Genomic DNA, 57671 nt, shown 5'->3' on the forward strand with positions numbered 1-57671 from the left:
AGGGCGGGGTGTTCGGTGAGGGCTGCTTCGATCTCGCCGAGTTCGATGCGGAAGCCGCGTACCTTGACCTGTTGGTCGGCGCGGCCGACGTATTCCAGCTCGCCGTCGGCGCGTCGGCGTACGAGGTCGCCGGTGCGGTACATGCGTTCGCCGTGGGTGTCGAACGGGCAGGCGAGGAATCGCCCGGCCGTCAGTCCCGGCCGGTTCAGGTACCCGCGTGCCAGGCCCGGCCCGGCGACGTACAACTCGCCCGTCACACCCGGCGGCACGATGCGCAGGCGCTCGTCCAGCACGTACACCCGGAAACCTGCGACCGGTCGGCCGATCGGCGGCACGCCGGGCCCGGGGGTGAGCGGGTCGCTCATCGTGGCGCACACGGTCGTCTCCGTGGGACCGTACGCGTTGATCATCCGGCGCCCGGGTGCCCAGCGCGCCACCAGCTCCGGCGGACAGGCCTCTCCCGCCACCACCAGGGTGGCGGCCGTGACGTCGGTGCTGTCGAGTGCCGCCAGGGCCGAGGGCGGCAGCGTCACATGGGTGACGTCGAGCAGGCGGTCCGTCAGGGCCTCCAGCGGGGCCTCGGACGGGGCCAGTACGAGGGCGGCACCGGTGAGCAGGGCGCTGCACAGGTCCCAGAACGAAGCGTCGAAACTGGGCGAGGCGAACTGGAGCACCCGGCTGCCCGGTTCCACGCCGAGCCGCTCGACCTGCGCAGCCACCAAGCCCGCCACGCCGGTGTGGCTCACCATGACGCCCTTGGGGCGGCCGGTCGAGCCCGAGGTGTAGATCACGTAGGCCGGATGCCGGGCGTCGAGTGCGATCTCCGGATCGGTGTGCGGCCAGTCTCCGTCGGTGACGGTCGCCGGGTCGTCGATGACCACCGTGGGGCGGGCGTCGTCCAGCATGAACGCGATGCGCGGCTGCGGGTATGACGGGTCCACCGGCAGGTAGGCGGCCCCGGCCTTCAGTACGCCCAGGACTGCCACGACGGATTCCGTGGAGCGCGGCAGGGCCACCGCCACGATCTGTTCCGGGCCCACACCCCGCGCGATCAGGGCATGCGCGAAGCGGTTGGCCCGGGCGTTCAGCTGGGCGTACGTCAACTCGACAGCGCCGGCGACCAGCGCGACCGCGTCCGGCGTCGCCGCCACCTGCGCGGCGAGCATCTCCGGAAGGCTTGTGGTGGCAGCGCCGCTCTCGGCGGCAGGCAGCAGTTCGCAGCGCTCGTCGTCGGACAGCAGATCGATCCCGCCGATCGGCCGGTCCGGAGCGGCGGCGACCGCGGCCAGCAGCCTGGTCCACCGGGCGAAGAGGGTCTCCACCGTCGAGCGGTCGAACAGGTCGGCGCTGTACTCGACCCCACCGCTCAGTCCGGCCGGCGTGCCGTCGGACCCGTGCCGCTCCGCCAGGCCGAAGGTCAGGTCGAGCCGGGAGGTCCCGGTGGGCACGGCCATCCCGGTGGCGCTCAGGCCGGGCAGGTCGAAGTCGCCGCCCGGCGCGTTCTGCACGACCAGTCCGGTCTGGAACAGTGGGTGGTGGGACAGCGACCGGGAGGGGTTGAGGGCCTCCACGAGGTGCTCGAAGGGCACGTCCTGGTGTGCGTACGCGGACAGTGCCGTCTCCCGTACTCGTCCCAGCAGTTCGGCGAACGTGGGGTCACCGCTGGTGTCGGTGCGCAGCACCAGTGTGTTGACGAAGAACCCGACCAGGTCGTCCAGGGCTTCGTCGGTACGCCCCGCGATCGGGCTGCCGATCGGGATGTCCGTGCCGGCGCCCAGCCGCGTGTAGAGCGCAGCCAACGCAGCCTGGAGGACCATGAACAGACTGGTGCCGGTGCCCCGCGCCAACTCCACCAGAGCCGCATGCAGTTCGGCGTCGATCCGGACGTCCAGCAGGTCGCCGCGGTACGACATGGCGGCCGGACGCGGCCGGTCGACGGGCAGCTGCAGCTGGTCGGGCAGCCCGGCCAGCGCCTCGGTCCAGTAGGCGATCTGGCGCGCGAACACACTGTCCGCGTCGTGCTCGTCGCCGAGGATCTCGTGCTGCCACAGGGTGTAGTCGCCGTACGTCACCGGCAGCGGAGACCACTCGGGCGCCGCACCGCCCCGCCGGGCGGCGTAGGCCGCGGCGAGGTCGCGGGCCAGCGGGCCCATGGACCAGCCGTCGCCCGCGATGTGGTGCAGCACCAGCAGCAGTACGTGCTCCTGCGGCGCGCCCGCGAACAGCTCCGCCCGCAGCGGCAGTTCCGCCGTCAGGTCGAACTCCCGCACCGCCGCTTCGCGCAGCAGGGCCGGAACCTCCGCCTCGCCGACCGCGCGCACGGCCAGTGGGACGGCGATCTCGGCGGCGTCCAGCACCCGCTGGTGCGGAACGCCGGCAGTGTGGGGGAAGACCGTGCGCAGGGTCTCGTGTCGGGCCACCACGTCGGTGAGCGCGGCACTCAGCGCGGCCCGGTCGAGGTCGCCGGACAGCCGCAGCGCGAGCGGCATGTGATAGGTGGCGCTCGGCGTCCCGAACTGCTGGAGGAACCAGAGCCGGCGCTGCGCGAACGACAGCGGCATGGGCTCGCGGCGGGGCCGGGGCACCAGGGCCTGCCGTGCGGCGCCGGCGTCGTGCAGCCCGGCCGCGAGCCCGGCGGGCGTCGGTGTCCGGAACAGGCTGCGCAGTTCCACCTCGACACCGAGGGTCGCCCGGATCCGAGAGACCAGCCGGGTGGCGAGCAGGGAGTGCCCGCCCAGGTCGAAGAAGTCGTCGTCGACCCCGACCCGCGGCGCGCCCAGCACCTCGGCGAACAGCGCGCACAGGATCTGCTCCCGCGGCGTGCGCGGCGCACGGCTGCTCACGGCCGTCTCCGGCTCGGGCGCGGGCAGCGCCGCCCGGTCCAGCTTCCCGTTCGGCGTCAGCGGCAGCGCGTCCAGCAGCACGAACGCCGACGGGACCAGGTAGTCCGGCACGCGGTCGCTCAGGTACGTCGCCAACGTCGCGGCCGTCGCCCCGGTCTCGGCCGTGGGCACCACGTACGCGACGATCCGGGTCTCGCCCGGCCGGTCTGCCCGGGCGAGCACCGCGACCTGGGCGACACCCGGGTGCGCGGCCAGCTCGGCCTCGATCTCGCCCGGCTCGATCCGGAACCCGCGGACCTTCACCTGGTGGTCCGCCCGGCCCCCGAACTCCAGCTCGCCGTCGGCGCGCCAGCGGACCAGATCACCGGTGCGGTACATCCGCGCGCCGACCGGACCGTACGGGTTGGCGACGAACCGCGTCGCGGTGAGCCCAGGCTGGTTCAGGTAGCCGCGGGCGAGTCCCGCCCCGGCCAGGTACAACTCGCCCATGACACCGGGGGCGACCGGCCGCAGCCCCGAATCCAGCACGTACACCTGGCAGTTGGCGATGGGGCGGCCGATCGGCACCGGCGTCGGGCAGTCGGCGGGGTCGCCCGGCAGCGAGTAGGCGGTGATCACGTGGGTTTCGGCGGGGCCGTAGTGGTTGAGCAGCACCCGGCCGGGCCGCCGGGCCTGGAAGCGTCGTACGGTGCCGCCGAGGCGCATCGCCTCGCCGGCCTGCGCGATCAGCCGCAGGTCCGGCAGCTCCAGGCCGGCCTCCTCGGCGGCCTCGGCCAGCGCCTCGACCACCAGATTGGGCGCGAAGAGCTCCTCGACCGCGTGCCGGTCCAGCCATCGGGCGAACAGTTCGGCGCTGCGGCGCTGTTCCTCGGTCGGCACCACGAGGGTCTTGCCGTACAGCAGCGCGGAGAGCATCTCCTGCACCGAGACGTCGAAGCTGATCGCGGTGAACTGCGCGGTGCGCGTGCCGGGTTCGCCACCGACGGACCGGTGATGCCATGCCAGCAGGTTCAGCAGCCCGGCGGCGGGCATCACCACGGCCTTGGGCCGGCCGGTGGACCCCGAGGTGTAGATGACGTAGGCCGGATGACGTGGGTCCACGGCGACGGCCGGATCGTGCTCCGGCAGGTCCCCGTCCGGTGTGACGGCCGCGAGATCGTCGAGCACCACGGCCGGTCGCGCGTCCTGAAGCATGTACGCGATACGGGCGGCCGGGTAGTCCGGGTCGACGGGCAAGTAGGCCGCGCCCGTCTTGAGGACCGCGAGGACGGCGACCACCAGCTCCGCGGAGCGGGGCAGCCGCAGGGCGACGACCTGCTCAGGACCGACCCCGCGCGCGATGAGCGCGTGCGCCAGGCGGTTGGCCCTGCGGTTCAGCTCGCGGTAGGTCAGTGAGGTGCCCTCGAACACCACCGCCGGGGCCTGCGGGGTCGCCCGTACCCGGTCCTCGAACAGGGACGGCAGACCGGCGACGGGAGCCGGGAAGGCGGTGTCGTTGCGCACGACCAGCAGATCGTGGTGCTCCTCGGTGGCGAGGACGTCGATCCGGCTCAGCGGCCGGTCCGGGTCGGCGACCACCGACGCCAGCAGGCGCAGCCACCGGGCGAGAAGCGCCTCCACCGTGGCGTGGTCGAACAGGTCGGTGCTGTACTCGACCCGCCCGACGATGCCCTCGGCCGGCCCGCCGGTGCCGCCGCGCTCCAGCAGGTGGATGGAGAGGTCGAACATCGCCGTGGGCGTCCGCACCAGTACGGTCTCGGCGCTCAGGCCGGGCAGGGCGAACTCGGTGCGGGGTACGTTCTGCAGCGCGAGCAGTACCTGGAACAGGGGCTGACGGGCGAGCGACCGGGTCGGGTTGAGGGCCTCGACGAGGTGCTCGAACGGCAGGTCCTGGTGCGCGTACGCGGCCAGCGCGTTCTCCCGGACCCGGCCGAGGAGATCGGCGAAGGTCGGGTCGCCCGAGGTGTCGGTGCGCAGCACCAGGGTGTTGACGAAGAATCCGACGAGGTCGTCCAGGGCGTGATCGGTCCGGCCGGCGATCAGGCTGCCGACCGGGATGTCCGTTCCCGCGCCGAGCTTGTCCAGCAGCGCCGCCAGCGCGGCCTGCAACACCATGTAGGCGCTGGCCCCGTGCTCCCGGCCCAGGCGGACCAGCCCGGCGTGCAGCTCGGCGTCCAGCTCGACCGCGAGGTGGCCGCCGCCGTGGGAGGGAACGGAGGGGCGATGGCGGTCGGCGGGAAGCCGGATCTGTTCCGGCAGATCGGCCAACTGCCTGGTCCAGTAGGCCGTCTGGCGGGCGGACAGGCTGTCCCGGTCCGCCGCGTCGCCGAGCAGCCGCTGCTGCCACAGCGTGTAGTCGGCGTACTGCACCGGCAGCGGCGCCCACTGCGGTTCCTCGCCCCGGCCGCGCGCCGCGTAGGCGGTGGCCAGGTCGGTCGACAACGGGCCCAGCGACCAGCCGTCACCGGCGATGTGGTGGACCACCACCAACAGCACGTGCTCGTCCGGTGCCGTCTCGAACAGCTCGGCGCGCAGCGGTGGTTCGGCGGCGAGGTCGAATCCGCGCGCCGCGGCCGCCACCAGCAGCTCCGGCAGGTCCGTCTCGTCGGCCCCGGTGACCGGCAGCTGCGGCCGGGCCGTTTGCGCGTCCAGCACGTTCTGGTACGGCACCCCGTCCACCTGGGGACAGACCGTGCGCAGGCTCTCGTGCCGTCCTACGACGTCGGCCAGCGCCTCCTCCAGGGCCACCCGGTCCAGCGGTCCGGAGAGCCGCCACGCCAGCGGCATGTTGTAGGTCGCTCCGGCGCCCTCCAGCTGATGCAGGAACCACAGCCGACGCTGGGCGGACGACAGCGGTACCCGCTCGGGCCGCTCCGCCCGGCCCAGGGCGAGCCGTGCCTGACCGGCCACGCGCAGTCCGGCGGCCAGACCGGCCACCGTCGGCGTCTCGAACAGGCTGCGCAGTTCCAGTTCCACGCCCAGGGTCGTGCGCACCCGGGCCACCAGGCGGGTCGCCAGCAGCGAGTGCCCGCCGAGCTCGAAGAAGTCGTCGTCGACCCCGACCCGGGCCACGCCCAGCACCTGCGCGAACAGTTCGGCGAGGACATGTTCCTGCGGTGTGCGCGGGGCCCGGCCCGCACGTGACGCGGTGTACTCGGGCTCGGGCAGGGCACGTCGGTCCAGCTTGCCGTTGGCGGTCAGCGGCAGGCTCTCCAGGGCCACGATCGCGGTCGGCACCATGTACTCGGGCAGTCGCTCACGCAAGTGCGCGCGCAGCGCGTCCGGCTGGAGTTCCGCCCCGGTGACGGGCACCGGGTAGGCGACCAGGCGTCGGTCCTCCGTCCGATCCTGCCGGACGATGACGGCGGCCCGGGCGACCTGCGGATGTTCCGCCAATGCCGCCTCGATCTCGCCGAGTTCGATCCGGAATCCGCGGACCTTGACCTGGTCGTCGGTACGGCCGAGGAACTCCAGGTTCCCGTCCGAGTTCCATCGCACCAGGTCGCCGGTGCTGTACATCCTCGTGCCGGCCGACCCGAACGGATCCGCCACGAACCGTTCCGCGGTCAGCCCCGGCCGGTTCAGGTAACCACGCGCCAGCCCTGCACCGGCGATGTACAGCTCGCCCGGCACACCCATGGCCACCGGCTGCAGTGTGCCGTCCAGCACATGCACCCGGACACCCCCGAGCGGCCGGCCGATCACCGGGCGCAAGCTCGACTCGAGCGGCGCGACGACCGCGTCCACCGTGGCCTCGGACGGGCCGTAGTAGTTCAGGCAGGACACCCCGTCGACTGCCCTCAGCCGCTCCCACAGCTGGTCCGGAACAGCCTCCCCACCCATCGAGACCACCGCCGGACGCCGCTGTGGGTCGTCCAAGAGCCCCCGCTCGACGAGGACTTGCAGGTAGGACGGGGTGGCGTTGACATAGTCCAGCTCGGCGCGCGCAGCGTAATCGACGAAGGCGTCCGGGTCGGACCAGGTCGCCTCGTCCAGGACGTGCAGCTCGTGGCCCGCGTACAGGCAGGACATCTGATCGCAGGAGGCGTCGAACGACACCGACGTGGTCAGCCCCACCCGCAGCCGCTCCTTCGTCCGCTGGGGGAACAGCAGCGGACGCTGGCCGGCGAACAGGTTGAGCAGGCCGCCGTGCGTCGAGACCACGCCCTTGGGCCGTCCGGTGGAGCCCGAGGTGTAGATGACGTAGGCCGGATGCTCCGGGGCGACGGCCACTTGCGGATCCGTCGCCGGGAGCCCGGCCATCGTCGCCGCGGTCTTCGGGTCGTCGACCACCAGCCGGTCGGCCGGACCGGTCTCGGCCAGCCGCTCGCGGGTGCGGGTGTCGGTGACCACCAGGACCGGCCGGGCGTCGTCGAGCATGTACCCGATCCGTGCGGCCGGGTACTCCGGGTCGACCGGGAGATACGCCGCGCCGGTCTTCAGCACGGCGAGGATGGCCACCACCAGCTCGGCCGACCTCGGCAGGGCCACCGCCACCAGCCGCTCCGGCCCCGCGCCCCGCGCGATCAGCGCATACGCCAACCGGTTCGCCCGCGCGTCCAGCTCCGCATACGTCAGCGACGCGTCCGGCCCCACCACCGCGATCGCGTCCGGAATCGCACACACCTGCGCCCGGAACAGCTCCGGCAGACTCGCGGCGGGGGCTTGGACCACCGGACCGGTACCCAGCGCCGTCAGCTCACCGCGCTCCTCGGCGGTGAGCAGGCCGAACCGGCTGAGCCGCCGCTGCGGGTCGGCGGTCACAGCACGGAGCAGCCGGACCCACCGCCCGATCATCGTCTCGACGGTGGCCGGGTCGTACAGGTCGCTGGTGTACTCGACCAGCCCGTCGATCCCCTCCGGGGTGCCGTCCTGCGCGTGCCGCTCGGACATCGTGAAGATCAGGTCGAGCTTGGCGGTCGCCGCCGTCAACGGCATGCCGCCGACGCGCAGCCCCGGCGGGGCGAAGTCGGCCCGGGGCACGTTCTGCAGCACCAGCATGACCTGGAAGAGAGGGTGGTGCGCCAGGGACCGCACCGGGTTGAGGGCTTCGACCAGGTACTCGAACGGCAGGTCCTGGTGGGCGTACCCGGCCAGCGAGGTGTCCCGCACCCGGCCCAGCAGCTCGGCGAACGTCGGGTCGCCCGAGGTGTCCGTACGGAACACCAGGGTGTTGACGAAGTAGCCGACCAGCTCGTCCAGTGCCTGGTCGGTCCGGCCGGCGACCGGGCTGCCGACCGGGATGTCGTCGCCCGCACCGAGCTTGCTCAGCAGCGCCGCCAGTCCGGCCTGAAGCACCATGAACAGACTGGTCCCGTGTGCACGGGCGAGCTCGCGCAGACCACGGTGCAGCTCCGCGTCCAGCCCGGCGCGCACGAGGCCGCCCCGGTGCGAGGCGACCGCCGGTCGGGGCCGGTCGGCGGGCAGCTGGAGCTGCTCCGGCAGATCGGCCAACTGCCGGGTCCAGTAGGCCGCCTGGCGGGCGGACAGGCTGACCCGGTCGGTGGCGTCGCCGAGCAGCTCGTGCTGCCACAGGGTGTAGTCGGCGTACTGGACCGGCAGCTCCGCCCACTGCGGCTCCTCGCCGCGGCAGCGCGCCGCGTAGGCGGCGGTCAAGTCCCGCGTCAGCGGTCCCAGCGACCAGCCGTCACCCGCGATGTGGTGGAGCACCACCTGCAGCACATGCTCGTCCGGCGCCAGCTCGAACAGCGCGACCCGCAGCGGCAGATCGACCGCCAGGTCGAACGGACAGGCCTTCGCGGTCGCCAGCAAGCCCGCCAGCCCGGCCTCGGTGGTTCGGCTCACCTTCAGCAGTGGACCGCCCGACTCGACGCCCAGCACCTGCTGGTACGGCACCCCGTCGACCGCCGGGAAGACGGTACGCAGGCTCTCGTGCCGGGCCGTCACGTCCGCCAGGGCGGATTCCAGGGCCCGCCGGTCCAGGTTCCCGGACAGCCGCCAGGCCAGGGCGATGTGGTAGTTCGCGCCCGCGCCCTCCAGCTGGTGCAGGAACCAGAGTCGCCGCTGCGCGAACGACAACGGGATCCGCTCGGGACGCCGCCGGGGCACCAGCGCCGACTGCGCCCGGCGGACACCCGCACCCGTCAGGGCGGAGGCCACGCCGGCCGGGGTCGGGGTCTCGAACAGGGTGCGCAGCTCAAGCTCCACGCCCAGCGTCGCGCGGACCCGGGCGGCCAGGCGGGTCGCCAGCAGCGAGTGCCCGCCCAGGTCGAAGAAGCTGTCCTCGACACCGGCCTCGGCCACCCCGAGGACCTCGGCGAACAGCTCGCACAGGATCTGCTCCTGCGGCGTACGCGGCGCGCGGCCGGTGTTCGTCGGAGCGAGGTCGGGTGCGGGCAGCGCACGTCGGTCCAGCTTGCCGTTGGCGGTCAGTGGCAGGCTCTCCAGGGTGACGAACGCGGCCGGCACCATGTGCTCCGGCAGCCGCTCCCGCAGCTGCTCACGCAGTTCGGCCGAGCGCGGGACGGCACCCGGGGCGGGCACCAGATACGCGACCAGCCGGGTGTCGTCGGCCCGGTCCTGCCGCGCCAGGACGGCGACCTGGGCGACGCCGGGGTGTGCGGCCAGCGCCGCCTCGATCTCGCCGGGTTCGATCCGGAAGCCGCGGACCTTCACCTGGTCGTCGGCCCGGCCCACGAACCGCAGGCTGCCGTCGGCGCACCGGCGCACGACGTCGCCACTGCGGTACATCCGTGCACCGGCCGGCCCGAACGGGTCGGCCACGAAGCGCCCGGCGGTCAGACCGGGCCGGTTCAGGTAGCCGCGTGCCAGCCCGGCCCCCGCGACGTACAGCTCGCCGGACACCCCCGGGGGCACCGGCCGCAGGTGGGCGTCGAGCACGTACGTGCGCAAGTCGGGGATGGCCGAGCCGATGTGGCCGGCGGCGGTCGCGGACCGGTCGAGCGCGGAGTACGTCACGTGCACGGTGGTCTCGGTGATGCCGTACATGTTGACCAGCCGGGGCGCGTCCTCCGGGTGTCGCTCGAACCAGCTCGCCAGCCGGGCGTGCTCCAGCGCCTCGCCGCCGAACACCACGGTGCGCAGGGCGGACAGCTCGCGCCCGGGGGCGTCCCGGTCGGCCTGCATCAACTGGTAGAAGGCGGACGGCGTCTGGTTGAGCACCGTCACCCGCTCACGGGCGAGGAGGTCCAGGAACCGGTGGGGCGAGCGGCTGGTCTCCTGGTCCACGACCACCAGACGGCCCCCGTGCAGCAGCGGGCCCCACAGCTCCCACACCGAGAAGTCGAAGGCGTAGGAGTGGAAGAGGGTCCAGACGTCCCCGGCGGAGAAGCCGAACAGCTCCTGGGTGGTGCCGAACAGCCGCACCACGTTCCGGTGCGGGACCACGACGCCCTTGGGGGCGCCGGTGGATCCCGAGGTGTAGATGACGTACGCGGGGTGGTCGGGACGGAGAGGGACCTCAGGGTCGGTGTCCGGCAGTCCGTCCAGGTCGACGACGTCCAGCATTAGCCGGTCCACCTGGTCCGTGCCCGGCAGTTCGCCGATCCGGCCCGTCGTCACGAGGAGCGACGGCCGGGCGTCCTGAAGCAGGTGGGCGATCCGGGCGGCGGGGTACTGCGGGTCCACCGGAACGTAGGCGCCGCCCGCCTTGAGGACCGCGAGGACCGCCACCACCAGCTCGGCCGAGCGTGGCAGGGCCAACGCCACCAACTGCTCCGGCCCCACGCCCCGGGCGATGAGAGCGTGCGCAAGCCGGTTGGCCCGGACGTTCAACTCGTCGTACGTCAGCGTGACTTCGCCGCTCACCACGGCGACCGCCGATGGGTTCGCCCGTACCCGCCGCTCGAAGAGCGCGGTGATACTGCTCTGCGGCGACTCCTCGCTCCGGTCGGCGACGGCCGGCAGCAAGGCGCGGAACTCGTCGGCGGACAGCACGTCCACCTGGCCGATCCGCCGGGCAGGGTCGGCCACCACGGCGCGGAGCAGCCGCAGCCAGCGGTCGACGATCCCCTCCACGGTGGTCATGTCGAACAGGTCGGTGCTGTACTCCACCAGCACCGACAGCCCGTCCGCGCCGGGCTGTTCGGTCACCATGAACGTCAGGTCGCACTTGGCCGTCCCGGTGGGGACCAGATCGGTCGCCACGCGCAGCCGCGGCAGGTCGAACGTGCCGAGCGGCGCGTTCTGCAACACGAGCATGGTCTGGAAGAGGGGATGGTGTGCCAGCGACCGGGTCGGGTTCAGCGCCTCTACGAGATGCTCGAACGGCACATCCTGATGCGCGTACGCGGCCAGCGCGTCGGCGCGCACCCGGGCCAGCAGCTCGGTGAACGACGGGTCGCCCGACAGGTCGGAGCGCAGCACCAGGGTGTTGACGAAGAAGCCGACCAGGTCGTCCAGGGCTTCGTCGGTGCGTCCGGCGATCGGCGTGCCTACGGGTACGTCGGTGCCCGCGCCGAGTTTGCCCAGCAGGGCGGCCAGCCCGGCCTGGAGCACCATGAAGAGGCTGGCCCCGCCGTCACGGGCGAGCGCGCGCAGGCCCTGGTGCAGCTCGGCGTCGATCCGCACCGGCAGATGGGCGCCCCGGTGGGACATGGCCGCCGGCCGGGGCCGGTCGAAGGGCAGCTCGACCTGCTCGGGCAGGTCCGCCAGCTGCTGCCTCCAGTAGGCCAGTTGACCGCTCAGCAGGCTGTCCGGGTCGGAGCCTTCGCCGAGCAGTTCCCGCTGCCAGAGGGCGTAGTCGGCGTACTGGACCGGCAGCGGCGACCACTCCGGCTTCGCCCCTTCGCAGCGGGCCGCATAGGCGGTCGTCAGGTCCCGCGCGAGGGGACCCGTCGACCAGCCGTCGCCGGCGATGTGATGCACCACCAGCAGCAGCACGTGCTCGTCGGCGTCCAGCCGGAACAGCTCGGCGTGCAGCGGCGGCTCCTGGGAGAGCTCGAAACCGTGCCGGGCCGCCTCCGCCAGCCGATCCGGCAGATCGTGCTCGCGGACCTCGGTCACCCGCAGCCGCGGCCGTGCCGCGTCGAGGTCCAGCACCCGCTGGCACGGCACGCCGTCGACCGTCGGGAAGACGGTGCGCAGGCTCTCGTGCCGCTCGACCACGTCCGCCAGGGCGGCCTCCAGGGCCCGCTGGTCCAGGTCTCCGGACAGCCGCAGCGCCAGCGGGATGTTGTACGTGGCGCTCGCGCCCTCCAAGCGGTGCAGGAACCACAGTCGGCGCTGCGCGAAGGACAGCGGGGCGGCCTCGGGCCGCTCGCGCCGTCCCAGTGCGGGCCGCGTCCGGCCCGCGACGTCCACCGCCGCCGCCAGTTCCGCCACCGTCGGCGCGTCGAACAGGTCGGCAAGGCTCAGCTCCACGCCGAGCACCGACCGTGCCCGGGCGACCAGCCGGGTGGCCAGCAGCGAGTGCCCGCCGAGGTCGAAGAAGCTGTCGTCAAGACCGGCCTCGGCCACCCCGAGCACCTCGGTGAACAGCCCGGCCAGCAGGTGCTCGGTCGCGGTGCGCGGAACACGGCCCGGGGCGACCGCGGTCTGCTCGGGCGACGGAAGGGCCCGTCGGTCGAGCTTCCGGTTCGGTGTCAGCGGCAGTGCGTCCAGCAGCACGAACGCCGACGGCACCATGTACTCCGGCAGCCGCCCGCGCAGGTGCTCGCGCAGCGCGGGCACGGCCACCGTGGTACCGGGCACCGGCACGAAGTAGGCGACCAGCCGGGGCTCTTCTTCGGAACGCACCACAACTGCGCCCTGCACGACCTGCGGGTGCTCCGCGAGCACGGCCTCGATCTCGCCGAGTTCGATGCGGAATCCCCGGACCTTGACCTGGTCGTCGGTACGGCCGAGGAATTCCAGGTTCCCCTCGGAGTCCCACCGCACCAGGTCACCCGTGCGGTACATCCGCGAGCCGGCCGGCCCGAACGGGTCGGCCACGAAACGCCCGGCGGTCAGCCCCTGCCGGTTCAGGTAGCCCCGTGCCAGGCCTGCGCCCGCGATGTACAGCTCACCCGCCACACCCGCGGGCATCTGCCGCAACGCGCCGTCCAGCACGTACAGCCGGGTGTTGCCGACCGGCCTGCCGATCACCGGGCGCGGGCTCGACTCCAGGGGCGCGACGGCCGAGTTCACCGTGCACTCGGACGGCCCGTAGAAGTTCAGACAGGTCACCCCGGCGGCCGCCCGCAGCCGCTCCCACAGCTGCTCCGGGACGGCCTCGCCGCCCGCCGCGACCATCGCGGGACGCCACTGGGGGTCGTCCAGCAGTCCTCGCTCCACCAGAACCTGGAGATACGACGGGGTGGCCTCGATGAAGTCGAGGCGGCAGCGCCTGGCGTAGTCGACGAAGGCGTCCGGGTCGGCCCAGGTCGTGTGCTCCAGGACGTGCAGCTCATGGCCCGAGAACAGGCAGAGCAGCTGGTTCCAGGATGCGTCGAACGAGACGGACGTGGTGAGTGCCGCACGGAGTCGGCGCCGTTGCGCGAGCAGGGGCGGGAACAGCGCCTGCTGTTGGTCGGCGAACAGGTTGAGCAGGCCGCCGTGCGTCGACACCACGCCCTTGGGGCGCCCGGTGGAGCCGGAGGTGTAGATGACGTAGGCCGGATGCGCCGGGTCGACGGCCATCTCCGGATCCGCTGCCGGGCAGCTCGCCAACGTTGTCGCCGTCTCCGGGGCGTCGATCACCAGCAGTTCGGCGGGACCGGCCTCGGGCAGCCGGTCCTGGGTACGAGCGTCGGTCACCACCAGAACCGGCCGGGCGTCGTCGAGCATGTACCCGATCCGGGCGGCCGGGTACTCCGGATCGACCGGGACGTGGACAGCCCCGGCCTTCAGCACGGCGAGGATCGCCACCACCAGTTCCGCCGAGCGCGGCAGGGCCACCGCCACCGGCCGCTCCGATCCGGCCCCGCGGGCGATCAGGGCGTGTGCCAGCCGGTTCGCCCGAGCATTCAGCTCCGCGTAGGTCAGGGACGCGTCCGGCCCCACCACCGCGAGCGCCTCCGGCGTCGCCCGCACCTGAGCGCGGAACACCTCCGGCAGGCTCTCGGCGGGTGCCTGGGTCACCGGGCCGGCTCCCAGCGCCAGCAGCGCACGCTCCTCGTCCGCGGTGAGCAGGCCGATCCGGCCGACCGGCTCCCGCGGGGCGCAGTGCGCGACGGTGTCCAGCAGTGCGATCAACCGCCCTTGGTGGACGGCGAGTTCGTCGGCGCTCCAGGTCTGGGGCGCACCCTTGAGTTCGACCCGGAGTTCGCTGTCTCCGCGGCAGCCCGTGATCCACAGGGACAGCCCGGTGGTCGGCTCCGGGAGAAGGTAGTGCAGCGTGGCGGGATGCCCGGCGAAGCTCGGCGCGGAGTCGAAGACCAGGATGTTGACGACGAGCGGGAACGCCGCCCCGGGGGAACCGGGAACACCGAGGTCCCGGAACACGTCCTCACCGCGGTAGCGCTGGTGCGCCAGTGCCGCGTCGACTTCCCCTGCCACCTCCGTGACGAGGTCGTGCCACCGCATCTCCGGTCGCACCCGAAGGCACAGGGGCACCACGTTCGACACCGCACCGGGCGACGACATCAGGGCGCGTTCGGCCCCCTCGCGTCCGGTGACGGGAAGCCCGATGAGAACGTCCCGGTCCCCGGTGATTCGGTGCGCGTAGAGAGCCGCCGCCGCGATCAGCGGGCGGGACCAGTGGGCTTCGGTCTCCGCTGCCGCCGCTCGCAGTGCATCCACGCGCAGTGCCGCCGGTTCCACCGCGGATCGTGGACCGCTCCCGCCATGCGAAGCCCGGCCGATGAACTGAGTGGGTTCCGGCCGGTCGGCGAGCTGCTCCGTCCAGTACGACCGATCGGAGGCGAACTGCCCCGACGCGCGGTAGTCGGCGTCACTGCGGAGCAGCTCGTCCAACGAACGGAGCGGCGACGGTGGAACCGCGCCGCCCGCGGCCAGCGCCGTGTACATCCGCGTGACCCGGCGGCGGACGAGGGAGAGGCCGAACCCGTCCATCACCAGGTGGTGGTAGTTCTGGTACAGGAGGTGGTGCGTCGGCGAGAGGCTGATCAGCGCGAGGCTGAAGAGCGGATCGCGGGCGAGGTCCAGCGGACGCATCCGGTCCCGGGCCATCCATGCCAGGGCCGCCGCCCGGGGGGTGGGCTCCGAGCTCAGGTCGAGCAGGGTCGGTTCCCAGTCCCATGCCGCTCGGACGATCTGGCGCGGCTCCTGCCCGTCGTGGACGAAGGTCACCTGCAGGGCGTCGATCTCGTCGACGACCCGGCGCAGCGCGGTCTCGACGAGGTCGGCGTCCACCGGGCCGTGGACCTCGAGGTATTCGCCGATGCGGTAGGTGTCGAGCGCTGTCTGCGCGCGCTGTTCGGCGAGCCAGATCTCACGCTGGGCCGCCGTCAGGGGAAGGGAGTCGCCGTCGCGACGGGACATGGGGGAACCTCCAGGAGTATGGGCAGGCGTGTGCGCGGGCGCGCCGAGACGCGCCGACCGCGGTGATGTCACGCGGTGGGCGGTCGGACGGCGCCGTGGGCGCGGTCAGGCGGCGAGTTCTCCGGCCTGGAGCTGCCAGAGGGATGCGTAGAGTCCTTGCCGGGCGAGGAGTTCGTCGTGGGTGCCCTGCTCGGCGACGACGCCGCCCTTGTCCATGACGTAGATCCGGTCGGCGTGGCGGATGGTGGAGAGCCGGTGGGCGATGACGACCATCGTCCGGTCGGCGGCGAAGACGCGGAGTGTGCGCTGGATGGCGGCCTCGGTCTCGTTGTCCACGGCGGAGGTGGCTTCGTCGAGGATCACCACCGGCGCGTTCTTGAGGATGGCGCGCGCCAGTGCGATCCGCTGCCTCTGGCCGCCCGACAGAGCGGCGCCGCGTTCGCCGATCAGCGTGTCGTAGCCGTCCGGCAGCGTCGCGACGAAGGTGTGGGCCTCGGCCATCGTGGCTGCCTCGACCACGGCCTCGTCCGAGGCGTCGAAGCTGCCGTAGCGGATGTTGTCGGCAATGGTGCCGTCGAAGAGGAAGGGGTCCTGCGCGACGAACCCGATCGCGTGGCGCAGGTCGTGCCGCGGCAGGTCACGTACGTTCCGCCCGTCGAGCAGCACGCTGCCGAACTCCGCGTCCTGGAAGCGCATCAGCAGTTTGGCGATGGTCGTCTTGCCGGAGCCGGTGGCGCCGACGAGGGCGGTCACCTGCCGGGCGGGGATGGTGAGCGAGAGGCTTTCCAGCACCGGGGGCCGGCCGGGGTAGGCGAAGGTCACGTCGTCGAGGACGATCTCGCCCTGCACCTTCTCGACCTCGAGCGGTTCACCGTTGCCGGTTGTCTCGACGGGCAGGGTCCGCAGCCGCTGGACCCGGTCGTGGGCGGCGAGGGTGCGCTGGTACTGGTCGACGATTCCGCCGAGCCGGTTCATCCGCATCAGCACCATCTGAGGCAGTCCGATCAGCGGGCTGAACACCTCGAACGGCAGGCTGCCGTTGAGCACCGACCGGCCGCCGATCAGCAGGGTGCCGGCCATCGAGCTGGTGGTGCAGACCCGGACGATCTCGGCGTGGCGGATCGTGCTCCGGTCGGTCTGCCGGCCGCTCTCCTGCGCCTGTCCGCTCAGCCGGTCGATGCGCTCGGCCTCGTAGTCCTCGGTGCAGAAGCTCTTGACGGTGGCGCCGGCCTCCAGCGTGTTCACCAACTGGCTGTGCAGCTGGGCGCGGTGCTCGCCGGAGACGGCGTAGTCGGCCGCGACCTTGTCCTGGTAGTGGAACGACAGCCAGGCGATGACCGGGATGGGCAGGAACGCGATCCAGGCGATCTGCGGCGCCAGCAACAGGAACAGCGGCACCAGGAGGACCAGGCTGGTGCCCAGTTGCAGCAGGTCGTTCGCCGAGGTGGCGAAGAAGGCCCCCAGCTGGCGGACGTCGTCGGTGAGCGCGCCGGCGATCCGGGTGGTCCGCTCGCCCTCCAGGTGCCGCAGTTCGAGGTGCTGCACATGGGCGTACGTCCGGTTGCGCCAGTCGTGCTCGATGTCCTGGCCGAGCCCGCGCCACTGGAGGTTCGAGGAGTACGACAGGCCCGCCACGGCGGTGCAGGCGGCGGCCACCAGCCCTGCCAGGCACCAGAGTTGAGCGGACGCGGTGGTCAGGCCGAGGGTGACCAGCGGCGCGGCCTCGCCCTTGATGAGCACCAGCGCGGTCCAGCCGAGGAAGGTGCCGAGCGCCATCTCCGAGATCTGGCAGGCGACCGACAGCGCGGAGGCTCGGTACAGGCGCCGGCGGTGCGGTCCGACGATCTCCAGCAGGGGGTGTCGCTCGGCTCCGCTTGCGGGCAGGTCCCGGCCGGCGTCGACCGTGCTGCGCCAGGCTTTGCGGACAACGGCCGCGGTCGCCACCGTCACTCCGCCCAGCGCCACCAGTTGCCTGCTCAGCGCCGACCCGCGGATCAGGGCGATGCCGGCCGCCACGCCACTCCCGACGGCGAGCACGGGGCGCAGAACTCCGCGATCCGCAGGCCTGGCCGGTTCGGCGGCGAGCTGTGCCGGGGCCGGACGCCCCGCTCCGGCCGAGCCCTCCACGACCAGGGTGACTGCCCTGCGGACGAGCTGACCGACGTCCGTGGCTTTCACCCGCGCGTCGTGCCGGACGAGGAGCCCGCCGGTGATCGGGCTGGCCTGCGCCTCGGTGATCCCGGGAAGTCGGCGCAGGGCCGCGGCGAGCACTTCGGCCGCCTGGGGCCGTCCGAGAAGCAGCTTGACGTCCCAGCGCTGGCGGCCCGGAATGACCGAACGCGGGCGCACGTCCAAATCCACGGAGCGATATTCGGCCGCGGCACCCAGCAGAGATGGCATGTGAACGATCACCTGTTTGTGGAGGTCGCAAAAAACGTCACGAGCACGACGGATTAATGCAACGGAGTGGAAAGTCTGGGAAAGCGATGCGGGTGACGAGTCCGCGGCCGAGCGTCATTCGAGCGTATTTATCCGAGCCCGACCGAAATATTGGTCCGGTTGGCGGTCAGGGCCTCTGGACAAACCGTTCAGTGCGCCTTGCCGGTGCTGGTTCCGCTGCTGGTTCCGCTGCCGGTGCTGCTGCCGGTTCCGGTGGTCGCGCGGATCCGCGGAGCCCTCGGCTCGCCCTCGACCCGGGCGGCGGCCCCGTCCTTCGCTCCGCTCGGGGCGGCGTTCTTGGCGGGCTGCCGGCCGTCGCCCGAAGGGGGTTCGACGTCACCGGCAGCGATCTGCGCCGCCATCATCTCGGCGGCCACCTCGGCCGCAAGGTCGTGGATGTTCTCTCCGGCCTCCAGGGTCGCCTTCCTCACCTCAAGGGCGAGACCGACGGACGTCTTGACGACGCCGCGCACCAGCGGCTTGAGGAGACGCTTGGCCAGTGGCGCAGCGATGAGGCCGATCAGGAAGGGCGGTACTACGGGCGGCATGATGCTCCCTGCTTTTCAGGTATGCGTATGACGGGGATCCCAAACACTGCGAAGGCCGAAGAGCCACGCAGCCGAGCGGACGGGATCCCGATTTCAGAATTGCGATTTCCCTGCCGGGTCGAGTTCCCCCGATCGATGGGTCCAGCAGTCGCTCTTCCGTCACCGTAGTCGAGCCGTGTCCGTCTAGACCAAATCGTCTAGGGCGATTTCACTCATGTGAGTGCTCCTTGATCTTCCCGGGGACATGGATTGCGTACCCAAACTCACCGAGCGATCCAATGGACTGATTTTCCTATGTATTGAAAACTGTCGTGTTTGCACGCCATCCGCCGGACCCGCACCCGGCGAGAAGGTCGGCCGGATGCCCGGTGCGCCCCGGCCCTCCGACCCGCGGACCGACCACGACCGCGCGATGGATGACGGCGCACCGAGCTTCGCCGTCAGGTCGCGTCGGCGGACTCCGTGACGAGGCCCCGGAGGAAGGTGGCGATGGATGCCTCGAAGGCCTCGGCGAAGGCCGGGTGCATGAACGCCAGGCTCGAGTCGGCCTGGAAGGCGGCGAGCAGTGGGGGAGCGGGACGGCTGCGGGTCCACAGGGCGCCGACGAGGATGATGACCATGTGCGCGGCGCGGAGCGCCCGCTCGTCGTCGAGTTCGGGGAGCAGATCGCGGAGCCGCGCGGCGAGCCAGCGGATGCCGTCACGTGAGGACCGCTTGTACCTGGTCGCGACGTCGACGGAGATGTTGTGCTCCAGGATCACATGTTGCACGCTCAGCAACTCGCACAGCATGGGGCGGGCGGCGAACGTGGCGGCCAGCCGCGCCGCGACCTGGCGCGCTCTCGCTGCGACCGGTGCGGACGGGTCGACCCACTCGGGGAACGTCTCGGCGGTCTCGGCCCGGTAGCGGGCGGCCTCCTCGGAGAGCAGGTCGAGCAGCACCGCCTCGCGTGACTCGAAGTAGAGGGTCACGGCGGACTTCGACAGCCCGACCCGCCGGCTGAGTTCGTTGAGGCTCACCGCCGCGACCGGCATCTCGTCCAGCATGCCGGCCGCGGTGTGCAGGATGCTCTGCCGCCGTACCGCGCGCTGCTCCTCGCTGCGTGCCCGATGGAAGGTTGCCACCCCACGAGGATAGTCGACCGCCGGTCCATTGACTGTGGACCGGCGGTACATTAATTTCAATGTACCGCCGGTCCGCTATTAGCGATCGAGCGGGTCATGACATCGTCGAGCGAAGGAAGGGACACGCCATGAAGGCCACGGAGGCTGTCGACTGGGTCGACCCGGCCCGATGGCGGGCCACGCCGGCGGCAGAGCGGCTGAGGCTGCTTCGCCTGGTCCAGGCAAATATCGACCGGCACTTGGACGAACTGGTGGCGGCGGACTGCCACGCGAAGGGCATCGACCCCGCGAACCCGGCCGACGCCCACCAGGTCGGGACCAGCATGCAGCGCGTCCTGGTGCCGCTGCCCTCGAACGTCGCGGCCGCCATCGACCTGTACGAGGGCCTGGTCCGCGGACGCCCGCTCCAACCGCTCGCGGTCACCCCCGCCGGGGACGGCCGCTTCGACGTCCGGGTCTCCCCGCGCGGGAAGGACCGCCTGCTCAACGGCGACCGGACCGATGTGCTGCGCGTCGTCGGCGAGCCGCGCAGGGTGGACCCCTACGCGAAGCCCGGCGGCATCGTGGCCGTGCTCGGGGCGGGGAACGTCGCGTCGTCGTTCGAGATGATCCGAGCCCTCTTCGTCGACGGCTACGTGGTCGTCCACAAGCCCCACCCCCTCAACGAGGGCGCCGACCGGGTGTGGGAGAAGGTCCTGCAACCGCTCGTCGACGTCCACGCCGCCGCCTTCTGCCCTGCCGACGAGGGGCCCGCCCTGACCCGCGACCCCCGCCTCTCGAAGATCTACTTCACTGGCGGGACCGGATCCGCCAAGGCGATCATGGAGGCCACCGACACCGAGCTGGTCTCCGAGTGCGGCGGCAACAACCCGTGCGTCGTCGTTCCCGGCGACCGCCCGTGGACCGAGAAGGAGATCCGCCACCAGGCGCTCCAGATCGCCACCATCGTCACGATCAGCGGCGGCACCATCTGCGGCCGGACGCAGACCCTGGTGACGAGCCGGCACTGGCCGCAGCGTCGCCAGCTCCTGGACGCGATCACCGTCGCCCTGCGGGACCTCACGCCCGGCTCCAGCACCAGCTACCCCGGGGTCGACAAGACCTTCACGGCCTTCCGCGACGCGTATCCGAGCGGGCGGATCGTGCAGCCCGTGGACGGCCGCCCCGCTTCGCAGGTCATGGTGATCGAGGACGTCGGCACCGAGGGCTTCGCCCTTGAGAACGAGGCGTTCTGCCAGGTCATGAGCGAGGTCGCCCTCGACGTCGCGCCCGACGCCGGGACGTTCCTTCCCGCCGCGACGGAGTTCGCCAACGAGAAGCTCCTGGGCACCCTGGCCGCGACGATCCTCATCGACGAGGACACCAGGAAGGCCCACTCGGCCACCGTGGACCGCGCGGTCACGGCACTCCGCTACGGCGCCATCGGCGTCAACACGATGCCGCCGGTGGTGTGGACGAACCCCTACCTCATCTGGGGTGGGAACGAGGAGGGCCGCGAGTTCGTCTCCGGTCGCGGCAACTTCGGCAACCTCCTGGGGTACGAGAACGCCGAGAAGTCGATCGTGGTCAGCGGCTTCACCTCGCCGGGCCACTTGATCATGACGAACAAGCGGGGCTGGCTCGACCTGTCGACGCGCTTCGCCCGGTACGCCATCCGCCCCACGTGGCCGAGGCTCTTCGCCCTCGCCTTCGCTGCGACGCGCGCGGGTTTCCGCCGCGCCGGTTCCTGACGTCCACGGAGTCTGCCGCCTCCACGTCGCCGGCGTCGACGACGTCGGCGACGCAGAAAACGAAAAAGAAACGGGAAGAAGGGCAATTCGCATGGGGACATCGGTTCATGGACGCGCCGTGGTGATCGGGGCCTCGCTCGCGGGACTGCTCACCGCGCGGGCACTCCACGAGACCTTCGAAGAGGTCGTCTTACTCGATCGCGACACCTTGCCGGAGCGGCCGGAGCCGCGCCGAGGGGTGCCGCAGGGCGGCCATGTGCACGGGCTGCTGACGCGCGGTATGCAGGAGATGGACGAGATGTTCGAGGGGCTGACGGCCGAGCTGATCGACCTCGGTGCGCCGGCCTTCGACGTGCAGGACGAGATGCAGTGGTGGGCCGACGGGCGGCCACTGGCCACAGGGCCTTCCGGCATGATCGTGCTGGGAGCCGGGCGACCGCTGCTCGAGACGGCGATCCGGCGCCGGGTCGCCGCGCTGCCGAACGTGGAGATACGTCCGGAGGTCGTCGTCACCGAACCGGTGACGACGTCGGACGGTGCAAGGGTCATCGGCGTGCGGGTGATCGCCGGCGGTGAGGAGATCACCATCGACGACGCGGATGTGGTGGTGGATGCTTCCGGGCGCGGCTCGCGCACCCGTCACTGGCTCGGCCGGCTCGGCTACCCGGAGGCCGAGGAGCAGCGGATCGAGACCCAGGTGACCTATGTGACGCGCCGTTACCGACGCACACCGGACCAGCTCGACGGCCGATACGGCACCGCCGTCGCCGCATACCCCGGACGTACGCGCGGTGGTTTCGCCCTCGCCCAGGAGAACGACGCCTGGGCCCTCAACATCAGTGGCTTGTTCGGTGCGGTCCCGCCGATGGACCACGACGGCATGGTCGCGTGGGCGGCGGAACTGGACTGCCAGGATGTCGCCACGCTCCTGCGCACCGCTGCCCCGCTCGGCGACCCGGTGAAGATGCGCTACCCGGCAAGCACCCGGTGGCGCTACGACCGCATGAGCCGTTTCCCGGCCGGCTTCCTGGTCACCGGCGACGCGATGTGCTCGTTCAATCCGATCTACGGCCAGGGCATGACCGTGGCCGCGCTGGAGGCGACCATCCTCGGCCGCCTGCTGAAAGACGGCTCCGAGGACCTGGCTGCCCAGTTCTTCACCGAGTCGGCGGCTGTCATCGACGTGCCGTGGAACACGGTCGCGGCCAATGATCTGCGCTTCCCGGACGCGGTCGGCGACCGATCCGCACTCGACCCGGAACGGGGCGCCTACCTGGACCGCCTGCGCGCCGCCGCGGTCGCGGATCCGGTGCTGACCACCGCGTTTCTCCGGGTCACCCAGCTGATGGACACACCAGCGGCCCTCTTCGAGCCCGAAATTGCCGCCCGCGTCCCGGCCTGAGACCGACCAAGGAGTCGGAGGAGTTCTCGTGCGTGTGGTCGACTCGAGGTTTTGGACGGCGACCGCCCCGACGAGGCCGCCGGTGAACATCGCCGCCGCCGACAGCGAGCGGCGTCCCGCCCTGCCGCCCTGCCGCCCTTCCCGCCTGCGGCACGGCTGTCCGCGGCGACTCCGGTGATGGTGAGCGTCAGTACGGTCGTCGTCAGATCGGGTACGGCAAGGGCGCGTGCGGCGGCGTTCTGCACGCCCATGGCAAGGCCGAGGAGAGCGATCAGGGCGTGCTTCGCCGTGCGCGGGTACGGGGTGGCCGCGACTTCGGCGACGACGTACGCCACGAGGACCAGGGCGGTCTCCAGCAGCAGGGCCAGGCGTAGCACCCTGCCGCGGTGGGCGCGGGCCCTGTGGGCCAGGCGGCCGCCGAGCAGGGCGCCCAGGGCGAACGCGGCGAGTGCCGCGAGCGAAGCCGTCAGGGAGAAGCCGGCCGCGCCGGCGATCGCGAAGCCGGAGAAGACGACGTTGCCGGTCATGTTGGCGACGAAGACATGACCCAGGACCAGGTAGCTGAAGGCGGCTGGGACTGGATCGCCCGACTCGCCGCCCAGGACATCCAGTTCGCACGCGGTACGCACACTCCCGCCCTCGCCATCAACAACAAGCAGCACCCCGGCCGGTGACGGCGGCCGCCGAGCGCAGGCGGAGAGCGATCAGCACCGTTCCTGTGACGAGTAGGGACAGCGGGTGCGCACCCGCATGCCGGGGCCTGTCCACGAGAACGTCATTCGGCCCCGGTCCCGGGCAGCAGGCGTGACTCGGCCACGGTGAAGCCGATCCGGGTGCCGCCGCCCGGGCGAGGGCCGGCGGTCACCGTGCCGCCGTGGGCTTCGGCGACATCGCGGACGATGGCGAGGCCGAGTCCGGAGCCGGGCAGGGCGCGAGCGGTGTCGGCGCGGTAGAAGCGGTCGAACACCCGGGGGAGGGCGTCGGCGTCGATGCCCGGTCCACGGTCGGACACGGTGACCGCGCCACGGCGGATGCGCACCTCGATGGGATCGTCGCCGTCGGGGTCGAACTTGGCGGCGTTCTCCAGCAGATTGCCCAGCGCGCGTTCCAGGCCCTGCGGGCGGCCAAGGACCACCGTGTCGTCGGCGTCGACATGGACCAGGCGACCGCTGCGCCGGTACACGCGCCGCGCGACACGGCGGGCCACCGCGGCCAGCTCCACGGGCTCCTCGGCCTCTTCCTGGCCGCCGGCCAGCGCCAGCTCCACGAGTTCCTCCACGAGGTGCGCGAGTTCACCGGTCTCGCCCTCGACGTCGTCGAGGAGCCGCTCGCGGGCCTGTGGCGAGAGCTCGGTGACGCGACGCAGCACTGTGGCGTTGGTACGCAGACTGGTGAGAGGGGTCCGCAGCTCGTGGGCGGCGTCGTGCACCAGTCTCTCCTGGGCGTCACGGGCGGCGGCGATACGCCCGAGCATCCTGCTGAACGACGTGGACAGCCGGCCCACTTCGTCCCGCCCGCCCGTCAGTTCCGCGTGTCCGAGCACGACCCGGCCGTCGGCACTGACCTCTTCGGCGGCCTCGGCCAGCCGTACCAGGCGCCGGGTGATGCGTCCCGCGACCAGCAGACCCGCGCCGGCCGCGACCAGCATGACCGCGAGGCTGACCATCGCGATCTCCATGGCCATACCGCCCAGGACACGGTGGGTCTGGTCGATCCGGACCGCCACCTGCAGCGCACCCCGGTTCCCGCCCAGGGCCGTGGTCAGCCGACGGTAGGTGCGGCCCGCCACGACGACCTCGGCGATGTCCGTGTCCCCGGCCTGGCCCGAGGCGGCCAGGGTCCGCCCGGTGTCGGACACCGGCAGCGGCACGCCCGGGCCGCCGAGGCGGACGGCGGTTCCGTCGACGGCGACGGCCTGCAGGACCATCCGCCGTTCCGGCTCGTCCCCGGGACCGGGGCGGTCCGGCCCGGGAAAGAGCTCCGGTACCTGGGCGATCACCTCGGAGACCAGCGGCTGCCCGCCCCGTTCCTCGGCGTGCGCCAAGGCGACCGTGGCCGACCGCAGCGTCCGGTCGATCTCGGCGATCACCCGGTCGGAGGCGGCGCGATAACTCAGCGCCCCGACCAGGAGCGCCACCACGGCACCGATGGCGGCGAAGGCGAGCGCGAACCGCGTACGCAGGGTCATGGCCGTGCCGCGTACCCCACGCCGCGCACGGTGTGGATCAGATCGGGCGCTCCGGCCGCGCCGAGCTTGCGCCGCAGATACCCGACGTAGCCCGCCAGGTTCTTGGCGTCCACGCCCGCGTCGCGACCCCAGACCTGCCGGTAGAGCGTCTGGTGGTCCAGCACGAGTCCCTCGTTGCGCACCAGGAGTTCCAGCAGGTCGAACTCGGTCCTGGTGAGCCGCACCTCCGCCTCGCCCCACCACACACGGCGCGCCGCCGGAGCGATCCGCAGCGAAGCCATGCGCAGGACGGTGTCGCCTCGGTCGGCGTCCTCGCTGTCCCGCACGGGCTTCGGCGTCAGGGCGGCTCTGCGCAGCAACGCCCTGAGCCGGGCCGTCAGTTCGGGCACCGCGAAGGGCTTGGGCAGATAGTCGTCGGCACCGGCGTCGAGGCCGGCCGCCCGGTCCGGGGTCCGGGACCGGGCGGTGAGCATGAGGACCGGTGTGCGGTCACCGTCGGCGCGCAGCACACGGCACACGGCCATGCCGTCGACATGGGGCATCATGACGTCGACGACCAGCACGTCGAAGGCCTCCCGGCGGACCCGGGTCAGCGTCTCGACCCCGTCGGCGGCGGTGACGACGTCGTACCCCTCCAACTCCAGTGCGCGCGCGAGGGATTCACGGACCGCGCGATCGTCGTCGGCGATGAGGACACGATCAGGCATCCGGGCATGATGGCACACCGCTTGCGAGCACCGGTTCGCATTCCGGGCACCGGTTCTCATCGAATTCCGGACCGGCTCCCGACCGGGTCTGAGATCGCTCGCGGAGCATGGGGCCGCACCTGCACTCACACCCCCCACAGGAGTCCCATGTCCTCCGTTCACCACCCCATGGCCGCACCGACCGCGCTCGCATCGCCGTCGCCCACGCCGGATCGCAGGCGGTTACGCCGACACCGTGCCGTGGCGCTCGCCGTGTGCCTCGGTCTCGGCGGCGCCGCTTGTGGCACCGTCGACCCGGCGTCGACGTCGGCGGCGCTGACGAAGCCGGAGCCGGTCCCGGCGTCCGCCCTGCGCACCGGCTCCGGCGGCGCGAACACGGCGCAGGTCGTGACCGCCGCGAACGCGTTCCTCGCCACGCTGTCCGAGGAGCAGAAGGACACCGCGCTCTACGACTTCGACGACCCGGCGAAGAAGACCGGCTGGTCCAACTTCCCGACGCCCGTCGTCGAGCGCAACGGCCTGAAGCTGGGCGACCTCACCGACGCGCAGGAGGCCGCGGCCCTGAAGGTCATGGAGGCCGCGCTCAGCAAGAAGGGCTACGAGGAACTCGTCGAGATCCGCAAGGCCGACGACTATCTCGCCTCGCTCCCGGACACGGGCGGACCCGGCGGCGGCACCCCGACAGGCACCCCCACCACGGCTCCGACAGGCATCCCCACCGCAACGCCCACCGGTGGCGGCCGTCCCCCCGGCGGTGGCGGCGGCGCCAACTTCGGCTCGGAGTGGTACTACGTCTCCTTCTTCGGAACGCCCAGCAAGTCCGGGCAGTTCACGCTTCAGTACGGCGGTCACCACGCCGCCTACAACCTCACCTACGCCGGCGGCAGCGTGAGCATCTCGCCCACGCTCACCGCAGTGGAGCCGATGGAGTTCGACTGGGAGAACCTGTACTACGCCCCGCTGGAGGACAAGCGGACTTCCACGATCGCCGCGATCCAGTCCCTCACCGCCGAGGAACTGACCGCCGCCGAGATCGACGGCAGCTTCGACGACCTCTACCTCGGCCCCGGCCACGACGGCCCCTTCCCCACCCAGCCGGAGGGCGTCCTGGTCAGCAGCCTCACCAAGAAGCAGCGGGCGCAGGTCACCGCGATGCTCAGGGCGTGGGTCGACGACCTGGACGAGAAGGCGGCGGCCCGGCTGCTGGCCAAGTACGTCTCGGAGTACGACGAGACGTACATCGGCTGGAGCGGCGGGACGACACTGGACAACAGCCAGACCTACGTGCGACTTGACGGACCGTCGGCCTGGGTCGAGTTCTCCAACCAGCCGGGCGCGTCCACCGACGGGATCCACCAGCACACGATCTTCCGGGACGAGACCGCCGACTACGGCTGGGAATGACCTCCCGATGACATCCGTGCGCCGTCTCCTCTCCACGCTGCTGCTCACGGCGTTCCTGCTGGTCGGTGGCCTCGCGTCACCGGCCGGCGCCCACCCGATGAGCACCTCCGCCGTACTCCTCGACGTCCGTGACGACCGGGTCGAGGGGGAGGTGCAGCTGCCGATCGACCGGCTGGCCGTCGCCGTGCACCGCGAACTCACCCCCGCGAGCGTTCTCGGCGCCGACCGGTCGTTCCTCGGCGACTACACGGCCGGGCACATCGCCGCCGTCGGCGAAGGCGGCACCCCCTGGACGGTGACGCTCGGCACCCCGACGGTCCGTACGATCGACGCGTCGGCCCATCTCGTCTATCCGCTCGAGATCCGCCCGCCCGACGGCCGTGTCACCGACTTCGACCTCCGCTACGACGTCATCGTCGAGGAACTCCTCACCCACCGGGTCATCGCCACCGTCCGGTACGACTTCGACCGTGGCATCCTCAGGACGGACGACGCCGAGACCCTCGGGGTCCTCGACCGGGACACCACGAGTCTGAACGTCCCCGCCGGGCAAGGGTCATGGCTGCGGGGCTTCGTCACCACCGTGGGCCTGGGGGCGGAGCACGTCGGCGAGGGAGCCGACCACCTGCTGTTCCTCCTCATGCTGCTGGTTCCGGCCCCGCTGGTGGCGGCCGGGGGCCGATGGCGCGCCGCCGGCACGTCGAGGCGTCGCGTCGTCGTGCGCGTCGTGCATGTGGTCTCCGCGTTCGCCGCGGGCCACTCGCTCACCCTCGCCCTGGCGGCGGCCGGTGCGATCCACGTACCGTCCCGGCCGGTGGAGACGCTGATCGCCTTCTCGATCGCGGTGTCCGCGCTCCACGCGATACGCCCCCTCGTGGCCCGCGGCGAGGTGCTCATCGCCGGTGGCTTCGGGCTCGTCCACGGGCTGGCGTTCGCCTCGCTCATCGGCGACCTCGGCCTGGACCGGGGGTCCCTCGTCACCACACTCCTCGGCTTCAACCTGGGCATCGAACTGACCCAGTTGCTCGTCGTCGCACTGATCATGCCGTCGCTGCTCGTCCTGGCCCGCACAGCCTGCTACCCGGCGTTCCGCCTCACCCTGGCCGCCCTCGGCCTGCTGTTCTCGGCCTCCTGGATGCTGGAGCGCGCGGCGCTGACGTCCTCCGACCCGTTCGAAGGCGTCCAGACATGGCTGGTCGCCCACCCCTTGCTCGTCGCCGCATCACTCGCGGTACTCGCCGTCGTCGCGCTGCGCCTGGCGCCGCGCACTTCTTCCATCGGGAGACTCACTTGAGCATGCGAGACATCCAACCTTTCCACAGCGGGCACCCGCACATGGCCGCCGCCACCGGAGCAGCAGCGGGCGACCCGGCCGGGCTCGGCCGCCGCGGCTTCCTCGGACGCACCGTCGGCGCGACGGCCGGCGCGGCACTGCTGGGCGGCCTGACGGCCCCTCCGGCGTCGGCCACACCCAGGAGCGCCTCCGGCAGCCCCGTGAAGACACAGTCGGGTCCGGTCGTCGGCGTACCGGCCGCACTTGACGGGATCACCGTCTACAAGGGCATCCCCTACGCGGCTTCCACCGCCGGGGAGAACCGCTGGCGGCCGCCGCAGCCGCCGCCGTCCTGGACGGGTGTCCGCACGGCCGACGCCTGGGGCGCCGCCTGCCCTCAGCCGGTCACCGGCATCGCCGCCGACAAGGTGCCCCCGCTGAGCGAGGACTGCCTCAACCTCAACATCTGGACGGGCGCGGCGAGTTCGGCTGAGCGCCGCCCGGTCTTCGTCTGGATCTACGGCGGCCGCAACTCCGCGATGTGGGCCTCACAGCCGGTCTACGACGGCGCCAACCTGGCCGCCAAGGGCGCGGTGGTCGTCACCTTCAACCACCGGGTCGGCGCGTTCGGGAACCTCGCCCACCCCGAACTGAGCGCGGAGTCGGGGCACGGCGGCTCGGGCAACTGGGGCGTCCTGGACACGGTGGCGGCACTGCGGTGGATCCGGCGCAACATCGCGGCGTTCGGCGGCGACCCGGACCGGGTGACCCTGGCCGGCTGGTCGCACGGCTCCTCGTTCGTCAACATCCTGATGATCTCGAAGCTGGCCCGGGGCCTGTTCCACCGCGCGCTGCTGGCGGCCGGTGTCCAGTACACCAAGGACCCGGCGCTCGGCCGTGTGGCGGGCGGATACGACACTCTCGCCGCGGCGGAGGCCAACGGCTCGGCGTTCGCCGACTACATGGGGGCGTCCTCACTGTCCGGCCTGCGGGCCCTGTCCGCGGACGAGATCGTCACCAAGGTCTACGCCCCAGGGGCCCCGGCCGTCGGCACCGACTTCGGCAACGTCCTCGACGGCTATGTGCTGCCGACCACGTACACCTACGCCATGACCTCCCGGGCCGAGTACGACGTACCCGTCCTGACCGGCAACAACAAGGACGAGAACGGCGCCTCGCCCACGCTGACGACGACGGCCGCCGCCTACCGGACCTTCGCGGCGTCGACCTTCGGCGACCGGGCGGAGGAGTTCCTCACGCTCTATCCGGCCGTCACCGACACGGAGGCGGCCGCGCAGTACAACGCCTACGCGCGGGACGAGGAGCGGGTCTCCACCTTCCTGTGGGGAACGCAGTTCAGGAACACCGCGGGCAGCCGCAGCCCGGTCTACAACTACTGGTGGACGCACGCGCCGCCCGGCTCCGACACCACCAACCCGATCGAACCGGCGAACGGGGCTGGGGCGTACCACGGCGCCGAGAAGTACTACCTGTTCGGCAACCTCTACGGCACCGACCGGCCATGGACCGACGAGGACCGTGCCATCGCCGACACCACCTCCTCCTACGTGGCGAACTTCGCCGCCACGGGCAACCCCAACGGGCGGTCACTGCCGGCCTGGCCCGCCCTGCGCACGACGAAGCCGCTCTCGATGGAACTCGGCGACGCCTTCGCGCCCCGCGCGGCGGCCGACAGCGACGCCAAGTACGTCTTCCTGAAGAGCTACTTGGAGTCGCAGGAGACGGAGTATTGAGAACCCGCTACTGCTCGGCGGCGACGGCCGGAACCCACACGCGCATGGCGCCCGGGCCGCGGTGGGTCCAGGCGTAATAGGGCACGGCGGTCAACGCGAAGGGCCGGTGGGGCTGAGGCGGCACCGCTGTGTGCGGGAGGTAGGGCCACCAGCCAGGCGCTTCCGGTGGGAGAGCGCGACCGGAGGCGGTGACGGTGGTGAGGCCGCCGAGCAGGTCGGGCCGTTTCCGCTCGGCCAGCGGGGCGGCCGGATCCAGGGCGATGGTGTCGGGGTCGAGACCGTCGGCCTGGTCGGACTGTTCCAGGCAGTACACCAGCGGGCCCCGTTCGATGGCGACGCAGCCGCGCACGGCGTCGACAAGCGGGCCGGGGAGCGTCAGCCGGGGCACGATCGCGAGGTCGAGGCGGACGGTGTCGCCCGGCCGGAAGCGCCGGGTGACCCGCAGCCAGCCGTCCTCGGCCGCCGCGTTCTGGGACGTGCCGTTCACGGAGAGGCCGTGCCCGGTGGACCAGGCGGGCAGGCGCAGCGACAGGGTCCGTTCCGTGCCGGGGGAGTCCTCGACCGTCACGTCCACCACACCGTGCCAGGGATAGTCCGTGGCCACCCGCACCGTGAAGCCGTCGCCGCCGTACCTGCCTCCGGCGTACTGGTGCAGTTGCAGTCCCGTGGCGTCGGTGCTGGCGACGTAGTGCGGCAGGGAGGCGAGCAGGCGCATGGCGTTGGGCGGGCAGCAGGCGCAGCGGAACCAGGGGGTGCGGTGGGCGGTCTGGTCGCCGGGGCGCTCGTGCGCGCGGGCCCGGCGGTGCAGCGGGTTGACGTACATCCAGGTCAGGCCGTCCATGCCGACGCCACCGAGGAAGCCGTTGAACAGGGTCCGCTCGATCAGGTCGGAGTAGCGGGCCGCACCGGTGAGCAGAGCCATCCGCCAGCTGAACTGAACGGAGGCGATGGCGGCGCAGGTCTCGGTGTAGGCACGGTCGGCGGGCAGTTCATGGGCGTCGCCGAAGGACTCCCAGTCGTGCCGGGAGCCCACGCCTCCGGTGAGATAGGTCCTGCGTGCCGCCATGTCCTGCCACAGCCGCTCCAGGGCCGAGCGCAGCTGCGGGTCCTCGGACTCGGCGGCCAGGTCGGCGGCCCCGGCGAGCAGATAGAGCTGTCGTACGGCGTGACCCGCCACCTCGTCCGCCTCGCGGATCGGGGTGTGGTCCTGCCAGAACTCCGGGCCCGGGTCGCGGTCATGGCCGCGGTCCGCGCCGGAGGCGAGGGTGCCGTGGCCGCGTCGGTCGAGGAAGTAGCGGGCCAGGTCCAGGTAGCGCTTCTCGTCGGTCGTCCGGTACAGCTCGATCAGGGCGGTCTCGATCTCGGGGTGGCCGCACACGGCGTCGACCTGCTTGCCGGGGCCGAAGACGGACTCGATGTGGTCGGCGAACCGGCAGGCCACGTCGAGCAGTCGATGCCCGCCGGTGGCCCGGTGGTGGGCGACCGCGGCCTGCATCAGGTGTCCGGCGCAGTACAGCTCGTGGCCCCAGCCCAGCTCGGTCCACGGTTCGCCGCCGCCGAGCTGGTAGTACGTCTGGAGGTAGCCGTCCGCGCGTTGGGCGGCGGCGATGAGTCCGACGATCTGCTCCACCTCGGTGGCGAGCCCGGGGTCGGGTGCGTCGGCCAGCTGCCAGCAGGCGGCCTCCAGCCACTTGTACACGTCGGAGTCCTGGAACTGGAAGTCGCCCGCGAACCCGTCGCCCGCGAACCCGTCGGCCGCGCCGGTGCGACCGGCCGCGGCGCGCAGGTTGGCGAGGTTTCCGGCCTCCTCCAGCAGCCGTGGGCCCTGCGGGACGGACACCTCGGCGTTGATCCGGCGGCGCTCGGCCCAGAAGCCGCTGTCGATCCGGGCCCGGGTGACGGGACGCAGCGCGGTGGTCGCGTCCCGGCTCGGGTGTACCGGTCCGGGGTGTACGGCGTTCAACACAACCTCCATGGTTCATGGTTCATGGTTCGTGGGAGAGAAGACGTATCGGGTCGTCAGGGCGCGCGGCAGACAGTGACGGCGGCTTTAGGTGAGCCACCGTTCAGCAGTCGGCCGCCCACTGCTCGATGAGCCGGACGGTTCGGTCGGGATGCTCCTCGTGCAGGTAGTGGCCGGTGCCGGTCCAGTGGTCGACCCGGGAACCGGGCACCCACAGGGTGGAGCGTTCCCAGTCGGCGGCCTCCGCCGAGGTCCACACCGTGAGGGCGGGGCAGCCGCGACGCCCCAGGTAGGCCTCACTGTGCGGGCGGACGCCCACTGCTCCCGGGTCGGTGTACATGCCCGCGTACGCCTGGGCGATGACATGGCCCGGGGTGCCGAGCATGGTGCGGATGTGCGCGGTGCGCAGCCCGGGCGGGGCGGTCGGGGAGAACGCTCCGGCCACCATCGGTACGGCGGCACCGGCGCCGTGCTCGCGGTACGCGGCCAGGCGGCGCGGGATCTCTGGGAGCTCGGCGCCGTGTGCACCGTGCGCGGGGTCGAGGGCGACGACGGAGCGTACGAGGTCCGGGCGGTGGACGGCGAGCAGGTTCACCACCTGGCCGCCCATGGAGTGGCCGACCGCCACGACGGGTCCGGTGCCGAGGGCGGTGAGGAGTGCGACGAGATCCCCGGCCATCGCCGCCGGGGTGTTGTCCCGCTCGGGGACGGGGGAGCGGCCGTGCCCCCGGAGGTCGGGCACGATCACCCGGTGGCGCTCGGCGAGGGCCTCGGCGTGCGGCGACCATTCGCGGCCGTCGCCGCCCCAGCCGTGCACGAGCAGCACGCTGGGGGCGGCGTCGGGCCCCAGGACGGTGTGGAAGAGGTCGACGGCGGCGGTCACGGCTGTCCGCCCTCCGCGTTCGCCGCGTCCCCGGTCGCATAGGTGGCGTGGGCGAAGTCTGCGTGCACACCGGCGCCGTCGAGGTCGTGGACCCACAGGCCGAGCATCGCCCCGGTGAAGCCCAGGACGCGCAGCTGCCCGTCGTGGAACTCGTCGGCGTGCTCGTCGGACAGCACGGTGGCGTCGAGGTCGAGCGGCAGGACTTGCGGACCGTCGGCGCCCTGGACGTCGTACGAGAAGCGCAGTACGGGACCGTCGAGTGCGGCTCGGAGGACGACCGGTGTGCCAGGAGGCAGCGGCACGCGCGGTTCATGGGCCGTGAGCCGGCCCGCCTCGCAGCTCAGCGCCCTCAGCAGCGGGGTCCCGTCGTCGTCCGAAGTGACGTACAGGTAGTGCCAGTTACGGGTGTTGTAGTAGGCGGTGATCCCGGCCAGGTGGTCCGGCGTACGAGGGACGAAGGTCATCCGGGTCTCGAAGGCGCAGCGGGTGTCCGTGACCCGGCGGGCGACCAGGCTCGGGGTGCGGCGGCCGACGGGTGATTGGCCGCCGTGCACACGGAGCCGTCCCGGGGCGGGCTCCACCCAGTCGGGGGAGGCCGGGCGGCGCAGGGTGGACCACTCGGGGCCGAGCGAAGGGGCGTCGAAGGTGTCGGTGGCGGGCGGTTCGGGGAAGCGCGCGGGCGGGAGTGCCGGGGCCGGGACGGTCATCGCGGGGACGGCGCGCGCGGTGCGGGGCCAGCCGTCGTCCGTCCAGGTCACCGGCTGGAGCGCGGTCTCACGGCCCAGGACACAGCGTCCGCGCTCGGTGTAGGGGCGGGCGACGATGTGGGCGGCGAACCACTGGCCGGCCGGCGTCTCGACGAACGAGCAGTGCCCGGCCTTCTGCAGCTCCAGGGACGGGTCATGACGAGACGTCAGCAGTGGACCCGCCGGGTCGGGTTCGTACGGGCCGAACAGGTCGCGGGAGCGGGCGACGGCCGCCCCGTGCTCGTAGCCCGTGCCGCCCTCCGCGTGCACCAGGTAGTACCAGCCGCCCCTGCGGTACAGATGCGGGCCCTCGGCGACCCCGGCGGCCGTGCCCACGGAGATCGTCCGGGGCTCGCCGAGAAGCTTGCGTGAGGTGCGGTCGTACTCCTGGAGTTCGATCCCGGCGAACGACTCCCGCTCCGGGCGCCAGTCGAAGCGCATGTTCAGCAGCCAGCTGCGTCCGTCGCCGTCCTCGCCGTCGTCGTGGAACAGGGACACATCGAAGCCGCGGGCGTGCAGCGGCACCGGGTCGGACCACGGGCCCTCGATCGACGCGGCCGTGGTGACGTGGTTCGGAAGGTCCTTCCAGCCCTCGGCATAGGTGTCGACGACCGTGAAGACCAGGTGGAACAGCCCGTCCGCGTACGACAGTCCGGGCGCCCAGATGCCTCCGGAGTCCGGCACCCCGGTGAGGTCGAGGAGCCGGTGCTCGTCCAGGACCCCGCCCAGCGGGCGCCAGTTCACCAGGTCCCGGGAGTGGTGGATCCGGACGCCCGGGTACCACTCGAACGTGGACGTGGCGATGTAGAAGTCGTCGCCGACCCGCAGGGCGACCGGGTCGGGTTCGAAGCCGCGCAGGACGGGGTTCTGGATCACGGGGTGCACGGGGCGAACGCTCCGATCAGTGGGTGGACGTCAGAGGGTGAACAACAGGGTGCCGAATCCCGGGTGGTCGCACTGGAAAGCCGCGCCCTCGGGGCGTATCCGCTGGACGGCCGTGTAGGTCCATGGGGTGGCGATGCCCCGGCGCTTGACGTAGTGGTTGTGGACCATCTCGTAGACGGGACGCAGATTGCCGCGCTCGACGGTGGACAGGGAGTTGTAGGTGGCCTGGCAACTGCCCCATGTCGTGTAGGGCACGCTGTTGCCGGTGTTGTACCTCGCGGTGTACTCGAACCCGGCCAGCAGCCGGTTGGCGGCGGCGGAGTGCAGGTCCTGGGTCTGGATCCACGCGATCTCGCACGCCTCGGCCAGGCTGGCCAGGATGAGCTGGGTGTGGGCCTGGTCGCGGGAAAGGTGATGCGCGGGGGAGCTGCTGTGGCGCGTGGTGGAGCGGGTGCGGTTCCGTGCCCCGCGCCCGCTCCGTCCGTGCGTCAGTCGGAGGTGGCGCGCACCCTGTGCAGTACGAGAGTGCTGCGGGGGCCGAGCTTGGTTCGTACCCCGGTGCCGATGACGCGGCCGGTGGCCAGGTCGCGACCGGGTCCGAAGCCGTGTCGGGAGGGGAGGGTGAAGGTCCTGTCGGTGCTGGTGTTCATCGCGATGATGTAGTCGCCGTATTCGCAGTAGTAGAAGGGCGCGCGGCCGACGAGCATGGTCTCGACGCCCTCGAAGTGGACGCCCATCGAGGGGTCCGGGACGTCGGCCGGGACCGGGGCGAGTCGGTAGACGTCTCCCTTCTGCGACTGGTGGAGGGTTTCGTCGCCGGGCGGCGGGAATCCGCCCGGCGGGATGTGCCCGGCCCCCGGGTCGTTGATGGCGTAGTCCCAGAGGATCCAGTCCTGGGCGGTGAAGGTCTTGTCCGTGGTGCCGGCGGAGTGCTGGCGGACGGTCGCCGAGCGCTGGTCGGTGGGGGTGAGGTGGTGGATACGGGCGTAGTCGTTGACGCCCTGGCGGGCCCGCCAGTAGAGGGAGGCGAAGAGGAGCTCCTCGCCGTTCTTGACGGCTATGCAGCCGTTCTCCTCGTCGGCGAAGACGAAGTCGGGCTTGTCCCAGGCGGTGGGGATGCGCCCGGGGCGGCTCGGCAGCGCCTGGAAGGCGTCGAAGTCACGGGAGACCAGGCGCAGTCCGGCGAGGCCGACCCGGGTCCAGGTGTGGTTGATGAGCAGATCCAGCTGCTTGTGGAACTGGCCGTCGGCGACCATCTCCTGCGTCCAGCCGACGATGTCGGGGTCCTTGAACACCGCGGCGGCCATCAGCGGGTGGGAATCCCAGGCGGTACGGGAGGCGTAGGCGATCTCGCCGGGGTACACCTCGTTGCGCCAGCCGATGACGGTCTCGATACGGGAGACCCGGGCGCCGGTCTCGTCGACGTCGACGACGCGGAACCGGCCGCGGGCCTTGGTCATGCCGACCATCTGCTTGCGCAGCTCGGGCGCCTCCTGGCCGTCGTGGCCGCGGGTGACGGACTCGTACATCATGACCAGCCAGTCGATGACCTCGCCGTAGCTGCCCACGTAGCCGAGTTCCCGGGTCAGGCCGGCCTGGGTCACCTGGTAGTAGCTCTCGCCGAGAGCCTTGCTCGGGTTGCCGTCCTTGTCCTCCCTGCCGAGGTAGGGCTTCATGCCGAGCGACTGGTACATGTAGTCGCGGGCCTTCGCCTCGGGCAGGGCGAGGTCCGCGTCCAGCAGCCTGAGACCGCGGTTGGCCTGGTAGATGCCGATGGCGCAGATCTGCGACTGGTTGGTGTAGTGCGGGAAGTGCTGCCGCCAGTAGTCCCGGCTGGACCTGAGCATGTCGACGTACGCGGCGCGGCGCACCGGCTGCGCGGTTGTGCCGGCGCTCTGGGGCGGGACGACGGCCAGGTCGTCGAACCAGGCCGTGCCGGGGCCGGACAGCCGCAGGTGGAACTCGACCTGGGTGGCGCCGGCGGGGGTCTCCAGGTCGATGGAGACCTGCTCCCAGTCGTGGGTGCCGGTGGTGGCGAACTGGCGGTGGTCGCTGCCGACCAGGTTGCCGGTGGCGTCGAAGAAGAGCGGGTCGATGTGGGCGCCGGCGCCGGTCACGCCGTCGGTCCTGATCCAGGCGCTGTACGTGGTCGTGCCCGAACCGACCTGGAGCTTGGCCGTGTTGAAGACGGTGACGAAGCCGTTGGCGGCGGTGGCGGTGACCTTCAGGGAGGCGGATCCGGAGCGGGCGACGGTCGTGTCCCGGGACCAGGTCGCGTCCGCGGTCCTGCCCCAGCCGGGCACGGTCCAGCCCGCGGGGGTGGCGGAGCCCTGCTCGAAGCCCGGGTTGCGCAGCTCGGTCGGTTTCACCAGGTCCACGGAGTCGAACCAGGCGGTGCCGGGGCCCGTGAGCCGTAGGTGCATCTCCATCTGGGTGGCGCCGGCCGGGGTCTCCAGGTCGATGGAGACGTACTCCCAGTCGTGGGTGCCGGTGGTGGCGAACTGGCGTTGGTCGCTGCCGACCAGGTTGCCGGTGGCGTCGAAGAAGAGCGGGTCGATGTGGGCGCCGGCCCCGGTCACGCCGTCGGTCCTGATCCACGCGCTGTACGTGGTCGTGCCCGAACCGACCTGGAGCTTGGCCGTGTTGAAGACGGTGACGAAGCCGTTGGCGGCGGTGGCGGCGACCTTCAGGGAGGCGGATCCGGAGCGGGCGACGGTCGTGTCCCGGGACCAGGTCGCGTCGGGGGTCCTGCCCCAGCCGGGCACGGTCCAGCCCGCGGGGGTGTCGGCGCCCTCCTCGAAGCCCGGGTTGGTGATCTCGTACGGGGAGCCGGTCACCTTCTGGTCCAGGCGGTCGCCCAGGTGTTCCCAGAGGAGGGCGAGGACCAGGCCGACCCGACCGAAGCCCTGCCACTGCTGGTCGGAACCGGTGAGGACGGAAGCGTCGTTCTTCCATGCCATGTAGCGGCCGTCGATCGCCCGCAGCACCCGGTCCAGGGCGGCGTCCTGCCGGTACGCCGGGCTGCCCGACCACAGATAGCCCTCGGCCAGGGACTGGAAGGCCCAGGCGTCCATGCCGGCCGGGTTCGCGGAGGTGAGGTAGTTCTTCTGGTCCCGCTCGACGCGCCTGCGCACCGCCTCCAGTGCCTCGGGGCCGGGGCTGGTACGCACGGTGGGTACGGGGGCGGGGCCCTGCGCCTCGCCCTTGGGCGGCACGAAGTACGGCTCGGTGTGGGTGTAGAGACGGTAGATGCCGCGCGAGGGCGTGGTCGTCTTGTAGTAGAGCTGCCCGGCGTTCTGTCCGTACGACCAGATACGGCCCATGGAGCGGATCTCCAGGGTCACCTTCTTCTTGCCGGCGGTCATCTTCTCGGGCAGGGGCAGGGTGTGGAAGAAGAACCGGCCCGGGCTGCGCGGGGAGGTGTCGAGGATGTCGAGACTGTCGACGGCGCCCTCGTCCTGGTAGCCGATCTGGAGGCCGTCGCAGAACAGCTGGAGCCGCCACATGTTCGTGCCGGAGGCGGCCTGCTGACTGGTGGAGTCGTAGTCGTCGCCCCACAGCCGGACCGTGACGTAGGTGGTGCCGGTCGGGCTGACCTCGACGTCGAACTTGAGGGTGCCGCCCCAGTACGTCGCCGGCTGTGTCGGGTTGAGGACCCGGGCGCTCTGGCCGAGGCCGCCGGTGACGGTGTCGGCGTTCGAGGCAGTGAGCCCGTGGGCGGTCTCGGAGGCGGAGTTGCCGAAGACAACGATGTCCAAGGGCTTGCGGACGGTCTTCGCGGCCGCGCCGAACGAGGCGGGCGCGTCCGCCACCGAGGCGGGAGCTGCCGTGGCGGACTGAGTGGTGAGCCAGCCGAGGCCGGCCGTGCCGGCACCGGTGGCGCCGGCGTACTTGAGCACTTCACGACGTCGGGGAGTGTTGGCCATTGCTGATCCTTATTTGAGGCTGCCCATGAGAATTCCGCTGCGCCAGTACTTCTGGAGGGCGAACATCAGGACCGCCAGCGGAACGATCGACAGCAGGGAACCGGTCAGGACGAGCGTGTTCATGTCGCGGGCGGTCTGCGCCTGCTGGAGCCAGGAGAAGAGGCCCAGGGTCACGGGGAAGCTGCGCTCGCCGTTGAGCATGAACAGCGGAAGGAAGAAGTTGTTCCAGATGTTGATGAAATCGAGCATGAAGATGGTGATGCCGCCGGTCCGCATCAGTCGCAGGGCGACCGCGAAGAAGATGCGCAGCTCACCCGCGCCGTCGATACGGGCCGCCTCCATCAGTTCCGTCGGCACCGAGCTGTCGGCGTAGACCTTGCCGAGATAGACCCCGAACGGGTTGATGAAGTACGGGATCAGCACCGACCAGATGGTGTTGGTGAGCCCCATCTCGGCGAACACCAGATAGAGCGGGAACGCCAGCAGGGTGCTGGGCAGCAGCGAGGCGCCGACGACAAGGGCGAACAGGGCGCCCCGGCCCCGGTAGTCGTACTTGGCCAGGCCGTATCCGGCGGCGAGCGAGATGAGCGTGGAGCCAGCCGCGCCGAGGGTGGAATAGAGGACGGAGTTCCCGATCCAGCGCAGGAACACACCGTCGTGATAGCTCGCGATTTCCTGGAGGTTGTCCCCGAGGTGGTTGGAGGAGAACCACAGGCCGAACGTGGAGTACAGATCGGTCTGGTTCTTGGTCGCCGACACCAGCAGGAACCAGGTGGGGGCGAGCGAATAGATCAGGAAGACGACCAGCAGGCCCGTGGTCAGCGCCACCGCGCGGCGGGTGGGGCGCACTCCGCCCCCGGACGACTCCGCGGCACGCGGGGCCTTACGGGTACGGGCGGCCTCACGGCTACGGGCGGCCGCACGGGCTTGACCTGCCTTCGTGGCGCTGCTCATGACATCTTCCTGTTCGTGACGCGGTAGAAGACGAAGGCGAGGATGCCGGTCGCCACGGCCAGGACCAACGACTCGGCGGCGGCGTACTGGTAGTCGCCGGTCTTGAACGCCTTGTCGTAGATCTCCATCATCGGTGTGAAGTCGGTGTTGATCGACTCCGGTGCGATCTGCCGCAGCAGGAGCGGCTCGGAGAACAACTGGAGTCGGCCGATCAGCGAGAACATGCCGGTCAGCACAAGGATCCCGGTGATGTTCGGAACCTTGATCGACCAGGCGATCCGCCACTCACGGGCGCCGTCGAGCCGGGCCGCCTCGTACAGCTCCCGCGGCAGCGCCTGCAGCGAGGCGGAGATCAGGATCATGTTGAAGCCGATGCCCTGCCAGGTGAGCAGATTGCCCAGGGAGAGGTAGGTGTTGAGGCCGCCGAAGAACTCGATGTCCGTGCCGGCGCGGTTCGCGAGGTCGATGATCGGGCTGCCCGTGGGGCTGTAGAGGAACAGCCACATCAGGGCGGAGACCACCGTGGGAATCACGTACGGGATGAGCAGCCCGGCCCGGAAGAAGCGGACCGCCCGCGCTGCGACGCCGTCCAGCAGCAGGGCCAGCAGCAGCGAGATGCCCAGCATTACTGTGATCTGCGCCGCCCCGAAGAGCAGGGTGCGCAGCATGCTGGCCCAGAACGCGTCGTCGGAGAGGACCGACGCGAAGTTGGCGAAGCCGGTGAAGACGACCCGCGTCGGGCCGAAGCCCAGGCCGGTGCCCTTCTTCTCGTGCAGGCTCTCACTGAAGGCGTAGGCGATCGGCAGGACATAGGTGATGAGGAAGCCGACCAGGAAGGGCAGTGCGAACAGCAGGCCCTTGTAGGCTCCCCGTCTCCCGGTCCGGCGGGGGGAGGTCCGCCGGACCGGGGAGTCGGTCGCGACCGGCGGCCGCGTCAGGGTGGGCACGGATGTCTCCAAGTGGGGTGCGTCGGCTGTCTCCGGGCGCGGGGGACGGGGAGCTGTCAGCTGCCCGCGACGGCCTTGATGTCCTTGCTGTTCAGGTCGTCGACGGTCCACTTCTGCAGGCCGGTCAGCATGTCCTTGACCGTGAGCTCCTTCTTGACGACCTTGCCCCACTGCTTCTGCATCTCGGAGTACATGGCCGCGTAGTTCGGCCCGTACTGCCACTGGTCGCCGACCCGGGAGGCGGCCGTGGTGATCACCGCGGCACTGTCCGACTCCTTGTTGAACATCTCGGTCGGGATGATCTTGCCCACGTACGGCGACACATCGTTGACCGCGGGGAACAGGCCGGACTTGGAGGCGGGATCCGTGAGCGTGGTCAGCGACTCCTTGCTGCTGCTCAGCCAGGCGGCGAACTGGGCGGCGCGGTCCGGGTACTTGCAGCCCTTGAGGACGGCGGTGGTGTCGAAGTTGCTGGAGGTCTGCGGCTTGGCGGTGTCGAAGACGGGGGCGTCCGCGAGCTGCCACTTCCCCTTGGACTTGGGGAAGTTGGTGTCGTAGATCGGCAGCTGCCACGTCGAGGTGGTCATCGCGATGGTCTTGCCGAGGTCCCAGGTCTTGAAGACGCCAGGATCGGCGTAGGAGGCGTTGGAGGCGAGATCGTTGTCGACGAGCTGCTGGACGACGTCACCTGCCTTGAGAGCCTCGGGCGAGGTGAAACTGATCGTCCAGTGGTCGCCGTCCGCCTTGTACCACTGGGCGCCGGCCTGCCACGACAGGTCGACCAGTGTGCTCGGGTCCTCGCCCGCCATGTTGTAGATCTTGACGTTCTTGTCCTGCTGCTGCGCCTTCTTGCCGGCCGCGATCAGGTCGTCCCACGTCTTGGGCGCCTCGATGCCGTACCTCTTGAACAGGTCCGCGCGGTAGGCGGTGAACAGCGGAGACGAGCCCATCGGGATGCCGAAGGTGGTGCCGCCCGGGCTGACCGCGTTCCAGGCCGGGCCGGTGTACTGACCCTTGTACTGCGCGGCGGTCTTGCTGATGTCGGTGAGCAGGCCGTCGGCGGCGAAGCTCGCCAGGTTCATCCCGTCCATCTTGGACAGACACGGCGCGGTACCGGCGTTCACCGCGGCCCGCAGCTTCTGGTAGACGGTCTCGCCCGCCGCGTTGACGAACTTGACCTGTGTCTCCGGGTGCTCCTTGTTCCAGGCCTGGGTCTGGGCCTCGATGCCGTCGGTCCAGCTCCAGAACTCCAGGGTGACCTTGCCCTCGGTGCTGGGCCGGGCGCCGGCGTTCGTGTCGTCGCCGCTCGAACAGGCGGCGAGCAGGAGGGAGAGCGCGGCGGCGGTGGCCGCCGCGGTGAGGGCTCTGGCGCGATAGGTGGTCATCGGTCCTCCACAGGGGACAGGACGGCGCGTGCGGTGTGGGGGCCGGCGCGGTGGTCAGCGAGGCAAAGGCGGCAAGGTCACCCCGAGAGCCGGAAAGTAACCGTTTGCTGCGTGGACCGTAAGCGTCTGCTGGCCGGAATCACAAGAGGGGGAGGCCGGTTTGTTTCGCCAAACTTTCAGAAGAGTTACTTGGAAGGGTGTCTGACCTGCGCTGTCCCCCTGGCCGGCGGTTCGGGGCGGGTGGCCGTCATGTTGTCGCAACCTCCGGCGAAGTCATTGACCTGTAGCCGAAGTCGTCCCTAGCGTGGAATACGTTTACTATCCGAGTCCGCTCTCCGCCTCGAAGCAGGAGCCCCATGTCCAACCCACACCTGCCCTCAGCCGTGTTCGCGATGAACCCGGTACACCTGCCCGAGCTCCTTCCGCCACACCTGATGGCGCGGCTGGGGGAACTGGTACGGATCGACTCGACGCTCGTCGTCCAGGACTTCACCGACCCGGCCGCGCAGGCGGCCCTGGCCGAGGCCGAAGTGCTGATCACCGGGTGGGGCTGCCCGCACATCGGCGCCGAGGCGCTGGCCGCCGCGCCCCGGCTGCGCACCGTGCTGCACGCGGCGGGCAGCGTGCGCAGCCTCATCGGGGAGGAGGTCTGGCAGCGCGGAGTGACCGTCTCCAGCGCGGTGCAGGCCAACGCGCTGCCGGTGGCGGAGTACACCCTCGCCGCGATCCTGTTCGCCGGCAAGGACGCCTTCGGCCTGCGCGAACGCTTCCGGGCAGAGCGGGTCCACCCGGCCCCGGCCGACTACGCGCAGGTCGGCAACCTCGGCCGGCGCGTCGGGGTGATCGGCGCCTCGCGGGTCGGCCGCAGGGTGCTCGAACTCCTGCGGCCCTTCGATCTCTCGGTCGCCCTCTACGACCCGTACGTGGACGAGAGCGAGGCGGCTGCCCTCGGCGCCACCTCGCTGCCGCTGGAGGAACTGCTGCGCACCAGCGACATCGTCAGCCTGCACGCTCCCGACATCCCGCAGACCTACCGGATGCTGGATCGCGACCGGCTGGCGCTGATCAGGGACGGCGGTGTGCTGATCAACACCTCGCGGGGCGCGCTTGTGGACCCCGACGCGCTCGTCGACGAGCTGGTCGGCGGACGGATCAGCGCCGTGCTCGACGTCACCGAACCTGAGCCGCTGACCGCCGCGTCCCCGCTCTACCGGCTGCCCAACGTCTTCCTCACCCCGCACATCGCCGGATCGCTCGGCAACGAACTTCAGCGACTCGGCCGCACGGTCGTCGACGAGCTGACACGCCTTGGATCCGGGCTCCAGCTCGCCCATGCGGTCCACCGGGCGGACCTCACGATCAGCGCCTGAACCACCCCGTCGGCTCCGGCCTTCGTCCGGTGTCCACGTCCTCGACCTGCCCTTCCTTCTCCGGCGGAAGCACCGCGGCCTCTCGGCGAACTCGCACTCACCGAGAGGCCGCAGCCGTGTCCGAGGGCGGCCGGCCTCTCACACCGGCGCGCCCGGGTCGGCGCCGAAGGACAGCAGCACAGCCGACTGCTCCGCCGGGAGGGTCACCCGCACGGTGCGCTCCCGGCCGTCCCAGTCGTACGTCGGCTGCGGGCCCGCCCCGAACACCAGGCACGGCCGGTCGGTCTCGGCGGTCCACGGGAGCGGCACGGTCACGGTCTCGGGTGCGCCCGCACGGCGCCACAGGGCCAGCAGTGTCGTGTCGCCCCGGTCGCCCGCCCCCTCCGCGGTCAGCGCGAGGGCGATCCAGCCGTCGCGCCAGCCGGGCAGACCCAGGGGCCAGCGCGGTCGGGCGCCCGGCAGCAGGGAGCGGTAGGTCTTGTACCTGTCCACGGCCCGGCGCACCAGGGCCGACTGCTCCGGGGTGAGGAGATCGGGACGGCCACTGAGATGGATGCGGCCGAGCATGGCCGAGACCATCACCATGCCGAGCTCGGCCTCGCTGTGCTCCGGCAGCGGGTACGCCCAGATCGCGCCCTGCTCGGGGGTGACGGCGCTGGGGGCCGCGGCGGCGATGGCGGGCAGCAGCCGGAAGTCCTGCTGGTCGGTGACGGAGTGGATCGGCAGCCGGGACAGGACGGCGTGGTCGGTGCGGCTGCCGCCCGCCGCGCAGCTCTCCAGGACCAGGGCGGGGTGCCGGTCGAGGACGCCGTCGAGCCAGTCGAGGTAGGCGCGGTTGTGGCCGAGCAGCCCGTCCCCGGCGCTGGTGGCGCCGTCCGGGCCGTCGGTGCCGGGGCCGATGTCGATGTTGTAGTCGAGCTTGAGATACCCGACGCCGTGGTCGTGCACCAGCCGGTCCACGACCCCGTCGAGATGGGCGCGCGCCGCCGGGTGGCGCAGGTCGAGCTGATGACGGCCCCACTCCACCAGACGGACGCCGTCCCGGCGGAAGAAGGCCTCGTCCGGCAGGGCGGCGGCGACCGGGCTGCGGACGCCCACGACCTCCGGCTCCAGCCACAGCCCGGGGACCATGCCCGCGTCGCGGACGCGGTCCAGCACCTCCTTCAGCCCGCCGGGGAAACGGGTTGCCGACTCCTCCCACTCACCGACGGCGTCCCACCAGCCGGGCACCCCGCCCGGGCCCACGGCGCCGCGCGGCTCGGCGTCGTACCAGCCGGCGTCCACGCAGAAGTACTCGGCGCCCGCCGCCGCGGCGGCGTCCACCAGGGGCAGCAGGGCCTCGGTGCTCGGCTCGCCCATCAGACTGTTCATGAAGTCGTTGAAGACCACGGGCAGGCCCTGGTGGTCGGGGTGCGGGCGCCGGGTGGCGCGGCGGTGCCGGGTCAGGGCGGCGAGCGCGGCCTCGAAGCCGCCCGTGGGCACGAGGGCGACCGAGGCGGGCACGGTACGGAACGACTCGCCGGGGGCGAGAACGCGGCGCCACTGATGCTCGCGGTCCGTCGGCCCGGACAGGGCCAGGTACACGTCGTCGAAGCGGTCGGCGACCTCGGCGTGCCAGGAGCCGTTGTGCTCGATCTGCCACAGCAGCGCACGGCCGGTCCGGGGCTCCTCGAGGCAGCCCATCGGCAGATGCTCGGAAGAGGACCACGAGCCCGTGCTGGTCACGGCGATCCGGTTCTTGGAACCGGTCTGGCCGAAGGGCACCATGCCCACGTCGTACAGACCGCGGTCGGCCAGGGTGGCCCTGGACCAGCGGTACTCGCCGCTCCAGGGATTGGTCGCCACCCACAGGGCCAGGCCGTCCTCCCAGCGCTCGCCGTCACCGAGGTGGCGGGCGAGGTTGGAGCAGATGAAGGAGGAGACGTACTCCAGGGTGAGGTGACGGTCGCCGGCGTTCTCCAGATATGCCTCGGTGCCGAGCACCGGTATGCCCTCGCGCAGTGCGCAGACGGCGGTGACGCGCAGGCCGGTGGTCTCGTCGGCCATCCGCACCCGCAGAATCCGCACGCCTTCGCCGCCGCGCCGCTCGTGGACCTCCTCGTGACCGGTGTAGCGCAGGGCGCCCGAAGCGGCGCCGTCCACGTGGCGCTTGCCCGAGGTGCCCAGCCGCCCGCTGCCCGTGGTCTGGATCTCGACCAGCGGCAGGGCGCGCTGCGCGAGGAGCGCGTACCGCGCGGGTTCACGCGCCGGGTCGGGCAGTGTGTCGGCCTCGCCCACCGCCAGCAGCCGCACCGGACCGGCTGTGTCGAGGGACAGGAGCAGGGACAACTCGTCGGTGCCCCAGCGCAGGTGGGTGACGGACATGGCGGGCGACTCCGAGGTCATAGTAAACGATTACTGTCGAGAGACCGTAGTTCGCGCACCATCTGGCCGCAAGACGCGTAACGTGCAGTAACGTCGAGCTGTGACGGACAACGGAAGCGGTGCTCGAACGAGCTCCGAACTCAAGCAGACGGCCAAGCGTCGACGCGACAACAGCGCGAGCGACAGGCCTAGCACCATTCGTGATGTCGCCGAGAAGGCCGGAGTGTCGGTAGCAACCGTTTCCCGAGCCCTCGCCGGAAACTATCCGGTCTCAGAAGCCACCCGTGCCCGGGTCATGGCGGCGGTCGAGTCCCTCCACTACGTGGTGAACGTCCATGCCAAGGCCCTCTCCGGCCGTGTCGCGGGCCCCATCGCCCTGGTCCTTCAGGACATCACCGGCCCCTCGCTGGCCCATGTCGCGGCAGGTGTGGAGCAGGAGGCGGCGGCCCGCGGCAGGCTCAGTCTGGTCTGCGCCACCCACAACGACCAGGACAGGGAGGACGACCTCGTGCAGCTCATGCGCGAGCAGCACGCGGCCGCGGTGGTCCTCGTCGGCGGAGCGATGGTGGACGACGCCTACCACGCCCGCATGGCCGACTACGCCAGGGCGCTGGACGCCGTCGGCTCCAGGCTGGTGCTGTGCGGCCGGCCCGCGCTGCCGACCAGTCTGCCGGTCACGGTGGTCGACTACGACAGCCGGGGCGGCGCCTTCCAGGCTGTCGACCACCTGCTCGGCGCGGGACACCGGCGCGTCCTGTTCCTGGGCGGTGATCCGTTGATCAGCAGCGCCGAGCAGCGACGGACCGGCTACCGCCAGGCCTTGCGGGCGCACGACGTCGCATACGCCGAGGAACTGGACGTACCCGGTTCGTACACCCGGGTCTCCGGATATCAGCGGACCCGGGCCGCGCTGGAGGAGGGGCTGAAGTTCACGGCGATCTTCGCCGGCACCGACATGGTGGCCGTCGGCGCTCTGGCGGCGCTGCGTGAGGCCGGTCTGTCCGTGCCCGGCGACGTGTCCCTGGTCGGTTTCGACGACGTCCCGTTCGCCGGCGACCTGACGCCCGCACTCACCACGGTCCGCGTCCCCTATGAGGACATCGGACGCACCGCGGTCCGCCTGGCGCTGGAGCGGGAGAACCGCCTGGCCGTCGACGACCACGTGGTGCTGAGCACGCAGCTGGTGATCCGGCAGTCGGTACGACCGCCGAAGTGACGCCGGTGGGGCCGCTGTCGGGGATGCGGCCGACTTTCCTGACTTCGTGACCGTGCTTGTACCGTCGGTGTCGGTGTCGGTGCCGGTGCCGATGGCGCGGCCGACGGCGCGGGGACGGGTTCGACGACAAAGGTCGGGCCCGAGTGCTCCGCCTCAACGGGCCGCCGACTCTGCCGACTCGGCCGACTCGGCCGGCCCCGAGGGCGAGGTCGGGGAGGGCGTCGGCCGGGCGAGTCGGCGGGCGGTGAACGCGCTGCCGGCGAGCAGGACCGCGGCGGTGACGGCCAGGGTGAGGACATAGCCGTTGTCGAACGCGTCGTGGGCCGAGTCCAGCAGTGAACCCGCCTGATCGGCAGGCAGCCGGCCGGCGGTGACCAGGGCCGCGTCGAGGCTGTCCTTCGCCGAGTCCGGTACGCCGGCCGGGAGTTGGACGGTGGCCGTGTAGAGGTTGCCGAGGGTGCTGCCGAGGATCGCGACGCCGGACAGACTGCCGAGTTCGTACGAGACCTCTTCGACGGAGGCGGCCATGCCTGCGCGGTGAGCAGGTGCGTTGCCCATGATCGCGGCGGACGCGGCGGTCATCGCCAGGCCCATCCCGGCGCCGGTCACCAGCAGCCCGGGCACCACCCAGGCCGGGTGGTCGGGGTGGACCCTGACGAGGGGCAGCGCACCCGGGGTGAGCAGCAGGGTGAGCAGGACGCCAGCCGCGCCCGTCAGCAGGCCGCCGACGATCAGCGGGCGGGGGCCGACGCGGTAGGCCAGCCCGCCCGCGATCACCCCGGTGGGCAGACAGCCCGCCGCGAACGCCGCCACCAGCACGCCCGCGTGCAGCGGAGTGAGACCGGCGACCAACTGCAGCCGCTGGGTGAGGATCAGCTGGACGCCGGCCGTCGCGAACATCGCCAGTGCGGCGGCCACGATGCCGGACAGGATCCGGGGGTCGCGCAGCAGCGTGAAGTCGAGCAGCGGGTGCTTCCGGCGGCGCTGACGCCGTACGAACCACGTCAGTCCGGCCGCCCCGACCGTCAGGGCGATCACGACGTGCGTCGGGTCCGGGGCGGGCTTGGTGGCTTCCTTGACCGCGTACACCAGACCGACGAGCCCGACCATGACCTGCGCGGACCCGACGAAGTCCCAGGGTGTCTCCGAGCGGTCCGACGCGCCCGGGGCGAGTATCGCGCCGGTGACCAGGGCGAGGATCACCACAGGGACGTTGATGAGGAAGACCGAGCCCCACCAGAAGTGTTGGAGCAGCAGGCCGCCGAGGATCGGGCCCAGCGCGGTGCCGACCACGGACATCGTGCCCCATACGCCGATCGCGATGTTGCGCTCGCGCTCGTCCTCGAAGGTGACGCGGATCAGCGACAGCGTGGCCGGCATCATCGCGGCGGCGCCCACGGCCAGGAGGGCCCGCGCCGCGATCAGTGCGGCAGGCGAGGGGGAGAGGGCCGCCGCGGTCGAGGCGATGCCGAACAACGTCAGCCCGGCCAGGAACATCCGCTTGTGCCCGACGCGGTCGCCGAGTGTGCCCGCACCGAGCAGCAGTCCGGCCATGACCAGCGGATACGCGTTGATGATCCACAGTTTCTGGGAGGGATCCGCGTGCAGATCCTCCGTCAGCGTCGGCAGCGCGGTGTACAGCACGGTCATGTCGACCGATATCAGCAGCAGCCCGACGGCCACAGTCACCAGCAGCCCCCAGCGTTTCGCGGCGCTCATGTCTCCCACTCGTCTTTCGTGAAGGTGGATGCCCGACGCCGTCACGCGGTGTCAGACCGGGTCGGTGTGCTCCGGCTCGGTGAGGGAGAGCAGCCTCTGCCGTAGGGCCTCCCGGACCGGCTCGGACAGCGGGACGTCGCTGGTGGCGTTGTGGAGCCACAGTCCGTCGATGGCCAGCCGGGCCAGGAACAGGTCGATGTCCGAGGGCTCGACCGACTCCGTCGGCGGGGCCCAGCGGTGCATCATGTCGTTCCACACCTGGGCGAGACCGGGGTGGCTCACCGACTCGATCATGAATGCCAGATCTGCCTTGCTCGCCCCCGCCAGAGTCCCCGCCCATACGTATGCGGCGGTGGTGTCCCGTACGGATGCCTCGTCGATCGGCTTGCCCAGCTCCGCCCGGAGCATCTCCTCCCACGAGCCGGTCAGATGGTGCTGGATCGCCAGCAACAGCTCCTCCCGGGTGCGGAAGTGGTACATCAGGCCGCCCTTGGTCACCCCGGCCTCCTCGGCCGCCGACTCCAGGGGCAGACCGGTGATGCCGGCGCGCTCGGTCACACGGATCGCGGCTTCCAGGTGCCGTGCTCCCGCTTCCCGCTTCCGGGAGGCGGGTCGGGCGGTGCTCAGACGACGCGGAAGTTCGCCATGATCGCCATGTCCTCGTGCTTCAGGTTGTGGCAGTGGAACATGTACCGGCCGCGGTGCCCGGCGAAGCGGGCCAGCACGTCCACGGTCTCGTACGGCCGTACGTCCACCGTGTCCTTCCAGCCGCGTTCCTGAGCCTCCGGAGCCCGTCCGCTCCGTGCCTCGATCTGGAAGTGCGCCAGGTGGAGATGGACGGGGTGAGGGAAGTCGCTGGAAGGCGAGGTCGCCATGGCGGTCACAAACCAGCGGGTGGCGGGTTATCCGTTTCTGAACGGGCTGTTCGAGGACGACTACTTCCCCGATCCGGTCGTCACCAGAGGGAAGGAGATCCTGCTGAGGCTGTGCGCGCGGATCGAGGCCGAACAGCCGCCGGGCCTGGCGGCGCTCTACGCGCTGACCGAAGCGGCCACGGAGGAGTTCAACGCGCTGCAGGCCGAGTTCGAGGCCGCCGGCAGTGAGATCGAGACCGTCGCGCGTGAGGAGATCTGCGAGGACTTCGGGTTCGTGGCCTCGGCGTACGGGTTCGAGGACGCCGACGTCGACAAGTTGGTGGCCGTGGGTGGCTACGGCGAAGGCGATCAGCAGCGACCGTATGCGCCGTTTCCGGTGCGCGCCGCGGGCCCGGCCAGGGATCGGGCCGGGATACGGCGGTGGCCATGTCTCGGTCATTGAATTCCCCTTCGTACCACGAGCCTTGGAGCGGTGACTGTGAGCCGACGGTGTGCGGAGAACTCTCGTGCGGGACCTGGACGACCGCCAGAGTCATGTGTCCCGGGTCGTCGGCTCACCCCCTACCAGGCGTGCACCCCCGTGAGCCGGGATCCGCAGGCTCACCTCGTAGCCGCCGCCCGGGAGAGTCCCGAACTCGATGTCGGCGCCCAGGAGTTCGGCGCGCTCCCTGAGGCCGACCAGGCCTTGGTGGGAGCCGGGCAGAAGGAGGGAGGGCCGGGTGGGAGGTGTGTTGGCGATGGTCACGCCGAACGTCGCGCCGTCGTCGGCACGCCACAGTCTGACGGTCGCGGTGGCGCCGGGGGCGTGCTTGCGGACGTTGGTGAGGGCTTCCTGGACGGTGCGGTAGACGGCGCGCTGGGCGGGGGAGCTGATGTCGGGGGGCAGTTCGCCGATCAGGTCGGCTTCGATGCCGCTGGTGCTGACGAGTCTGTGGAGGTCGGCGAGGGTGGGCTGCGGCGTGAGTTCGGTGGCCCGGCCGTCGGAGGCGCGGAGCAGGGTCACCATATGGCGCAGTTCGTCGAGGGTGTCGACGCTGAGGGAGCGGATGGTGCGGGCGCCTTCTTTGAAGTCCGGGTCCGTGGCGGCGACTTGGAGGGCGCCGGCCTGTACGGCGATCAGGCTGACCTGGTGGGAGACGACGTCGTGCATCTCGCGGGCGAGCTGGGCGCGCTCGCGGGCGAGGACGGCCTGGGAGTGCAGCAGACGTTCGTGTTCGCGGGCCTCCTCGATCTCGACCAGTCGGCCGGCCAGGTCTCGTCTGGCCTGCACGAGTTGGCCCAGCAGGACGGGGGCCGCGGCGGTGGCGAGGGTGTAGAAGAAGTAGACCAGGGTCCAGGTGCGGTCGTGCGAGCTGATGTCGCTGAGCGGCCAGGGGGCGGCGGAGGCGAGGGCGAACAGTACGGCGCACACACCGAGCAGCCGCCGGTCGCGGGACCGTTCGGCCAGCGTGAACAGGGCCGCGAACGGGGCGAACACGATGGCCAGCATGAGGCTCGCGGGGAGGGTGAGCAGGAACACCGGGAGCGGGAAGCGCCGTCGCAGGGCGAGACCGGCGCAGGCCAGTGCGGCCATGGCCTGCGCCATGGGGGCGGCGTCCTCCAGGCTGAGCAGGACGTCCACGACGGCGACCGTGACGACCACGGCGTCGACGGCAGGGGCGGGGATCCGCTCCCACCAGGCTCGCGCCGCGGTCATCGCCCGGGCTCCGAGCGGCGCGGCCCGTTGTCGAGCAGCCCGGCCCGCTGCGCGAGCAGCGCCGCCTGCACCCGGCTGCCTACCCGCAGCTTGGTGAGGATGGCGCTGACGTGATCCTTGACGGTGCCCGCGCTGAGGTGGATGCGGGTGCCGATCTCGGCGTTGGACAGACCTTCCGAGACCAGCACGAGCACGTCGCGCTCGCGTTCGGTGAGCCGTCCGATGCGGGCGGCCTCCTCGGCGTCGGCAGCCGTGGTGGCGGGGCGACTCTCCCAGACGGCACGGGACGCCTTCGGCGACATGACGACCCCGCCCGCGGCCAGCGTGCGGACGAGCTGAACGAGTTGTTCCGGCTCGGTGTCCTTGAGCAGGAAGCCCGCCGCGCCGGAACGCAGCGCGGTCACGATGTACTCGTCGGCGTCGAACGTCGTCAGCATCGCCACCACCGGCGGCTCCGGAAGAGCGTGCACCTGCCGCAGCACGGTCAGCCCGTCGACGTCCGGCATCCGGATGTCCAGCAACACGACGTCGGGACGCTCCCGCCGTACGGTGTCGACGGCTTCCGCGCCGACCGTGGTGGCGACGACCTCGATGTCGTCGGCCGAGCCCAGGATCAGCTTGAAGCCGGACCGCACCAGGGCCTCGTCGTCCACTACCACTACCCGGATCACACGCGCCCTGCCTGGTCGTAGGTGTGCGTACGTCGTCGGCCGTACGGCGATGCCGATTGTCCCTGCTCCGACCGTAGACCGGGAACCGCCTCTCGAGACGGCCCGGCGGGACACTCCCGCCGTCCGGGGGGAGGGGTCCCGCCACCTGGGGGAGAGGAGGTGACCGAGCGGCGGGGTAGCACCGGACACCTGTCGGATACCTCGGTCCAGGGCCGCTCGCCAGCCTGAATGCATGACCCACAACGCAGACGACACGGCACTCGCGGCGCCGACCAGAGCGCCGTCCCAGGCCGTGGAGAACGACCCGTCCGGGACTCCGAGCACCGAGCGGGTCCCGGTCGGCCGCCTGATCGGCGTGGACCTCGCCCGGGGTCTCGCGGTCTTCGGCATGTACGCGGCCCATGTCGGCCCCGACCCGTCCCGGGGCGGCGTCATCGGCCACCTCATGGAGCTGGCCCACGGCCGCGCGTCCGCGCTCTTCGCCTTCCTGGCCGGCTTCTCGATCATCCTGATGACCGGCCGCCGCACTCCGAAGACGGGCCGGGCGGGCCGTCAGGCGGTTGCCAAGGTGGTGATCCGGGCGCTCGTCCTGCTGGTCCTGGGCACCGCGCTCACCATGAGCGGCACCCCGGTCGAGGTGATCCTCGCCTTCTACGGCCTGTACTTCCTGCTCGTCCTGCCGCTGTACCGGCTGAGCGCCCGCCCGCTGGCGATCATCGCCTTGGTCGGCGCCCTGGTTCTGCCGCAGATCCTGTACGTCGTACAGCGGGCGCTTCCGGCGGACGGCGCCGACGGCATCTGGGCCTGGCCCGCCGACGCCAACGGCATCGTCTCGCTCCTCTTCACCGGTAGCTACCCGGCCCTCACCTGGATCCCCTTCGTCATCGCCGGCATGGCCGTGGCCCGCCTCGACCTGGCCGCCACCGCTGTCCGCGCACGCCTGGCGGCCACCGGTGTGGCGATGGCCGTCATCGGCTACGGCGGCTCCTTCCTCGCCCTGCACCTGGCCCCCGGCGCGCTCAAGGCGCTCGGTGCCGCCGGCTGGGGCGACGGCGGATCGGCCGCGTCCGCCTGGTGGTCCGACACCTGGGGCTACCCCGACGGCAGCACCCCGGCCGGGCTCCTGGTCGCCTCGCCGCACAGCGAGACGACCCTGTCGATCATCGCCAACGCCGGTGTGGCGATCGCGGTGCTGGCCGGCTGCCTCGCCGCCGTCGATGCCTTCCCGCGCTTCCACCGCCTGGCCCGCCCGGTCATCGCGGTCGGCTCGATGTCCCTGACCGCCTATGTCTTCCACATCGTCGGCATTCATCTGCTCGGCATAGCGGAGCTGCCGGGTTCCCCGCTGCATGTTCTGCTCGGCTTCATCTCGGCGGTGACGGTGTTCGCGACGCTCTGGTCCCGCTTCTTCCGCCGAGGCCCCCTGGAGTGGCTGCTGGGCAGGGCTGCCAAGCCCGCCGAACTGGTTCGTTGAACGGCAGGCACTGCCGCCGGAAACACCCGCTGACCGGGCCTTCTCCGTTCCCAAGACCACCGACCGTTCAGATATCACCAACAGGAGTCCTTCGATGCTGCTCAACCCGCTGCCGTCCTCGAACCGGCGACCGCTGCGCTTCTCCAGAACGTTCGTGACCGTCACCGTCGCCACGACCCTGGCTGCGGTCGGCCTGGCCCTCGGAGCGGCCACCCGATCCGACGCCGGCACCGGGGGCGAGGAGACCAGGACGCTCGACGAGCTGTACGCCGCCGCGAAGGCCGAGGGCGGCAGGCTCGTCGTCTACGCAGGCGGCGACTGGAAGGACCAGCAGGACGCCACCAAGCAGGCGTTCGAGCACCAGCTGGCCGCCGGGAAGAAGGCCATCGGGCTGGGCGGCTGGGTCACGCCTGACGCCGGCAAGGACCCCGCGGCCGAGACGATCGGTATGCTCCCGAACTCCAGTGACCCCTTCGTGGCCTGGGGCCAGCGGGAGGCCATCCTCAAGAACGCCAGGCACCCGGCCGCCGCGAAGCTCTTCCTCAACTGGCAGCTGTCCAAGGAGAACCAGACCAGCGACCTGTGGTCGGTCCGCACCGATGTCGCACCGCCCGCCGGACTGAAGAGGGTCTGGCAGTACGACAACGCCGACCTCGACGGCTTTGCCTCCTTCATGCAGGACCGCGCCGCCGCTGAACGCCTCCGCCAGCAGATGACGGTGTACATCGGCGAGGTCGAGGGCGCACCGACCCCGGGCCGCCTGGGCACGCACCCCGGTCGCTGACTGCCGGGACTCGAACGGGAACCGACGCCCATGGGCCGCGGAATCGCCCCCGGTGCGGGAGGTCCGGCGGATCGCCTGCTCAGCTCAGGCGTTTGCCGAGGCGGAGGGCGATCTCGTCGACCGCGCGGGTCATGGCTCCGGTGGGCTGGGGACGTACCCAGAGCAGGACGCGGTCGACTCCTGCTGCCGCGTAGGCGTCGACGTCCTCCAGCTCACCGCCGAAGAGAGTGACGGGGATGGGTGTGCCGCTGCCCGGCTCCACCGCACGGAGCCCCGGCCCCGCGCCGACGGTCACCACCGCGCCCCGGTGATCTCGCCTCCCTTACGCAGTGCGAGTGAATCAGCCGATTCTTCAGGTCGGGGCAGGTGGCGGGTCTTCTACGGTCTCTGTATGGATCCGGGGGCGGCAGGAAAGGCCCTGCGGGTGGGGGACCGGTGGAAAGGCGCACCTGATGTCGGGGTTGGGGAAGTCACCGGACGTGCCCAGGGTCCGGGCGGGCCGCTGCGGTAGGCCTGGAGCGTGGGCCTGGGGCGCGGTGGGCGTGGCCTGTCTCGTGGGAACAGCGCTGACTTTCAGCGGGCCGTGGGTGGCTGGAAGTGTGGCGGCGCGGATGGTGGCTTTCGGGCCGTCCATCGGTTGTTGGGGGTTGGCGGTCTCCCTGGTGCTCCGTGCCTGGGGGGCGAGTGGACGGGTGCGGACGCGTCTGCTGCTGTTGGGGGGTTCGGCCGTCGCCGGGGGTGTGTACCGGGGGGCGGTCAACGTACTGTCGGCTCACCCCCCGGGTTCGGGACAGGACGGGCGATCGCTGCTCGGTTCGGTGGTGGTCACCGGAGTGACGCTGGCGGTCGGCCTGGGTATGGCCGGTCTGGTGGTCGCGGCCGATGCCGGCAAAGGCCGGCGTGTGTTGCTGCGGCGTGTGCTTGACGGGGTCGTCACCGCCGGGGCCGTGTTCATGACGGGATGGGTGCTGCTGAGGGGGGCCAGTGACGGCTGGCGGCTGGGGACGGGAATGGTCGGTGTCCTGTGGACCGCGGAGGTCGTGTTCCTCAGTTTTCTGTTCGCCCTGTGCCGTCTCGTACGGGGCGACCAGAGAGTCACCTTGTGGGTGGGGATCGTCGGGCTGTCCCTCATGCTGATCGGCGACACCCTGCGCCTGTGGACGGTCGGCCCGCACAGCCCCGAGGCGATGTCCTGTCAGCTGGTCGACACCTGCAATACCGCGGGCCTGCTGGTGGTCGCCGTCGGTCCTTGGGTGCCCGGCGGGGCGAGCGTACTGGGCACTGCTCAGCCGACGTGGCGATGGGGGATGGAGAGTGCGGCGGCGTTCATTCCCCTGACGGTCTGCACGGTGACGGCGCTGGGATATGTCCTGGCTCCTCCGGCCCGTGACCCGGTTCCGCTGTTCGTCGGAGGGATGGCGCTGCTGAGCCTCTGGGCACGCCAGACGTTCCTGCCGAACGAGAACAGCGGAAACGACGACTGAGTTCCTGTGCGCTCGTCCTCTCCTGCTGCGGCCGGTGCCGGGGCCGTCGGCGCGACTGACAGGGCTTGTCACGTGGAGGCCGCCATCTCCGGGTTCCCGTAGTAGGCGTCGGGGCCGTGTTTGCGGGTGTAGTGGCGGTTCAGGAGGTGCGGGGGCGGCGGGGCCGACGGAGACAGGGCCAGCGTGTGTATGGCGATGTCGGCGACGGCCTCGCAGATGATGGCGTGTTCGAGGGACTTGCGGGCGCTGGAGCCCCACGTGAACGGGCCATGGTTGGCAACCAGTGCGGCGGGGACCTCGACCGCTTTCTGATCGTCTTCGTGCAGCGTGTCCACGATGATGCGGCCGGTGTTGTACTCGTAGTCCTTCGCGCACTGCTCGGCGGTGAGGTCGGGGGTGCAGGGGATGGGGCCGTTGAAGGTATCGGCGTGGGTGGTGCCCAGGACGGGCACGTCGCGCCGGGCCTGGGCGAAGGCCACCGCGTGGGTGGAGTGGGTGTGGGTGACGCCTCCGATGGACGGGAACGCCAGGTAGAGACAGCGGTGGGTCTCGGTGTCGGTGGAAGGGCGGAGGTTTCCGTCGACGACAGCGCCGTCGGAGAGACGGACGGTCACCAGGTGGTCGAGTGTGAGGTCCTCGTAGGGGACTCCAGAGGGCTTGATCACGAAGACCCCGGCCTCGCGGTCGACGCCGCTCACGTTGCCCCAGGTCAGCGTCGCCAGACCGACCTGGGGGATGGTCAGGTTGGCGTCCAGTACCTCTTGCCGCAGGCCGTCGCGGACTCGTGCGGTCATCGGTGCTCTCCTCGCGTGCGGGTCTCGGACGTCACAGGGCCTGGGCGAGGCGGTGGTACGCGGCGTTCCAGCGGACTTCCTTGGCGAACTGCTCGGAGGCGGTGTTCTCGTCGATGGTGAGCAGTTCGACGCCGGTCATGGCGGCGTAGTCGGTCAGGGTCTCCAGGTCGACGGCCGAGCTGAGGACGGTGTGGTGCGGGGCGCCGGCGAGCAGCCAGCTCTCGGCGGATTCGGCGAGTGAGGGGCGTGGTGTCCACACGGCCCTGGCCACGGGCAGCCGGCGCAGGGGTTCGCCGGGTGCGATGACGTCGACGGCGTTGGCGGTGAGCCGGAAACGGTCGCCGAGGTCGGAGAGGCCGACGACGACGGCGGGGCCCTCCGCGGCGTCGAAGACCAGGCGGACGGGGTCCTCGCGGCCGCCGATGGACAGGGGGTGGATCTCGCAGCGGGGGCGGGCCGCGGCGATCGAGGGGCAGACCTCCAGCATGTGGGCGCCCAGGACGCGCGGAGTGCCGGGACCGAGGTGGTAGGTGTAGTCCTCCATGAAGCTGGTACCGCCTGGTTGCCCGGCGCCCATGACCTTCACGGTGCGCAGCAGGGCCGAGGTCTTCCAGTCGCCTTCGCCGCCGAAGCCGTAGCCGTCGGCCATCAGCCGCTGGACGGCGAGACCGGGCAGCTGGCGCAGGCCGCCGAGGTCCTCGAAGTTGGTGGTGAAGGCGGTGAATCCGCCCTCGGTGAGGAAGGCGCGCAGGCCCAGTTCCTGGCGGGCCGCGTACAGGAGGGAGTCGTGGCGTATGCCGCCTGGGCGCAGGGCTGGGACGAGGTCGTACGACTCGACGTACTCTTCGGCGAGTTCGGCGGCGGCTTTGCCCTCGACCGCGTCGACGACGGCCACCAGGTCGTTGACGGCGTAGGTGTTCACGGAGAAGCCGAACCGCAGCTGGGCCTCCACCTTGTCGCCCTCGGTGACGGCCACGTCGCGCATGTTGTCGCCGAAGCGCGCGAGGCGCAGTCCGCGCGAGGTCTGCCGGCCGACGGCGGCACGGGCCCAGGCCGCCACGCGCCTGACGACCCTGGGATCGGTGGCGTGACCGGCGACGATCTTGCGGTCCACGCCGACCCGGGACTCGATGTGCCCGAACTCGCGGTCGCCGTGGGCCGCCTGGTTGAGGTTCATGAAGTCCATGTCGATGCTCGGCCAGGGCAGCGACAGGTTGTACTGGGTGTGCAGGTGCAGCAGCGGGCGGTCCAGGGCGCTGAGTCCGGCGATCCACATCTTGGCCGGGGAGAAGGTGTGCATCCACACGATCACGCCCACGCAGGCGTCGGAGGAGCTCGCCTCCTGGCACAGCCGCCGGATCGAGTCGGCGTCGGTGAGGACCGGCTTCCACACGATCTTGACCGGGATCTTCCCGGGCCGGCCCAGGGTCTCGGAGATGCTGCGGGACTGTTCGGCGACCTGGTGCAGGATGTCGTCGCCGTACAGGCCCTGGCTTCCGGTGAGAAACCAGATCTCGTGGTCGGGGTAGGGCGTGGTGTCGGTTTCCATGAGGGTTTCCCTGTTCAGGAGGAGGCGGATGCTTCGGCGCGGAGATGGCGCAGTCGGTGCATGACCTTGTTGACCCCGCGGCCGAAGTAGTCGTGCAGGAGCCGGTATTCGGCGTACAGACGGTCGTAGGCCGCGGCCCGCTCGGGGTCGGGCAGGTAGGCCTCGCGGTGGA

Annotated in this window: 35 protein-coding genes and 2 pseudogenes (1 of these 37 running past the window's edge); 12 read left to right on the forward strand and 25 right to left on the reverse strand. The window is 71.3% G+C overall.

Annotated elements, in window-relative coordinates:
• The 4 genes from ACWD4O_RS41905 to ACWD4O_RS41920 all read right to left on the reverse strand — a co-directional run.
• The coding region (locus ACWD4O_RS41905; protein ID WP_451288304.1) for a non-ribosomal peptide synthase/polyketide synthase at window positions 1-15245 on the reverse strand (15245 nt) is incomplete at its 3' end.
• A gap of 105 nt (window positions 15246-15350) precedes the next feature.
• Complete coding sequence (locus ACWD4O_RS41910) at window positions 15351-17606, reverse strand: ATP-binding cassette domain-containing protein (RefSeq protein WP_451288305.1); 2256 nt, start codon at window positions 17604-17606, stop codon at window positions 15351-15353.
• A gap of 227 nt (window positions 17607-17833) precedes the next feature.
• Entirely contained in the window at window positions 17834-18232 is a 399-nt protein-coding gene (locus ACWD4O_RS41915; RefSeq protein WP_451288306.1) for a DUF5132 domain-containing protein, read from the reverse strand.
• A 440-nt stretch (window positions 18233-18672) separates the two neighbouring features.
• Complete coding sequence (locus tag ACWD4O_RS41920; protein ID WP_451288307.1) at window positions 18673-19356, reverse strand: TetR family transcriptional regulator; 684 nt, start codon at window positions 19354-19356, stop codon at window positions 18673-18675.
• A gap of 128 nt (window positions 19357-19484) precedes the next feature.
• Between ACWD4O_RS41920 and ACWD4O_RS41925 the strand changes: the two genes are divergently transcribed.
• Both ACWD4O_RS41925 and ACWD4O_RS41930 read left to right on the forward strand, forming a co-directional pair.
• Complete coding sequence (locus ACWD4O_RS41925) at window positions 19485-21086, forward strand: aldehyde dehydrogenase family protein (RefSeq protein ID WP_451288308.1); 1602 nt, start codon at window positions 19485-19487, stop codon at window positions 21084-21086.
• A 91-nt stretch (window positions 21087-21177) separates the two neighbouring features.
• Window positions 21178-22488, forward strand: coding sequence for an FAD-dependent oxidoreductase (locus ACWD4O_RS41930; protein ID WP_451288341.1), 1311 nt, complete (start codon window positions 21178-21180; stop codon window positions 22486-22488).
• Window positions 22489-22536: 48 nt separating this feature from the next.
• On the opposite strand, the pseudogene ACWD4O_RS41935 reads toward ACWD4O_RS41930, so the two are convergent.
• A pseudogene (locus tag ACWD4O_RS41935) lies at window positions 22537-23057 on the reverse strand (DUF1275 family protein); the annotation flags it as partial.
• Here ACWD4O_RS41935 and ACWD4O_RS41940 point away from each other — a divergent pair.
• Window positions 23031-23162 (forward strand): hypothetical protein, encoded by a 132-nt coding sequence (locus tag ACWD4O_RS41940; RefSeq protein ID WP_451288342.1) that lies wholly within the window; start codon window positions 23031-23033, stop codon window positions 23160-23162. The pseudogene ACWD4O_RS41935 and the gene ACWD4O_RS41940 overlap by 27 nt on opposite strands.
• Window positions 23163-23263: 101 nt before the next feature.
• On the opposite strand, the gene ACWD4O_RS41945 is transcribed toward ACWD4O_RS41940, so the two are convergent.
• Together ACWD4O_RS41945 and ACWD4O_RS41950 are read right to left on the reverse strand one after the other, a co-directional pair.
• Window positions 23264-24676, reverse strand: coding sequence for an ATP-binding protein (locus tag ACWD4O_RS41945; RefSeq protein ID WP_451288309.1), 1413 nt, complete (start codon window positions 24674-24676; stop codon window positions 23264-23266).
• Window positions 24673-25383 carry a response regulator transcription factor gene (locus ACWD4O_RS41950; RefSeq protein ID WP_451288310.1) on the reverse strand — a complete coding sequence of 237 codons (711 nt, stop codon included), beginning with the start codon at window positions 25381-25383 and terminating at the stop codon, window positions 24673-24675. The genes ACWD4O_RS41945 and ACWD4O_RS41950 overlap by 4 nt, the downstream gene beginning before the upstream one ends.
• A gap of 147 nt (window positions 25384-25530) precedes the next feature.
• On the opposite strand from ACWD4O_RS41950, the gene ACWD4O_RS41955 reads away from it, so the two are divergent.
• The 3 genes from ACWD4O_RS41955 to ACWD4O_RS41965 are packed head-to-tail and all read left to right on the forward strand — an operon-like array spanning window position 25531 to window position 29814.
• The gene (locus tag ACWD4O_RS41955; protein ID WP_451288311.1) at window positions 25531-26787 is read left to right on the forward strand and encodes a DUF3500 domain-containing protein; all 1257 of its coding nucleotides are present in this window, start codon (window positions 25531-25533) and stop codon (window positions 26785-26787) included.
• Between the two features lie 7 nt (window positions 26788-26794).
• The gene (locus tag ACWD4O_RS41960) at window positions 26795-28081 is read left to right on the forward strand and encodes a HupE/UreJ family protein (protein WP_451288312.1); all 1287 of its coding nucleotides are present in this window, start codon (window positions 26795-26797) and stop codon (window positions 28079-28081) included.
• 2 nt (window positions 28082-28083) lie between these two features.
• On the forward strand, window positions 28084-29814 hold the full coding sequence (locus tag ACWD4O_RS41965; protein WP_451288336.1) for a carboxylesterase/lipase family protein: 1731 nt from the start codon (window positions 28084-28086) through the stop codon (window positions 29812-29814).
• A gap of 7 nt (window positions 29815-29821) precedes the next feature.
• Here ACWD4O_RS41965 and ACWD4O_RS41970 read toward each other — a convergent pair whose 3' ends face one another.
• From ACWD4O_RS41970 to ACWD4O_RS42005, 8 genes are all read right to left on the reverse strand, one after another.
• The gene (locus tag ACWD4O_RS41970; RefSeq protein WP_451288313.1) at window positions 29822-31777 is read right to left on the reverse strand and encodes a glycoside hydrolase family 127 protein; all 1956 of its coding nucleotides are present in this window, start codon (window positions 31775-31777) and stop codon (window positions 29822-29824) included.
• 103 nt (window positions 31778-31880) lie between these two features.
• On the reverse strand, window positions 31881-32660 hold the full coding sequence (locus ACWD4O_RS41975; RefSeq protein WP_451288314.1) for an alpha/beta fold hydrolase: 780 nt from the start codon (window positions 32658-32660) through the stop codon (window positions 31881-31883).
• Complete coding sequence (locus ACWD4O_RS41980) at window positions 32657-34282, reverse strand: glycoside hydrolase family 43 protein (RefSeq protein ID WP_451288337.1); 1626 nt, start codon at window positions 34280-34282, stop codon at window positions 32657-32659. The genes ACWD4O_RS41975 and ACWD4O_RS41980 overlap by 4 nt, the downstream gene beginning before the upstream one ends.
• A 39-nt stretch (window positions 34283-34321) precedes the next feature.
• Window positions 34322-34546, reverse strand: a complete 225-nt coding sequence (locus ACWD4O_RS41985) for a hypothetical protein (protein WP_451288315.1) — start codon at window positions 34544-34546, stop codon at window positions 34322-34324.
• A 233-nt stretch (window positions 34547-34779) separates the two neighbouring features.
• Complete coding sequence (locus ACWD4O_RS41990; RefSeq protein WP_451288316.1) at window positions 34780-38217, reverse strand: Tat pathway signal sequence domain protein; 3438 nt, start codon at window positions 38215-38217, stop codon at window positions 34780-34782.
• A gap of 9 nt (window positions 38218-38226) precedes the next feature.
• Window positions 38227-39066 carry a carbohydrate ABC transporter permease gene (locus tag ACWD4O_RS41995; protein WP_451288338.1) on the reverse strand — a complete coding sequence of 280 codons (840 nt, stop codon included), beginning with the start codon at window positions 39064-39066 and terminating at the stop codon, window positions 38227-38229.
• A gap of 101 nt (window positions 39067-39167) precedes the next feature.
• Window positions 39168-40118: a carbohydrate ABC transporter permease gene (locus ACWD4O_RS42000; protein WP_451288317.1), complete on the reverse strand. Its 951-nt coding sequence runs from the start codon at window positions 40116-40118 to the stop codon at window positions 39168-39170.
• Window positions 40119-40174: 56 nt separating this feature from the next.
• Window positions 40175-41503: an ABC transporter substrate-binding protein gene (locus ACWD4O_RS42005; RefSeq protein WP_451288318.1), complete on the reverse strand. Its 1329-nt coding sequence runs from the start codon at window positions 41501-41503 to the stop codon at window positions 40175-40177.
• 356 nt (window positions 41504-41859) lie between these two features.
• On the opposite strand from ACWD4O_RS42005, the gene ACWD4O_RS42010 reads away from it, so the two are divergent.
• The gene (locus ACWD4O_RS42010) at window positions 41860-42873 is read left to right on the forward strand and encodes a hydroxyacid dehydrogenase (protein ID WP_451288319.1); all 1014 of its coding nucleotides are present in this window, start codon (window positions 41860-41862) and stop codon (window positions 42871-42873) included.
• 138 nt (window positions 42874-43011) lie between these two features.
• On the opposite strand, the gene ACWD4O_RS42015 is transcribed toward ACWD4O_RS42010, so the two are convergent.
• Window positions 43012-45237 (reverse strand): glycoside hydrolase family 36 protein, encoded by a 2226-nt coding sequence (locus ACWD4O_RS42015; protein WP_451288320.1) that lies wholly within the window; start codon window positions 45235-45237, stop codon window positions 43012-43014.
• A 100-nt stretch (window positions 45238-45337) separates the two neighbouring features.
• Between ACWD4O_RS42015 and ACWD4O_RS42020 the strand changes: the two genes are divergently transcribed.
• Complete coding sequence (locus tag ACWD4O_RS42020; RefSeq protein WP_451288321.1) at window positions 45338-46453, forward strand: LacI family DNA-binding transcriptional regulator; 1116 nt, start codon at window positions 45338-45340, stop codon at window positions 46451-46453.
• Window positions 46454-46606: 153 nt separating this feature from the next.
• Here the strand turns inward: ACWD4O_RS42020 and ACWD4O_RS42025 are convergent, their stop codons facing one another.
• From ACWD4O_RS42025 to ACWD4O_RS42035, 3 genes are read right to left on the reverse strand one after another with little or no spacing between them, the layout of a single operon-like run.
• Entirely contained in the window at window positions 46607-48172 is a 1566-nt protein-coding gene (locus ACWD4O_RS42025; protein ID WP_451288322.1) for an MFS transporter, read from the reverse strand.
• A gap of 51 nt (window positions 48173-48223) precedes the next feature.
• A complete protein-coding gene (locus tag ACWD4O_RS42030) occupies window positions 48224-48799 on the reverse strand; it encodes a TetR/AcrR family transcriptional regulator (RefSeq protein ID WP_451288339.1) in 576 nt (191 codons plus the stop codon).
• Window positions 48796-49047, reverse strand: a complete 252-nt coding sequence (locus ACWD4O_RS42035; RefSeq protein ID WP_451288323.1) for a multicopper oxidase domain-containing protein — start codon at window positions 49045-49047, stop codon at window positions 48796-48798. Before ACWD4O_RS42035 ends, ACWD4O_RS42030 begins: the two co-directional genes overlap by 4 nt.
• Between ACWD4O_RS42035 and ACWD4O_RS42040 the strand changes: the two are divergent.
• A pseudogene (locus tag ACWD4O_RS42040) lies at window positions 49046-49372 on the forward strand (DUF5713 family protein); the annotation flags it as partial. The gene ACWD4O_RS42035 and the pseudogene ACWD4O_RS42040 sit on opposite strands and share 2 nt — an antisense overlap.
• A 207-nt stretch (window positions 49373-49579) precedes the next feature.
• On the opposite strand, the gene ACWD4O_RS42045 reads toward ACWD4O_RS42040, so the two are convergent.
• Both ACWD4O_RS42045 and ACWD4O_RS42050 read right to left on the reverse strand, forming a co-directional pair.
• Window positions 49580-50743 carry a sensor histidine kinase gene (locus ACWD4O_RS42045; protein ID WP_451288324.1) on the reverse strand — a complete coding sequence of 388 codons (1164 nt, stop codon included), beginning with the start codon at window positions 50741-50743 and terminating at the stop codon, window positions 49580-49582.
• Complete coding sequence (locus ACWD4O_RS42050) at window positions 50740-51414, reverse strand: response regulator (RefSeq protein ID WP_451288325.1); 675 nt, start codon at window positions 51412-51414, stop codon at window positions 50740-50742. The genes ACWD4O_RS42045 and ACWD4O_RS42050 overlap by 4 nt, the downstream gene beginning before the upstream one ends.
• Before the next feature lie 232 nt (window positions 51415-51646).
• Here ACWD4O_RS42050 and ACWD4O_RS42055 point away from each other — a divergent pair, with 232 nt between their 5' ends.
• Both ACWD4O_RS42055 and ACWD4O_RS42060 read left to right on the forward strand, forming a co-directional pair.
• Window positions 51647-52888, forward strand: coding sequence for a DUF418 domain-containing protein (locus ACWD4O_RS42055; protein ID WP_451288326.1), 1242 nt, complete (start codon window positions 51647-51649; stop codon window positions 52886-52888).
• Between the two features lie 94 nt (window positions 52889-52982).
• The gene (locus tag ACWD4O_RS42060; RefSeq protein WP_451288327.1) at window positions 52983-53672 is read left to right on the forward strand and encodes a hypothetical protein; all 690 of its coding nucleotides are present in this window, start codon (window positions 52983-52985) and stop codon (window positions 53670-53672) included.
• Between the two features lie 79 nt (window positions 53673-53751).
• Here the strand turns inward: ACWD4O_RS42060 and ACWD4O_RS42065 are convergent, their stop codons facing one another.
• Window positions 53752-53967: a hypothetical protein gene (locus ACWD4O_RS42065; protein WP_451288328.1), complete on the reverse strand. Its 216-nt coding sequence runs from the start codon at window positions 53965-53967 to the stop codon at window positions 53752-53754.
• 538 nt (window positions 53968-54505) lie between these two features.
• On the opposite strand from ACWD4O_RS42065, the gene ACWD4O_RS42070 reads away from it, so the two are divergent.
• Window positions 54506-55156, forward strand: coding sequence for a hypothetical protein (locus ACWD4O_RS42070; RefSeq protein WP_451288329.1), 651 nt, complete (start codon window positions 54506-54508; stop codon window positions 55154-55156).
• A 68-nt stretch (window positions 55157-55224) separates the two neighbouring features.
• Here the strand turns inward: ACWD4O_RS42070 and araD are convergent, their stop codons facing one another.
• The 3 genes in view from araD to araB are tightly spaced (at most 31 nt apart) and all read right to left on the reverse strand, a layout consistent with a single transcriptional unit that may run on beyond the window.
• Window positions 55225-55950: an L-ribulose-5-phosphate 4-epimerase AraD gene (gene araD, locus ACWD4O_RS42075; protein ID WP_451288330.1), complete on the reverse strand. Its 726-nt coding sequence runs from the start codon at window positions 55948-55950 to the stop codon at window positions 55225-55227.
• Window positions 55951-55981: 31 nt separating this feature from the next.
• Window positions 55982-57499 carry an L-arabinose isomerase gene (gene araA / locus ACWD4O_RS42080; protein ID WP_451288331.1) on the reverse strand — a complete coding sequence of 506 codons (1518 nt, stop codon included), beginning with the start codon at window positions 57497-57499 and terminating at the stop codon, window positions 55982-55984.
• Window positions 57500-57513: 14 nt separating this feature from the next.
• Window positions 57514-57671 carry the 3' portion of a ribulokinase gene (gene araB, locus ACWD4O_RS42085; protein ID WP_451288332.1) on the reverse strand. 1528 nt of this gene lie beyond the right edge of the window, so the window shows 158 of its 1686 coding nt (coding positions 1529-1686); its start codon lies beyond the right edge, outside the window — the gene reads right to left on this strand; the stop codon is at window positions 57514-57516.

It is taken from the genome of Streptomyces sp. NPDC002623, from assembly GCF_053592635.1.

What these genes read in the sequence shown, in the direction of transcription:
- ACWD4O_RS41915 (WP_451288306.1), bottom strand. Translation starts at nt 18,232, where the DNA reads ATGCCGCCCGTAGTACCGCCCTTCCTGATCGGCCTCATCGCTGCGCCA.
- ACWD4O_RS41925 (WP_451288308.1), top strand. Translation starts at nt 19,485, where the DNA reads ATGAAGGCCACGGAGGCTGTCGACTGGGTCGACCCGGCCCGATGGCGG.
- ACWD4O_RS41930 (WP_451288341.1), top strand. Translation starts at nt 21,178, where the DNA reads ATGGGGACATCGGTTCATGGACGCGCCGTGGTGATCGGGGCCTCGCTC.
- ACWD4O_RS41940 (WP_451288342.1), top strand. Translation starts at nt 23,031, where the DNA reads ATGACCCAGGACCAGGTAGCTGAAGGCGGCTGGGACTGGATCGCCCGA.
- ACWD4O_RS41945 (WP_451288309.1), bottom strand. Translation starts at nt 24,676, where the DNA reads ATGACCCTGCGTACGCGGTTCGCGCTCGCCTTCGCCGCCATCGGTGCC.
- ACWD4O_RS41950 (WP_451288310.1), bottom strand. Translation starts at nt 25,383, where the DNA reads ATGCCTGATCGTGTCCTCATCGCCGACGACGATCGCGCGGTCCGTGAA.
- ACWD4O_RS41955 (WP_451288311.1), top strand. Translation starts at nt 25,531, where the DNA reads ATGTCCTCCGTTCACCACCCCATGGCCGCACCGACCGCGCTCGCATCG.
- ACWD4O_RS41960 (WP_451288312.1), top strand. Translation starts at nt 26,795, where the DNA reads ATGACATCCGTGCGCCGTCTCCTCTCCACGCTGCTGCTCACGGCGTTC.
- ACWD4O_RS41965 (WP_451288336.1), top strand. Translation starts at nt 28,084, where the DNA reads ATGCGAGACATCCAACCTTTCCACAGCGGGCACCCGCACATGGCCGCC.
- ACWD4O_RS41990 (WP_451288316.1), bottom strand. Translation starts at nt 38,217, where the DNA reads ATGGCCAACACTCCCCGACGTCGTGAAGTGCTCAAGTACGCCGGCGCC.
- ACWD4O_RS42005 (WP_451288318.1), bottom strand. Translation starts at nt 41,503, where the DNA reads ATGACCACCTATCGCGCCAGAGCCCTCACCGCGGCGGCCACCGCCGCC.
- ACWD4O_RS42010 (WP_451288319.1), top strand. Translation starts at nt 41,860, where the DNA reads ATGTCCAACCCACACCTGCCCTCAGCCGTGTTCGCGATGAACCCGGTA.
- ACWD4O_RS42015 (WP_451288320.1), bottom strand. Translation starts at nt 45,237, where the DNA reads ATGTCCGTCACCCACCTGCGCTGGGGCACCGACGAGTTGTCCCTGCTC.
- ACWD4O_RS42025 (WP_451288322.1), bottom strand. Translation starts at nt 48,172, where the DNA reads ATGAGCGCCGCGAAACGCTGGGGGCTGCTGGTGACTGTGGCCGTCGGG.
- ACWD4O_RS42035 (WP_451288323.1), bottom strand. Translation starts at nt 49,047, where the DNA reads ATGGCGACCTCGCCTTCCAGCGACTTCCCTCACCCCGTCCATCTCCAC.
- ACWD4O_RS42045 (WP_451288324.1), bottom strand. Translation starts at nt 50,743, where the DNA reads ATGACCGCGGCGCGAGCCTGGTGGGAGCGGATCCCCGCCCCTGCCGTC.
- ACWD4O_RS42055 (WP_451288326.1), top strand. Translation starts at nt 51,647, where the DNA reads ATGACCCACAACGCAGACGACACGGCACTCGCGGCGCCGACCAGAGCG.
- ACWD4O_RS42060 (WP_451288327.1), top strand. Translation starts at nt 52,983, where the DNA reads ATGCTGCTCAACCCGCTGCCGTCCTCGAACCGGCGACCGCTGCGCTTC.
- araD (WP_451288330.1), bottom strand. Translation starts at nt 55,950, where the DNA reads ATGACCGCACGAGTCCGCGACGGCCTGCGGCAAGAGGTACTGGACGCC.
- araA (WP_451288331.1), bottom strand. Translation starts at nt 57,499, where the DNA reads ATGGAAACCGACACCACGCCCTACCCCGACCACGAGATCTGGTTTCTC.